The 53,387-nt window shown below is 63.0% G+C and carries 37 protein-coding genes and 1 pseudogene; 32 read left to right on the top strand and 6 right to left on the bottom strand.

Annotated elements, in window-relative coordinates; all coding sequences use genetic code 11:
• The 7 genes from alaS to FWD29_03285 all read left to right on the top strand — a co-directional run.
• The coding region (gene alaS / locus FWD29_03315) for an alanine--tRNA ligase (protein ID MCL2802976.1) at positions 1-1,974 on the top strand (1,974 nt) is incomplete at its 5' end.
• Positions 1,975-2,466, top strand: a complete 492-nt coding sequence (gene ruvX, locus FWD29_03310; GenBank protein ID MCL2802975.1) for a Holliday junction resolvase RuvX — start codon at positions 1,975-1,977, stop codon at positions 2,464-2,466.
• On the top strand, positions 2,441-3,646 hold the full coding sequence (gene mltG / locus FWD29_03305; protein MCL2802974.1) for an endolytic transglycosylase MltG: 1,206 nt from the start codon (positions 2,441-2,443) through the stop codon (positions 3,644-3,646). The genes ruvX and mltG overlap by 26 nt, the downstream gene beginning before the upstream one ends.
• Positions 3,646-4,494, top strand: coding sequence for a shikimate dehydrogenase (locus FWD29_03300; GenBank protein ID MCL2802973.1), 849 nt, complete (start codon positions 3,646-3,648; stop codon positions 4,492-4,494). The genes mltG and FWD29_03300 overlap by 1 nt, the downstream gene beginning before the upstream one ends.
• Before the next feature lie 12 nt (positions 4,495-4,506).
• Complete coding sequence (aroC, locus tag FWD29_03295; GenBank protein MCL2802972.1) at positions 4,507-5,682, top strand: chorismate synthase; 1,176 nt, start codon at positions 4,507-4,509, stop codon at positions 5,680-5,682.
• A gap of 153 nt (positions 5,683-5,835) precedes the next feature.
• A complete protein-coding gene (aroB, locus tag FWD29_03290; GenBank protein ID MCL2802971.1) occupies positions 5,836-7,032 on the top strand; it encodes a 3-dehydroquinate synthase in 1,197 nt (398 codons plus the stop codon).
• Entirely contained in the window at positions 7,029-7,445 is a 417-nt protein-coding gene (locus tag FWD29_03285) for a 3-dehydroquinate dehydratase (protein ID MCL2802970.1), read from the top strand. The genes aroB and FWD29_03285 overlap by 4 nt, the downstream gene beginning before the upstream one ends.
• Before the next feature lie 14 nt (positions 7,446-7,459).
• Here FWD29_03285 and FWD29_03280 read toward each other — a convergent pair whose 3' ends face one another.
• Entirely contained in the window at positions 7,460-9,304 is a 1,845-nt protein-coding gene (locus FWD29_03280; GenBank protein MCL2802969.1) for an AMP-dependent synthetase/ligase, read from the bottom strand.
• 462 nt (positions 9,305-9,766) lie between these two features.
• Here FWD29_03280 and efp point away from each other — a divergent pair, with 462 nt between their 5' ends.
• The 6 genes and pseudogenes from efp (at position 9,767) to FWD29_03250 (ending at position 14,152) form a co-directional block, all read left to right on the top strand.
• Positions 9,767-10,327 (top strand): elongation factor P, encoded by a 561-nt coding sequence (gene efp, locus FWD29_03275; protein ID MCL2802968.1) that lies wholly within the window; start codon positions 9,767-9,769, stop codon positions 10,325-10,327.
• Positions 10,327-10,716 (top strand): transcription antitermination protein NusB, encoded by a 390-nt coding sequence (locus FWD29_03270; GenBank protein ID MCL2802967.1) that lies wholly within the window; start codon positions 10,327-10,329, stop codon positions 10,714-10,716. Before efp ends, FWD29_03270 begins: the two co-directional genes overlap by 1 nt.
• A 166-nt stretch (positions 10,717-10,882) precedes the next feature.
• Positions 10,883-11,431, top strand: coding sequence for a bifunctional pyr operon transcriptional regulator/uracil phosphoribosyltransferase PyrR (gene pyrR, locus FWD29_03265; GenBank protein MCL2802966.1), 549 nt, complete (start codon positions 10,883-10,885; stop codon positions 11,429-11,431).
• Positions 11,428-12,390, top strand: coding sequence for an aspartate carbamoyltransferase catalytic subunit (locus FWD29_03260; GenBank protein ID MCL2802965.1), 963 nt, complete (start codon positions 11,428-11,430; stop codon positions 12,388-12,390). The genes pyrR and FWD29_03260 overlap by 4 nt, the downstream gene beginning before the upstream one ends.
• Positions 12,387-13,679, top strand: a complete 1,293-nt coding sequence (locus FWD29_03255) for a dihydroorotase (GenBank protein ID MCL2802964.1) — start codon at positions 12,387-12,389, stop codon at positions 13,677-13,679. The genes FWD29_03260 and FWD29_03255 overlap by 4 nt, the downstream gene beginning before the upstream one ends.
• Positions 13,676-14,152: pseudogene (locus FWD29_03250) on the top strand (carbamoyl phosphate synthase small subunit). Before FWD29_03255 ends, FWD29_03250 begins: the two are co-directional and overlap by 4 nt.
• Before the next feature lie 54 nt (positions 14,153-14,206).
• On the opposite strand, the gene FWD29_03245 reads toward FWD29_03250, so the two are convergent.
• The 3 genes from FWD29_03245 to FWD29_03235 all read right to left on the bottom strand — a co-directional run bounded on the left by FWD29_03245 (position 14,207) and on the right by FWD29_03235 (position 33,040).
• Positions 14,207-19,360, bottom strand: a complete 5,154-nt coding sequence (locus FWD29_03245; protein ID MCL2802963.1) for a hypothetical protein — start codon at positions 19,358-19,360, stop codon at positions 14,207-14,209.
• A gap of 252 nt (positions 19,361-19,612) precedes the next feature.
• A complete protein-coding gene (locus tag FWD29_03240; GenBank protein MCL2802962.1) occupies positions 19,613-25,564 on the bottom strand; it encodes a hypothetical protein in 5,952 nt (1,983 codons plus the stop codon).
• Between the two features lie 303 nt (positions 25,565-25,867).
• A complete protein-coding gene (locus FWD29_03235; protein MCL2802961.1) occupies positions 25,868-33,040 on the bottom strand; it encodes a DUF5979 domain-containing protein in 7,173 nt (2,390 codons plus the stop codon).
• Positions 33,041-33,368: 328 nt separating this feature from the next.
• Here FWD29_03235 and carB point away from each other — a divergent pair, with 328 nt between their 5' ends.
• The 9 genes from carB to FWD29_03190 all read left to right on the top strand — a co-directional run bounded on the left by carB (position 33,369) and on the right by FWD29_03190 (position 42,437).
• Positions 33,369-36,650, top strand: coding sequence for a carbamoyl-phosphate synthase large subunit (gene carB / locus FWD29_03230; protein MCL2802960.1), 3,282 nt, complete (start codon positions 33,369-33,371; stop codon positions 36,648-36,650).
• Positions 36,620-37,513 carry an orotidine-5'-phosphate decarboxylase gene (gene pyrF / locus FWD29_03225; protein ID MCL2802959.1) on the top strand — a complete coding sequence of 298 codons (894 nt, stop codon included), beginning with the start codon at positions 36,620-36,622 and terminating at the stop codon, positions 37,511-37,513. The genes carB and pyrF overlap by 31 nt, the downstream gene beginning before the upstream one ends.
• Before the next feature lie 153 nt (positions 37,514-37,666).
• Entirely contained in the window at positions 37,667-37,978 is a 312-nt protein-coding gene (locus tag FWD29_03220) for a helix-hairpin-helix domain-containing protein (GenBank protein ID MCL2802958.1), read from the top strand.
• 1 nt (position 37,979) lies between these two features.
• Positions 37,980-38,570, top strand: coding sequence for a guanylate kinase (gene gmk, locus FWD29_03215; GenBank protein MCL2802957.1), 591 nt, complete (start codon positions 37,980-37,982; stop codon positions 38,568-38,570).
• Positions 38,571-38,579: 9 nt separating this feature from the next.
• Positions 38,580-38,843, top strand: a complete 264-nt coding sequence (gene rpoZ / locus FWD29_03210) for a DNA-directed RNA polymerase subunit omega (GenBank protein ID MCL2802956.1) — start codon at positions 38,580-38,582, stop codon at positions 38,841-38,843.
• Between the two features lie 7 nt (positions 38,844-38,850).
• The gene (gene coaBC / locus FWD29_03205; GenBank protein ID MCL2802955.1) at positions 38,851-40,056 is read left to right on the top strand and encodes a bifunctional phosphopantothenoylcysteine decarboxylase/phosphopantothenate--cysteine ligase CoaBC; all 1,206 of its coding nucleotides are present in this window, start codon (positions 38,851-38,853) and stop codon (positions 40,054-40,056) included.
• A 75-nt stretch (positions 40,057-40,131) separates the two neighbouring features.
• A complete protein-coding gene (metK, locus tag FWD29_03200; GenBank protein ID MCL2802954.1) occupies positions 40,132-41,313 on the top strand; it encodes a methionine adenosyltransferase in 1,182 nt (393 codons plus the stop codon).
• A gap of 492 nt (positions 41,314-41,805) precedes the next feature.
• Entirely contained in the window at positions 41,806-42,051 is a 246-nt protein-coding gene (locus tag FWD29_03195; protein MCL2802953.1) for a ribbon-helix-helix domain-containing protein, read from the top strand.
• Complete coding sequence (locus FWD29_03190; GenBank protein MCL2802952.1) at positions 42,048-42,437, top strand: type II toxin-antitoxin system PemK/MazF family toxin; 390 nt, start codon at positions 42,048-42,050, stop codon at positions 42,435-42,437. The genes FWD29_03195 and FWD29_03190 overlap by 4 nt, the downstream gene beginning before the upstream one ends.
• 480 nt (positions 42,438-42,917) lie before the next feature.
• Here FWD29_03190 and FWD29_03185 read toward each other — a convergent pair whose 3' ends face one another.
• Both FWD29_03185 and FWD29_03180 read right to left on the bottom strand, forming a co-directional pair.
• On the bottom strand, positions 42,918-43,292 hold the full coding sequence (locus tag FWD29_03185; GenBank protein MCL2802951.1) for a DUF4190 domain-containing protein: 375 nt from the start codon (positions 43,290-43,292) through the stop codon (positions 42,918-42,920).
• Between the two features lie 292 nt (positions 43,293-43,584).
• Complete coding sequence (locus tag FWD29_03180; protein MCL2802950.1) at positions 43,585-44,526, bottom strand: lipase family protein; 942 nt, start codon at positions 44,524-44,526, stop codon at positions 43,585-43,587.
• Between the two features lie 117 nt (positions 44,527-44,643).
• On the opposite strand from FWD29_03180, the gene FWD29_03175 reads away from it, so the two are divergent.
• From FWD29_03175 to FWD29_03130, 10 genes are all read left to right on the top strand, one after another.
• The gene (locus FWD29_03175; GenBank protein MCL2802949.1) at positions 44,644-44,892 is read left to right on the top strand and encodes a type II toxin-antitoxin system Phd/YefM family antitoxin; all 249 of its coding nucleotides are present in this window, start codon (positions 44,644-44,646) and stop codon (positions 44,890-44,892) included.
• A gap of 2 nt (positions 44,893-44,894) precedes the next feature.
• Positions 44,895-45,149, top strand: coding sequence for a Txe/YoeB family addiction module toxin (locus FWD29_03170; protein ID MCL2802948.1), 255 nt, complete (start codon positions 44,895-44,897; stop codon positions 45,147-45,149).
• A 172-nt stretch (positions 45,150-45,321) separates the two neighbouring features.
• Entirely contained in the window at positions 45,322-46,500 is a 1,179-nt protein-coding gene (locus tag FWD29_03165; GenBank protein MCL2802947.1) for an N-acetyl-gamma-glutamyl-phosphate reductase, read from the top strand.
• 58 nt (positions 46,501-46,558) lie between these two features.
• The gene (locus tag FWD29_03160) at positions 46,559-46,738 is read left to right on the top strand and encodes a hypothetical protein (protein MCL2802946.1); all 180 of its coding nucleotides are present in this window, start codon (positions 46,559-46,561) and stop codon (positions 46,736-46,738) included.
• A complete protein-coding gene (gene argJ / locus FWD29_03155) occupies positions 46,735-47,922 on the top strand; it encodes a bifunctional glutamate N-acetyltransferase/amino-acid acetyltransferase ArgJ (protein ID MCL2802945.1) in 1,188 nt (395 codons plus the stop codon). Before FWD29_03160 ends, argJ begins: the two co-directional genes overlap by 4 nt.
• Positions 47,919-48,944, top strand: coding sequence for an acetylglutamate kinase (argB, locus tag FWD29_03150; protein MCL2802944.1), 1,026 nt, complete (start codon positions 47,919-47,921; stop codon positions 48,942-48,944). The genes argJ and argB overlap by 4 nt, the downstream gene beginning before the upstream one ends.
• Positions 48,941-50,149, top strand: a complete 1,209-nt coding sequence (locus tag FWD29_03145; protein MCL2802943.1) for an acetylornithine transaminase — start codon at positions 48,941-48,943, stop codon at positions 50,147-50,149. The genes argB and FWD29_03145 overlap by 4 nt, the downstream gene beginning before the upstream one ends.
• Entirely contained in the window at positions 50,139-51,080 is a 942-nt protein-coding gene (gene argF / locus FWD29_03140) for an ornithine carbamoyltransferase (protein ID MCL2802942.1), read from the top strand. Before FWD29_03145 ends, argF begins: the two co-directional genes overlap by 11 nt.
• Positions 51,077-51,592 (top strand): arginine repressor, encoded by a 516-nt coding sequence (locus FWD29_03135; protein ID MCL2802941.1) that lies wholly within the window; start codon positions 51,077-51,079, stop codon positions 51,590-51,592. The genes argF and FWD29_03135 overlap by 4 nt, the downstream gene beginning before the upstream one ends.
• Positions 51,586-52,803, top strand: a complete 1,218-nt coding sequence (locus tag FWD29_03130; GenBank protein MCL2802940.1) for an argininosuccinate synthase — start codon at positions 51,586-51,588, stop codon at positions 52,801-52,803. Before FWD29_03135 ends, FWD29_03130 begins: the two co-directional genes overlap by 7 nt.
• Positions 52,804-53,387: the final 584 nt, after the last annotated feature.

The following is a 53,387-nucleotide window of genomic DNA, read 5'->3' as shown; positions in this document are numbered from 1 at the left end:
GAACGTGTGGCGATGTTGCTGCAAGGCAAAGACAACATCTACGAGATCGACGAAATCTACCCGGTGATCGAATGCGCCGAAGGCCTGACCGGTTTGCGCTATGGGGCCAACCCAGAGGCCGATGTGCGCCTGCGAGTGGTGGCGGATCACGTCAGGGCTGGGCTGATGCTGATTGGCGATGGCGTGGCGCCGTCCAATGAGTCGCGTGGTTATGTGCTGCGCCGTCTGCTGCGACGAGCTTTGTTCTCGATGCGGTTACTGGGCCTGCGCCGGCCGGTCTTCGAGGAACTATTCACCACTTCGCGTGACGCCATGAAAGCCTCCTACCCGGAACTGGAGCGGGACTGGGGCAGGATAAGGGCAGCCGTCCTGGGTGAAGAAGAAGCCTTTTTGAACACCTTGGCCGGCGGCGCCGCTGTCCTAGACTTGGCCATCGCGCAGGCCAAGGCCGGCGGCTCGGCCAAACTGGCCGGCTCGGAAGCCTTTACCTTGCATGACACCCACGGGTTTCCGATCGAACTAACCTTGGAAATTGCGGCTGACCAGGGCCTATCAGTCGACCACGAAAAGTTCACTTCGCTCATGGCGGAGCAAAAGGAACGGGCCAGGGCCGATGCCGCGGCCAAAAAAGCTGGCCACACTGGCACGGCCGTTTACCAAGAAGTGGCCGGCCAGCACGGCTTGACCACGTTCACCGGCTATGACCAGGTCGAATCGACTGTTCGAGTGCTGGCCCTGCTCGAAGACGGCCAACCGGTACCGGCGGCCAGCGCCCCGGCCCAAGTTGAGGTCATTTTGGACCTGACTCCGTTCTACGGCGAAGCCGGTGGTCAGCTGGCCGACAAAGGCACAATCAAACTGGACTCAGGCGCTGTTTTCGAAGTTGACGATGTCCAAAAACCTGTGACTGATCTGTTCGTTCACCGCGGCCGCCTGACCCAAGGCACGGCCGCGATCGGTGATACCGGCCTGGCCAGCATCGACCCCAAGCGGCGGCAGGCCATTGCCCGCGCCCACACCGCCACCCACATGGTCCACCAGTCGCTGCTAGAACACCTTGGATCGACCGCCACTCAGGCTGGCTCGGAAAACTCACCCGGCCGGCTGCGTTTCGACTTCCGCTCGGCCGGCGGTGTTCCGCCTAGCGTCATGGCGCAAATCGAAGAGCAGGTCAACCAGGTGTTGACCGAAGATCTTGAAGTTGGCCACCAGATCATGTCGCTGGACAAAGCCCGGCAAATCGGAGCCCAAGCCCTATTTGGCGAAAAGTACGGCGATCAAGTCCGAGTCGTCACTATTGGCCAGGACTGGTCAGTCGAACTATGCGGTGGTACCCACGTTGAGCGGATCGGCCAGATTGGCCGGGTGACGCTACTGGGCGAGGCGTCAATTGGTGCGGGTATCAGACGCCTAGAAGGCCTAGTGGCAGATTCCGCCTACAGCTACCAAGCCAAGGAACACGCCCTGGTCTCCCAGCTGACCGACCTGCTCAAAGTCAACCCAGATGAGCTAACGGACAGGGTCAGCCAGCTGGTCAGCCGCCTCAAACAAGCCGACAAGGAACTAGCCGCCATCCGTGGCCAACAGGTTCTGGCCCAGGCTTCGATGCTGGCCAAGACAGCAGTCCAGGTTGGTGACATCCGGTTGCTGGCGGCCAGAGTTGATGACGGCACCTCAGGCGATGATCTGAGGTCATTGGCCACTGATGTGCGTCAACGCCTCGGTGAAGCCGATCCGGTAGTGGTGGCGGTAGGCGCCACTGACCCTGAAACCGGCCGGGCCATCGTGGTTGTGGCCCTAAACGATTCCGCTCGCCAGCGCGGCCTAAAGGCCGGCAACTTGGTCAAGCAAATCTCGCAGCAACTCGGCGGCGGGGGCGGCGGCAAGGACGACCTGGCCCAAGGCGGCGGCAGCCAAGGTGAGGGACTCGAGCAGGTCTGGGCCGGCATCGGGCAAATCATTGAGGCCGGCTAAGTGGCCCGCTGGATCGGTCTTGACCTGGGTGCTGCCCGCGTTGGCTTGGCCCTGTCAGATCCAGACAAGCGGCTGGCCATGCCTCTGCAAACCCTCGACCGCCGCCAGCTTGACGACCAACAGTTGGCGGCCCGGCTGGCCGAAGTGGCCAGCCAACACCAGGCCGAACGGTTGGTGCTGGGGCTACCGGTTGGCCTCAGCGGCCGTGAAGGTCCGGCGGCGGCGGGCGTCAGGCAGATCGGTCAGCTAATTGGTGGGCTGTTGGAGCCGGGCTGCCACCTGAGCTATTTCGACGAGCGGGGCAGCACAATCCAGGCCCATCAGCAGCTTCATCAGGCCGGGCGCCGGGGCAGGCGCCAGCGCGAAGTTGTCGACCAAGTGGCGGCCGTAGTGATCTTGCAGGCCGCACTTGATCACGAATTGGTAAAGTTGTCGCCCAGCGATGCGGGAGCGGAGGACCAGATCGATGGACCAGTGGGATCTGTTCGGTGATGAGGAGCCGGCTGAGCCGGCCGCACCACCGGCCCCGGCGGTGCCGTCGCGCCGTGCCCTGCGAGAAGCGGCTGAAGCCAAGAAGCAGGTCAAGCGCACCAAGCGAAACAAGGGGCTAACCGCGGCCATCAGCGTGTTGATCTTGGCGCTGCTGGGCGGCATCATCTACGCCGTTGGCATGCCAATCGCACGGTCGTGGCGGGGCGAGGACAAACCGGTCGAAATCACGGACTATCCTGGCCCACCTTCCTCCGAAACGGTGATGGTCACTATTGGCCGGGGTTTTGCCGGATCCGATATGGCCGCTGAGCTCAAAGCCAAGGGCGTAGTCGCCACCGAGCAGGCTTTTATTACGGCTTTTAGCGCCAACCCGCGGTCCAACGAAATCCAACCCGGCACCTACCAGTTGAATCTGCAAATGCCCGCGGCCGATGCCGTGGCGGCGCTACTTGACCCTGCCAACCGGGAGAGTTCCCGCCTGACCGTGACCGAAGGGATGAGGGCAGAACAGGTTTACCAGGTTATTGCTGACGCGCTGGAAGTGCCCTTAGAGGAGGTCGAAGCGGCCGCCGACCCAGCCGCGATTGGCCTGCCGGCCGAGGCCGGCGGGCTGGTAGAGGGCTGGCTGTTCCCTGCCACCTACAACATTTCCGAGGCCTCGACACCTCAATCGCTACTCCAAGAAATGGTCTCCAAAACCAAAACCACCCTGACGGACCTGAAAGTGCCACAGGAAGACTGGCAGAACACCATCATTCTGGCTTCGATCGTGGAGAAGGAAGTCCGCTTGGATCAAGACCGGCCCAAGGCGGCCCGGGTCTTCCTGAACCGACTTGATGCCAAAACGCCGCTTGGTTCGGACGCCACGGTGCACTACGCCGTTGGAGAATTTGGCTCAGTTTGGACCACCGACTCCCAGCGGGCCTCCGACAGCCCCTACAACACCTACAAGGTTGTTGGCCTGCCCAAGGGCCCCATATCCAACCCTGGTAAGAAGGCGATCGAAGCGGTATTGAAGCCGGATGAAGGCAAGTGGATGTTTTTCGTCACCGTTGACCTGTGCTCCGGCGCCACCGAATTCAACGTTGACAAGGCCTCTCACGACAAATCGGTGGCCAAGCTGCAGGCTTGGATCAAAGCCAACCCGAATTGGGACAAACCGGACGGCTGCAAGGGCTGATGCGGGCGGCCGTGCTGGGCCACCCGATCGCCCACAGCCTCAGCCCGGCCCTACACCAGGCCGCCTATAGGGAATTGGGTCTGGCTAACTGGCGTTACGACGCCTTTGATGTTGACCAGGCCGGCTTGGCGGGCTTCCTGGCGGGCCTAGATGGGGCCGAATGGGCCGGGCTTTCCTTGACCCGGCCGCTCAAACAGGTCGTCTTGGGCCTGCTCGATCACATTGAACCGTTGGCTCAGGCCGTTGGCGCAGTCAACACCGTGCTGTTGACGCCGGCTGGCTGGGTCGGTGCCAACACTGACGTCTATGGCATGGTTCAGGCTTTGACCGACGCCGGCCCTTTAGGTCAGGCAGATAGCGCCGCCTTACTGGGGGGTGGGGCGACGGCCGCCTCGGCCCTGGCCGCCGTGGCAGAACTGGGTTTGACCACGGTTGAGGTCTTTGTCCGCTCGACGGCGCGTTGCCAGGCTCTGATGAGCGCGGCCGGGCGCATGGGCTTGTCGCCGCGCTTTCGAGCCTGGCCCAGCCCGGCGGCGGCTGCCGGTTCGACCGCCCGGCATGACTGGGCCGCCTCAGTGGTGATTTCGACGCTGCCGACTGGCGCCGCCGCGCCGCTGGCCGGCCAGCTTGCGGGGGCCGACCTGACTGGGCGGGTTCTGCTCGACGTGGCCTACGACCCTTGGCCATCAGCCCTGGCCCAGGCCTGGCAGGACGGTGGCGGTCGCCTCGCCACGGGCCTGGACATGCTGCTGCATCAGGCGGCCGAACAGTTCAGGCTGATGACCGGCCGGCTGGCGCCGCTGGCGGCCATGCGCGCGGCCCTACCCACGACCAGCGCAGCGCAGTGAGACAATGGGCTAATGCTGCGATGGCTAACCGCGGGGGAGTCCCACGGCCCGGTTTTGCTGGCCGTACTTGACGGACTGCCGGCCGGGGTTGAACTCACCACCGACGATCTAAGCCGAGCCCTGGCCCGGCGGCGCCTGGGTTATGGCCGGGGACAGCGCATGAGCTTTGAACAAGACCAGATCCGGGTCGTTGGTGGGCTCTGGCGCGGGGTGACCACCGGGGCGCCACTGGCTGTTGAGATCGAAAACTCTGAGTGGCCCAAATGGGAAGAGGTTATGAGCGCCGATCCGGCGCCGGTGCCGACCTCGGCCCGGGCGGCCGCGCTGACCCGGCCCAGGCCGGGCCACGCCGACCTGCCAGGAATGGTCAAATACCAGCAAAGTGATGCCAGAGCCATTTTGGAGCGGTCCTCGGCCCGGGAAACCGCCGCCCGGGTGGCGCTGGGCGCTGCCGCCCAGGCCTTCCTGGCTCAGGGCCTCGGGGTTGACCTAACAGCTCACGTAGTTAGCCTCGGTGGCGTCATGGCAGCCGCCGAACACCGGCCCGGGCCAGCCGATTTGGCAGCGCTGGACGCCAGTCCGGTCCGCAGCCTTGACGCCGCTGCCGCCAGCGCCATGAAAAGCCGGATCGACCAAGCCAAACAAGCCGGTGAAACCCTGGGCGGCACAGTTGAGGTGATTGCCTGGAACGTGCCGGTGGGCCTGGGCTCACACGTCCAAGCTGACCGGAGGCTCGACGCCCAGTTGGCGGCGGCGTTGATGTCGATTCAAGCGGTCAAAGCGGTCGAGATTGGCCTTGGCTGTGAGGTGGCCAGCCGAGTCGGATCGGCCGTGCACGACCAAATCGAACGTCAAAATGGCCAAACTAGACGCCGGACCAACCACGCCGGTGGGATTGAAGGCGGCATGTCGAACGGCGAGCCGGTCCTGGTCAGGGCGGCTATGAAACCGATTCCGTCTCTGGCCAAGGCCCTGGGCACCATCGACACCCAGACCGGATTGGCAGCCACGGCCCACCACCAGCGTTCCGATGTCACGGCAGTGCCGGCTGCGGCCGTAGTGGCAGCGGCCATGACCGCCCTGGTGCTGGCCCGCGCCGCGCTGGATAAATTTGGTGGCGACCATGTTGACCAGGTCAGGGCCTCGTTGGCGGCTTATCGCGACGGAGTGGCGGACTTCTTGACCTGAATGGGCCCGCTGGCAGCTAAGCCCTTGGCGGATTTGCCGCCCTGGGTGAGCTATTACCGGCGGTTGACACTGGCATTTGACGCCAACTATTCGCCAACCCCCTAGGGTTAGGCTTGGACTTGATCTGAGAAAGGGATGGGCGTGGCGGAAGAGATGGCGCGGATTCCGGTCCAAGTTGGTGCCGGCTACCAGGTTGTGGTTGGACGCGGCCTGATCGGCCGTCTCGAAGCCTATTTGCCGAAAGACGTGGTTCGCGTCATGGTGATGTACGCCCCGGCCTTGAGTGAAGTGACCATGCCGCTAGCAGAGCGTTTGCGCGGAGGTGGCCTGGAAGTCCACGCCCTGTCTGTGCCAGATGGCGAGGCGGCCAAAACCATCGATGTGGCCCAAGCGGCCTGGCAGCGGTTGGGTGAGGCCTCGTTCACCCGGACCGATTTGATTGTCACCATTGGTGGCGGCGCCACCACCGATTTGGGCGGCTTTGTGGCAGCGACCTGGCTGCGCGGCATTCGGGTGGTCCATGTGCCAACGACCTTATTGGGCATGGTTGATGCCGCCATTGGCGGCAAGACGGGTATCGACACAGTTCAGGGCAAAAACCTGGTTGGCGCCTTTCATCAACCAAGCGCGGTGATATGCGATTGCGACCAGCTTGACACCTTGCCGCGTCCAGAATTGGTCAGCGGTATGGCCGAGGTCATCAAAACCGGATTTGTGGCCGACCGCACCATTTTGGATGTGATTTGGTCCGGCCCGCAGGAGGCGCTCAACCCGCGCGGTCCGCTCATGCCGGAGCTGGTTAGCCGTTCGGTCGCAGTCAAAGCTGAGGTTGTCTCGCAAGACCCCCAAGAGGCCGGCTGGCGCGCCATCCTGAATTATGGCCACACCCTTGGACACGCCATTGAACTGGTCGAAGACTACTCTTGGCGCCACGGCGACGCGGTTGCGGTCGGTATGGTTTTCGCAGCTGAAATCGCCGTCCGCTCGGGGCTGTTGGACCCGTCCATTCTGGGTGCCCACCGCGAGGTCCTAGCCTCGGTTGGCCTGCCCACCAGCTACCAGACAGGCAATTGGGTCGACCTGCTAAAAGCCATGGGCCGGGACAAGAAAAACCAAGGCCGCAAGCGGCGTTTGGTTGTGCTTGAAGGTATTGGCCGCCCAGTCATTTTGGAAGGGGTGGCCGATTCGGTTATGCACGAGGCCTACCAAGCCGTCGCTGCGGTGGCTGCGGCCAAGCCATACCCGGCCTCTAGCGGTGAAGGTTTCAACCTGGAGAACCCCTACGGTCAAGCCCTCTATGTGCCACCGGTTGACACCAATGAAGGTGGCGACAAGGTGGTGGCGCCATGAAGCCAGTGATGATAATCAACGGTCCCAACCTGGGTCGCTTGGGTGCGCGTGAACCTGAGGTTTACGGCCTGGTTGACCATGCCGCCCTGGCGGCGGCCTGTTATCAGTGGGGCGAGGAGCTGGGCTGGCAGGTCTCGGTCCACCAGCTGGACGACGAGGCCGCCATAGTGGCCCTATTGCATCAAGCGGCCGACCAAGCCATACCGGTGATCTTGAACCCGGCCGCCTTCACGCACTACTCCTACGCCCTGCGTGACGCAGTCGCTCAGGTGCCTCAGGTGATCGAGGTCCACCTAACCAATCCGGCTGCCCGCGAGACATTTCGCCAAACCTCGGTGATTTCGGCGGTGGTTGAAGGCACCATCGCCGGTTTCGGCATTGACTCTTACCGTTTGGCTCTCGCGGCCTTGTGACGGCTTTGGGCGGCTCAGTCTAGGTTTTCGAGTTCTTCGACTAGATTGCCTTCGCCCCGGCGGGCGGCTGCGGCCAGGTACAACTGATCAATTGCCCCGGCATAGTCGTGCAGAACCAGTGAGCGTTTGACCTTCATTGACGGCGTCAAATAGCCATTGGTCTCGGTGAAATCTTCAGGCAAGATGACGAAGTCGCGAATCGACTCGGCCCGGGAAACCGCCCGGTTGGTTCGCCGCACTGCCCGGTCCAGCGAGGCTCGGATGTCCGGATCGATGATGGCCTGTTCCAGCGTCAGTGGGGACTTGTTATGCGAGGTCAGCCAGCCGGGTAGCATTTCGGCGTCCAGGGTAACCAACGCCGCCACAAACGGCCGGTCATCGCCCACCACCACGACTTGGCTAACCAGTGGGTGGCCACGCAGACGATCCTCGAGCACGGCCGGGGCGACGTTCTTGCCTGAGGCCGTGACAATTAGTTCCTTGCGCCGGCCGGTAATCGACAAATAGCCGTCGGCGTCGAGTGAACCGACATCACCGGTCAAGAACCAGCCGTCACGGAAAGCTTGTTCGGTGGCCTCGGGGTTGTTCCTGTAGCGGAGAAAAACGTGAGGTCCGCGCACCAGGACCTCGCCGTCATCGGCCACGGCCACGCTTTGCCCAGGAAGAGGCAGGCCGACGGTGCCAATCTTGTTGACAAACTCGCGGTTGACGGCCGTGGGCGCGGTCGTTTCGGTCAGGCCGTAGCCTTCAAAGACCTCCAGGCCAATACCGCGGAAAAAGTGGCCCAGGCGCGGGCCCAAAGGGGCGCCACCGGCCACGGCGCAGGTCAGCTGGCCGCCCATTTTTGCGGTCAGTTTGCGGTAGACCAGGGTCTTGAAAACGGCGTGCTGAAGCCGGCGGGCGGGGCTGGGTCCGCCGCGGTCTTGTTCACGGGAGTAGGCCATTGACACTTTGGCGGCCAAACGGAAAAGCTTGCGTTTGAAGCCGCCGCCGGTGGCGGCCTCGGCCGAGTTGTAGACCTTCTCCAGCACCCGCGGCACCACCAACATGGCGGTTGGCCTGAAAGTCTGCATATCCTCAAGCAGGCGCGAGGTGTCAGGGCTGTAACCGGCCACGGCCGGGGAGGCCAGCAGGATGACGTTGATCAGGCGGGCAAAGACGTGCGCTAGCGGCAGGAACATGAGCATGCGCCGGCCCGGCTTGCAGATGAACCAGAGTTCAATGATGGCGTTTCGGGTCAGCGTGACGAAGTTAGAGTGGGTTAGCTCGACGCCTTTGGGCCGGCCGGTGGTGCCGGAAGTGTAAATCACCGTGGCTAGGTCATCACCGGTGACGGACTTGGCCCGGGCGGCCAGCTGGGCGTCAGAAACGCTCTGTCCGGCTTTGACCAGTTGGTCTAGCCCGTCTTGGGCCCAAACCCAGACTTGGCCTGAGAAATGCCCGATGCCGGCAATCACCTCGGCTTGTTCGTCTAGTTCGGCGAAAACGGCCTTGAGCGAGGCGTCTTGGCAAATCCAGCCGGCCTGATCGACCGAGCTGGTCTGGTAGATCGGTACTCCAACGGCGCCAATGGACCACAGTGCCACGTCGATCAAAGTCCACTGGTAGGAGGTCCGGCCCATAATGCCGACTGTCTCGCCTTTGTCGATCCCCGCCGCGATTAGCCCTTTGGCCAGGGCGTTGACTTCTTCAACGAACTGGGCGGCTGAGACCTCGACCCAAACATCGCCCTGGCGGAAGGTGGCCTGGACGGCTTCGGGGTTGGCCAGGCAGCGGTTCTCGATCAGCCGGCCAATCGACAACCCGGGGTCGTGGTCCAGGTAAGCCGGTGTGGTGAACTGACGCACAATTGGGACCATACAAGTCCCAAGGCTGCCTACGCATCCGTAGCGTCCCGGCGCGTTGGCAATGGCTGGCTAAGTGGCGGGGTTGCCGGGCAGCGGTGGCCTAGGTCTGAACAGGCCAAGAGTCAAGAACCCGCTTTCATGCCAAGGCTCGGACTCGCGGGTTGGGGAAATGATGCCAAAGCCCTACCTCGCGGTTGGGGCGGATGATGCGAAGGCCCAACCTCGCGAACTGAGGGGCGGCGCGGTGTTGTGGGCGGGGTTTGGCTCCGGGCATTTGTCTTTGGCAATGCGGCAGCATTGCCCCAAGTCACGGCGCGAGACCACGACAGCGTGTCGCCCCGGCCTTTCATGCCAAGGCTCGGACTCGCGGTAGAGGGGCTGGCCAAGAGGCTGGGTTGGGGGCGCGGGGCGGAGGGGCCGGGACTAGCCACTAGACTATGCGCGGCTAAGGCGAAGGCGAGGAAGGACCAACCCGTGGCGACGACCAACGATTTGAAGAACGGTCTAGTGCTCAACCTAGACGGCCAGTTGTGGACCGTCATCGAGTTCCAGCACGTCAAACCCGGCAAGGGCGGCGCTTTTGTGCGCACCAAGTTGAAGAACGTGCTCAGCGGCAAGGTCTTGGACAAGACCTTCAACGCTGGCGTCAAGGTCGATACAGCCATAGTCGACAAATCCGATATGCAGTACCTGTACCGCGACGGCCAAGACTTCGTCTTTATGGACAAGGACACCTACGACCAGTTGCATGTGGCCGAGGCGACGGTCGGTGACGCCGGGCATTTCCTGCTAGAGGGACAAGACGCCCTGGTGGCCAGGCATGAGGGTGAGCCGCTGTACGTTGAGCTGCCGGCCGCAGTGGTCCTTGAGATCACCTACACCGAACCGGGTTTGCAGGGAGACCGCTCGACCGGCGGCACCAAACCGGCCACTTTGGAGACCGGCTACCAGATCCAGGTGCCGCTGTTTTTAGAGCCGGGCACAAAGGTCAAGGTTGACACCAGGACAGGGGACTACCTGGGCCGGGTCACCTAGTGGGCCAACGCACTTCCGCTCGCAAGCGGGCCTTTGAGGTCATCTTCGAGGCTGACCAGCGCGGCCAAGACCCGGTCGAACTGGCCAGCGACCGGGAGTTGGCGCCATACAGCCTTGAGCTGATCAAGGGAGTAACCGCCAACTTCGCGGCCATTGGCGAATGGTTGGACACCTATTCGGAAGGCTGGCCGCGCCAGTCGATGCCGGCAGTAGACCGGGCTTTGCTCTATCTAGGGGCTTACGAGGTGGTCTATGAAGACGACGTGCCAGATGAAGTCGTCTTCAAAGAGTGCGCCGACTTGGCGGCCGAACTGTCAACCGCCAAGTCGCCGAATTACGTCAGCGGCATGCTGGGCCGGCTCTCGGCGATCAAGGACACACTGAGGTAGGCTCGGGCTCGGCGGCTGGCAGCCGCCAGCAGCCGGGTTCCGCCAAGACCGAAGTCTTGGCGGGCGGCCTTCCCTTTCACCGTCGGTGACCTGGCCCAGGAGAAGTTTCCTTTAAGTCCCGTCCAGCGAGGCGGGAAAGGAGGTGGAAAGACTTGTGAATCAGGTCATGACCGGCGCGGATCTAAGTCGCGCCATCACCCGAATGGCCCATGAGGTGGTTGAAGCCAACCAGGGCACCGGCAATCTGGTGTTACTGGGTATCCCCACCAGAGGTGCTCCCTTGGCCAACCGACTAGCCCTTGCGGTCGCCGCGATCGATCCCAATTGGTCCATCACCGATGGTCTTGGAGCCCTCGACGTCACGATGTACCGCGATGATCTTTACTCTCAACCAACCAGGGGCTTGGGCAAAACAGTGCTGCCCCCGGGCGGCATCGAGGCTAAAACCGTGGTCTTAGTCGACGATGTGCTCTACTCCGGCCGAACCATCCGGGCCGCCCTGGATGCGCTAGCCGATTTTGGCCGCCCCAAAACTGTCAGGTTGGCCGTGTTGGTTGATCGCGGCCACCGCGAACTGCCAATCAGAGCGGACTACGTTGGCAAAAACCTGCCCACCTCCAGTGCCGAACGAGTCAAGGTCTGCCTTGAAGAGGTCGACGGCCATGATGGTGTCACCATCACCGGCGACCCCGACCAAAAGGAGGGTGCCGCGTGAAACACCTCCTGCAAGCCAGCGACCTGAGCCGAGACCAGGCCATCGAAATCCTGGACGTGGCCGACGAAATGGCCGCCACCCAGGCCCGTTCGATCAAGAAACTGCCAACCTTGCGCGGGCGCACTGTGGTCAATCTGTTCTACGAAGACTCCACCAGGACCCGCATCTCGTTCGAGGCCGCCGCCAAACGCCTCAGCGCCGATGTCATCAATTTCAGTCCCAAAGGCTCTTCGGTTTCTAAAGGCGAATCGCTCAAAGACACAGTGCTAACCCTGGGAGCCATGCGGATTGACGGTATTGTGGTGCGCCACCAGGCCAGTGGTGTGGCCTACCGCTTAGCCCACTCCGACTGGACCGACGCGGCCATAATCAACGCCGGCGACGGCACCCACCAACACCCAACCCAAGCTCTGCTGGACGCTATGACCATGCGCCACCACCTGGTGGCCGAACCGACAGGCCAGGGTTTGGACGGTTTGAGCGTGGTGATTGTGGGCGACATCCTCCATTCCAGAGTGGCCCGCTCCAACGTTCAACTACTGGACACCCTAGGTGCCAAAGTGACGCTAGTAGCCCCGGCCACCTTGCTGCCGGTTGGCATCAATCCTTGGCCCTGCCAGGTTTCTCACTCCTTCGACCAGGCCCTTGACCAGGCCCAACCGGATGCGGTGATGATGCTGCGGGTCCAGCGCGAACGGATGAGCGCGGCCGGCGGCGGGTTCTTCCCCAGCCCGGAGGAATACGCCCGCGAATACGGCTTAGACTCCCCGCGCCTAGAGCAGTTGCGCCAACACACCATTGTCTTGCACCCCGGGCCTATGAACCGCGGCCTGGAGATTTCCCAGGAGGCGGCCGATGGCGCCCGTAGCGTCATCGTGGAACAGGTCGCCAACGGCGTGGCGGTGCGCATGGCGGTGCTGTATTTGACCCTAACCGGCGGGCAGGAGGCCTCGGCATGACGAAGTATCTGATTAGGGACGCACGCCTACCGAACGGCCAGACGGACCAGGTTTTGTTGGCCGATGGCGTGATCGCCGCCCTTGGTGAGGATGCCTCACCGGGCAAGGGCATCAAGTCGATAAATGCCGACGGCCTAGTCCTGCTGCCAGGTTTGGTCGACCTGCATACCCACCTGCGACAGCCCGGCGGCGAGGACGCCGAGACGGTTCTGACCGGCACCCAGGCGGCGGCGGCCGGTGGGTTTACAGCTGTTCACGCCATGGCCAACACCCATCCAGTGGCTGATACGGCCGGGGTGGTTGAGCAGGTCAAACGCCTAGGAGAAGAGGCCGGCTACGTTGATGTCCACCCGGTTGGGGCGGTTTCAGTGGGTTTGCAGGGCGAACGTTTGGCCGAGCTGGCCGCCATGGCCCGCAGTGCCGCTAGGGTGCGGGTCTTTTCCGATGACGGCCATTGCGTGGCCGACCCAGTTTTGATGCGCCGAGCCTTGGAGTATGTCAAGGCCATCGACGGGGTTATTGCCCAGCACGCCCAAGAGCCGCGGCTAACTGAGAACTCCCAAATGCATGAGGGCGTGGTCTCGGCCGAACTGGGCCTGGCCGGCTGGCCGGCCGTGGCCGAAGAAGCCATAATTGCCCGCGATGTGCTGCTAGCTGAACACGTCGGCTCAAGGTTGCATATTTGTCATGTCTCGACCGCCGGATCGGTTGAGATCATCCGCTGGGCCAAGGCCCGCGGGGTCAACGTCACGGCCGAGGTCACGCCGCACCACCTGCTGCTCAGCGACGAGGCGGTGCGCGGCTACGACCCGATTTTCAAGGTCAACCCGCCGCTGCGCTCAAGTGATGATGTGGCAGCGGTACGCTCAGCCTTGGCCGACGGCACTATTGACATTGTCGCCACCGACCACGCCCCGCATCCGCTCCAGTCAAAAGACTGCGAATGGGCGGCGGCGGCTTTTGGCATGACCGGGTTGGAGACCGCCTTACCCATTGTCAACCAGCTGATGGTTGAGATGGGCCGGATGGACTGGGCTGGGGTAGCCCAGGTGCTGTCAAGCAAACCGGCCCTAATTGGCCGCCTAAATGACCAAGGCCGCCCTATTGAAGTGGGCGAAGTTGCCAATTTGACCCTCTTTGACCCCAACAAAACCTGGCCGGTCGACGCGGCAAGGCAGGTTTCGGCATCGGGCAACACGCCGGTGGCCGGCCGCGAAATGCACGGGCGGACCGAGGCGACATTCCTGCGCGGCCGTGCCACCGTGCTGGACGGAAAGGTTGTTAGATGAGCGCCCAGGGCCTGCTGGTGTTGGCCGATGGCACCACCTTTTCCGGCCACCCCTACGGTGCCACCGGCCAGTGCCTTGGGCAGGTCGTTTTCAACACCGCTATGACTGGCTACCAGGAGATTCTGACCGATCCGGCCAATCGCGGCCAAATCATGGTGATGACGGCAGTGCATATTGGCGTAGTTGGGCTAAACGATGAGGACGGCCAGTCAGACCGGATCGAAGTGGCCGGCCTGGTGCTGCGCGATCCGGCCCGGCGCTGGTCCAATTGGCGCGGGCAGCGTTCGCTCGAAGGCGATCTGGTGGCCCAAGGTGTGGTTGGCCTGGCCGGGGTTGACACCCGGGCGGTGACGCTGCATTTGCGTGGGCGCGGGGCCACGCGGGCCGGGATTTTCTCCGGATCGGGGTTAGTTGATGCCCAGGGCCGGGCCCGGCCAGTCGAGGAGCTGCTAGCGATCGTTCAAGCCGCGCCGTAGGCGGCGCCAAGTGGCTGAACCAACCGGCCGGGCCACTGCTCGACCACTTGGTCAAGTAGCCAGGTGTTTGGCCAAATAGCGTGGGCTGGCGCTGGCGTGGCGGCGCAGGCGGCGCAGGGCTAGGCCGCCGGTGATCGCCAGCAGGGCCCAGACCAGCAGGTTGAGCGTGTCCGCGCCGGTCCAAGGCAAGCGGCCAGCTGGCCCGGCACCACCAGGGCCGTTGGGCCCCGCCGCCCCTGGGGTGCCGGAGTTGCCTGTGCCTGGACCGGTGATAGGTGGCGGGGTTTGCACCGGGTTGGCTACTGCGGCTTGATTATTGGCCGCAACCGGGTCTTGAGCGGCTGATCCCACCAAGGCGGTGTTGGCCAGGGGGCCGGAAAGGTTCTTCGGGGTGCTGAAGGTCAACAAAACTGTCTCGGTGTCGCCAAGAGCCATGTCACCGAGTTGGCAGGTGATTGAGGGTTGATCCTCGCGGGTGGGGCTGGTGGCACAGGGAACTGCCCCTCCGCCTTGGTACTTGGCGGCAACAAAGGTGGTGCCGGCCGGCACTTGGTCGGTCAGCTGAGCCGCGGTTGTATCAGAAGGCCCAAAGTTAGTCACGGCCAGGCCGTAGGTGACTGGCTGGCCGGCCACTACCGGGTTGGTCACAGTGGTCTTCTGGACCTCTAGATCCGCCACCGGGATGACCAATACCTCGATACTGACAGTGTCGTTATTTGGGTTGGAGTCCACCGGGTTGCCGTCCGCGGTAGAAATGATGTTGTGGGCCACGGTGGTGTACACCCCAGGCGGCGTGTCAGGCGGGATGGTGACTTGGACCACGCCGGTGGCAGTGATCCCGGCTACGGCAATTGGACCGCCAAAACCCGAAGCAATGGTGGAGCAGCCAATCTCAGAGCCGGGGGCACTACTGGGGGCGCATTCGATCAGGTCCGCCGGCACGGCCACCGAGTCAATCACAAACTCCGGTGGGAAGCTGGCGCCGGATAGCGGGTTGCGGGCGGCCGAAGGTCCATTGTTGACCCCGGTAATGGTGTAGGAGATTGCCGAACCGGCTGGGACCACCAGCTGGGAGACTGACCCGGTAATGGCCGTATCAACCTGGGCCGCAATTGGGGTGGTGACCGGTGGGCTGGTGACGGCGGCCGGAAGGCTTGGCGCGCTAACCGTGGCTTGGTTGGTCACCTGGTCCATGATGGGCAGCGGTCCGCCGTGGCCTGAGGGCACCAAATCGCCGGTCAGGGCATCGACCGGAACATAGGCCGCAATCTGCACTGAGACGGCCTGGCCAGCCGGTATGGCTGGCAGAGGTGCGCAGGTGACCACCTGGCCGCCGGCCGCACAAGCCGGGTCCGAGCCAGCCGCGTCGAAGACCAAACCGGACTGCAAAGTGTCTTCGACCGTGGCGCCGGCCGGCAAATCGGAAGGACCGGCGTTGACCACCGTGACGGTCCAGCTGGCCTGACCGCCGGCCAGGAACTCGGTGTCATTGGCCACCTTGGTGATGGACAGATTGGTTTGTCGCACCACGTCCACAGTGGCCCGGGCCGTGGTGCTAAACGCCGCCAATGGATTGGTGCCGATGCCATCGGTCGCAGAGGTCAGCTGGGCGGTGTTGGTGTACTGGACTTCACCGGGCTGGCCGGAAGAGTAATTCGCCGGATCAACCAGTCCACTGACCGTGATTTGGGCCACCGGCGCCTGGTCGGCGCTGGCACCTTCCATGGTGCCCAACTGGCAGCTGAAACCACTACCGTCAGCGGCGATGGCGCAAGTACCAAGGTTGGTCCCCACCGCTGTGACGGTGAAGCCCTTCGGCATAAAGTCGGTCAGTTCGACGTTCTGGGCCTGGGCGGCGCCTGGCAGCACCTGGGCCGTCAATTGGTAGGTGAAGGCCGAACCGGCCACGAAGGCCGGGTCTGCGTCGGAGTTGGTGGTGGTCGTTAGGGCCGTCTTGGTCAGCAGTAGGTCGGTCTGGGCCCGGTCAATGACCAGGTCAACCGCCTGGTAGTTGTTGGACAAGTCGGTCTCGGTCGTGGTGGTGGCCACTGTCACATTGGCCCCGTAGCCGGAGCCCACCGGGCCGTTGGCCAAATAGTCGCCTGGCGTGGCAGTTGAAGCCAAGGTCCACCGAATCGTGACGGTAACTGATTGCCCCACTTGCAGGTCAGAGGTGTCATCTAGGCCGTTGTCCACCAGGCAGGTGATTTGCGTGTCTCGTAGGTTGCAGGTAGGCATGGTGCCAACAAGCTGGGCCAATTCGACCGAGGAACGGACGGCGATTTGAGCGGTGAATTGGACTGCCTTGGCCACAGACGGGCCATTATTTGTCACGATGAAGGTCTGGATCCGCTGGGAACCCGGGCCGCCGTAGGCGTCGGCGCCGCCGGGGTTATCAAGCGTTAGAGCGCTGACCTCGACATCGGCCTGGCTGGCAACCGGATCTGCTTCGGGGTCAAGCGGGGTGTCGATCGACCAGGTGTTATTGGAGTCATCTGGATCCTCGGGCCCCTCTACCTGGGCGGTGTTGGCCAGCGAGCCGGTCAGGGCCGGATCAATCTGCGCCTCAATGGTGATGGTGGCCGTGGCCAAGCTGCTCGGGTCAGGGGCCTGGCCCGGCAGGTTTGGGGCGGCCGGCCCGGCCATGGCACCAAGATCACAGCTGACAGTGGCTCCAGCAATTGAACAGCTACCCAGGGTCGAGCTGGCTGAAATGGCCGTCAGACCGGCTGGCAAAGTGTCGCGAACCCTGGCGCCGGTTGAGTCAGCCGGCCCATGGTTGGTTACGGACAGGGTGTAGCTGATGGTGCCACCAGGTAGCGCACTGGCCGGGCCGGTTTTGGTGATGGACAAATCCGCCTCGGGCGGGGCCACGGTCAGGCCAATTGAGGTCAGGTTGTTTTGGGTCGCCGGATCAGGTGTGGTGGCGATGACGGAAGCGGCGTTGGAAAGTGAGGTACCGGCCGGCGCGCTGGGCGAGACCCATCCGGTGACCTCAAGGCTGACCGTCAGCCCCACCGGCAAAGCTGCCAAGGCGCACTGGGACAAAATTGGGCCCGGGTTACAAGTGGCCCCGGACGTGCCAGGCTCGACTGCCACCAACCTAAGGTAGGCACTAGAGGTCACTAGATCGGAGATGATCAGACCAGCGGCATCTGAGGGGCCGTGGTTGGTGGCAGTAATGGTGAAGCTGACTATCTCCCCAGGCCTTGGAGTCGGATTCGAAGTGGATTTCGTGATGGCTAAATCGGCGCTAGTGCCGGTAGTAGTGGTGGCGGCGGCGGTGTTGTTTGACAGGTCTGGATCTGGCGTAGAGGCAGCGGCACTGGCCACATTGACTAACTGTCCGGGCGCTAGGTTGGCCGCCGCCGTGCCGGTCACGGTGATGGTGACCTTTTCGGCATCGGCCAAATCGCCCACCTGGCAGGTGAAGGGCTGACCGGGGGCGGGCGGCAAGGCGCAGCTGGAGGAATTGGACACCGCAATCCCGGCTACGGTGACAGACGCAGGCATGGCGTCGGTAACCGCCACCCCCAAGGCGGTGGCCGGCCCGGCGTTGAAGACGGTCAAGGTGGTCAAGACTGGCTGACCGGCGCTGACCGGGTTGGGCGACATGGTCTTGGTCAGTTGTACATCGGCCTCGGCGGCCAGTGTGACTGAAACCGGCGGGGTCGAATAGTTAGAACTGACCTGGGCGACCTTAGCGGTGTAAGCCAGGTCAGCCTGGTTGGTCACGGTGGTGGCCACCGCCCTGGGGCCGTCCAGCGTGACCCGGAATCTGAAGGAGGCCTGCTGACCAATTGGAATCTCGCCACCCTTAGCGCTGGTGGCCCCTTCGCCCAGGTTGATCACCACCCGGTTGGCGCCGGCGTCGAAATGGCCTTCGTCGGCATCGACCCCGTCCGTCAGCAACTTTGGCGCGACAACCGAGGTGCCGCCAACCACTTGTGTGATCAACTCCATTGAGTCGTTAACGTAGGTGACGCCGGCCGGCAGGGCGTCGCTGATGACGGCGTTAACAGCGTTGTCCTGGCCGGAGTTGACCACGGAGACGTGGTATTCGAGGGTGTCGCCGGACCTGGCTGGGTCGTTGCCATTGAGGTTGACCACGGTCTTGGCCGAGGCACTGAAATCTGGCGCGTAAAGGTCGACCGCCAGGGCGACCATGCCGGGCAGGTAGACATCGGATGAAGTGTTGAAGGAGAACGTGGCCCGGCCTGGAGAAACGCCGTCACCAGGTGTCAAGATGTTGGATGTGGCCAGGGTTTTGATGTCGAAACCCAACATATTGCGGTGGGCCGGGGTTCGGCTGGTCACTGCTTTGCCATTGTCGTCAGCGGTCGAGTTGAAGAAGTTGGAGCCCGGCGAGACGGCGGTGGCCAACTGGGCGCCATTGAGCGTGACATTGTCCCCGGTAATGCCGGCATCACCCTCGTAGACCATCATCGTTAGACCGGCCGTGACCGGCGGGGAGGTCGGTGCCAGGAAGCCGGCTACGGTCACCGAAACCGATTTGTTGTTTTGCACCACCTGGAAGCCATCGAAGACGGTCAAATTGCGCAGCGGCATACCCGGGGCGGAATAAGCCACGGTGATGGTCCAACCGGCGTATCGATCTTTGCCTGTTCCGGTCACGACATTGGCACCCCAATAGTTGCCGCCGCCGGCGCCTTGGACCAGCGTGGTGACATCGGCGAACTGCTGGTAGGCGCCTGATTGGGTGGTGTCAGGGCCAAATTCTTGGATGGAGGCAATGGCCTGGTAGCTGTTGGCGCCGGGTACTTTGAGCAGCATTTGGGTGCGGTCGCCCGCGCCGGCCGAACCGCTGGTGCCAGCCGTCAAGCGAGCCCCCCAATACAACCCGGCCCACAGCACGCTCGAGCCCGCCGGCAGCTCCAAGTGAGAGGCGGAGGAGTTGAAGGTGGTTGGGTCTGAGTCGGCATCAAGGTTGACCATGACCAGGTCGTTGTTATTGGCCGTGGTGGAGTTTTGGGCGGTGGTGCAAGCCGTTGAGGCTTGGCAGGTCATTAAGGCGTTGCCAAAGGTGGCGATGGCTCCATTGGCGTTGACCTGGAACCGCTGGGCGAAGGGCACCGGCATGGCGGCCTGAGCCGGGGGGAGCGCCGCCAACCCGGTTAGGATGAGCCCGGCGACCACCGCCGCGCCTAGTACGCGGGCGCCTCGTTGCCAGTTTGGGTTGGTCATTGTGTCCTCCTCGCCTCGCGGCCAGGCAGTCAATTGCCGACCGTTGCGGGGATTGTCACATGGCCCAGGCTCGGCCTCAGGCGGCCGGGCCAAAACGTCCAAATAGTGGTGCCAACGGCGCTAGTGTCAGGGCTCTGGGTGAGGCGGTCAGGCCGCGGGCCGTTGCCCAAGCCGGCTGGTCTGCCCGGCTCAAGTCCAGCGCCTCACGGCCGGCGAGCCGTATTGGGCCGGCTAGATGGATTGACTGCCTTGTCAGGTGGCGAGGTGTTTGGCCAAATAGCGTGGGCTGACGCTGGCGTGGTGGCGCAGGCGGCGCAAGGCCAGGCCACCGGCAATCGCGAGTAGAGCCCAAACCAGCAGGTTGAGCGTGTCCGTGCCGGTCCACGGCAACCGGCCGCCGGCTCCGCTGCCACCAGGACCAGGACCGGGGCCGGGGCCTGGACCAGGGCCGGGGCCGGGACCCGGGCTTACCACCACCGGGTTAGCCACACTGGCCTGGTTATTGGCTGCCACCGGGTCTTGGGCGACTGAACCGACTACCGCAGCGTTGGTCAGGTTGCCGCTCAGCGTCGCGGGTGTGTTGAAGGTGACCAGCACCGTCTTGGTTTGGCCCACCGCCAGGTCGCCTAGCTCGCAGGTGATGGACGGCTGGTCCTCGCTGGCCGGGCCAGGCGTGCAGGCCACCGCCCCGCCACCGGAATACTGGGCCGAGGCGAAGGTGGCCTTGCCCGGTACCTGGTCGACTAACTGGACTTCGGTGGTATCAGAGGGCCCAAAATTTGTCACGTCAAGCGCATAGGTCACTGGCTGGCCGGCCTTTACCGGATTGGTCACAGTGGTTTTTTGGACGGCAACGTCGGCTACCGGGATGACCAGGACGTTGATGCGGGCGATGTTGTTGCTGGGGTTGAAGTCCGGCGGGTTGCCGTCAACGTCGAAGATCATATTGTGGGCAAGGACCTGGTAGACCCCAGGTGCGGTGTTGGCTGGCACGGTCACCTGGACCACGCCTGTGGCAGAGATGCCGGGCAAGGCGATGGGGCCGCCTGGACCAGATGGAATGGTGGTGCAGTCGATTTCGAAAGGAATGGTCGGATTGGTGGCGCATTGGATCAGATCTGCCGGGACAGCCACCGAATCGATCTGGAACTCCGGCGGGAAGTTGACACCGGACTGCGGATCGCGGGCGGCAGAGGGGCCGTTATTGACCCCGGTGATGGTGTAGACCAAGGTCGAGCCAGCTGGCACCACCTGTTGGGTGACGGTGCCGGCAATGGCCACATCAACTTGGGCCACGATTGGGGTTACGACCGGCGGGCTGGTCACCGGGCCTGGCAGGCTTGGTGCGTCTATGGTGGCTTGGTTGGTCACCTCGTCAACAACAGGTAAGACCGGTGGGTTGGCCAAATCAGTCGTTAGGATGTCGGCCGGAATCTGGGCGGCCAGCTGCAAACTGACGGCTTCACCAACCGCGATGGCAGGCAGAGGCGTGCAGGTGACGTCCTGACCTGCGGCTGAACACGATGGATCGGAGCCGGCCGAGCTGAAGGTCAAACCGGCTTGCAGGGTGTCAGTAATGGTGGCGCCGGCCGGCAAATCAGACGGGCCGGAGTTGACCACGGTAATGGTCCAACGGGCTATGCCACCGGCGGTGAAAGTGGGCGAACTAGCCGCCTTGGTGATGGACAAATTGGTTTGCCGCACCACGTCCACCGTGGTTTGGGCCGTTGTGCTAAAGGGCGCCAGGGGATTGGTGCCTAGGCCGTCGGTGCTGGAGGTTAGCTGAGCGGTGTTGGTGTACTGGACCTCGCTGCCGCTGCCATCGGAGAAGGCGGCCGGGTCAATGGTGCCGCTAACGGTAATCAGCACCACCGGCGGGCCCACCAGATCGAAGCCCTCTATGGTGCCCAGGTCACAACTGATCGAGCCACCACCAGGATCAACCTGGCAGGTACCAACAGTGGTTCCAACGGCCGTGGCCTCAAAGCCGGCAGGCATGGTGTCGGTCAGCTGGACGTTCTCCGCCCGGGCGGCGCCCGGCAGGACCTGGGCGGTCAGTTGGTAGGTGAAGGTCGAACCAGCCACGAAGGCGGGGTCACCGTCTACCGGGTTAGTGGTGGTGGTCAGGGCGGTTTTGGTCAGCTCTATATCGGTCTGGGCCGGGTCAACGATCAGGTCAACCTCTTGGTAGTTGTTGGTCAGGTCGGTTTCGGTGGTGCTGGTTGAAACCGTCACATTGGCGCCGTAGGGCCAGCCGACCAGGCCATCGGCCAAGTAGCTGCCAGGGGTGACATTGGAGGCCAAGGTCCACGGGATGGTGACGGCGACGGATTGGTTGAGTTGCAGGTCTGAGCTGCCATCGGTGCCGTTATCAACCAAGCAGGTAATCGACCGGGCCCTGATGGTGCAACCGGGCATAGTGCCAACCAGCCCGGCCACATCAACCGTGGCATCAACCGCCAGGCGGGCGGTGAACTGGACAGCCCGGGCCACCGATGGGCCGTCGTTGGTCACGGTGAAGGTCTGAGTCCGGATCGAACCCGGGCCGTTGTAGGCCCCGGCGCCGGCATCGGCCAGGTTCAGGGCGTCGACCAGGATGTCGACCTGGGCGGCGACCGGGTCCGTCACCGAAGCGGTGTTATTGTCCAAGATCGGATCCGGTGTACTGCTGGTCACTGTGACTGTGTTGGTAAGCATGGTGCCGTCAGCCAGGCTGGGGTCGATGTCTACCAGGATCTGGAAGCTAGCGATGCCCCCGGCGGCGAGGCTGCCGCCTGCCGGAGTGCAGGTCACTAGCTGACCGGTGGCGCTGCACTGGCCGGCCGGGGTAGCCGAGTCGAAGGTGACTCCAGCTGGCAAGGTGTCGGACAGCTCGACATCGGCGGCACTATCGAGCGCCGAGAGGTTGTTGGCGGTGATGGTGTAGGTGACCTGCCCACCGGCCACCGGGTTGCCACTGGAGGACTTGACGACCTCTAAGTCAACCTGGGCGGTGTCTTGCAGGGTCCAAGTGGCTTCATTGTTGACCATGATCGGATCTGGCGTGATGGCGAGCACCGAGGCGATTTCGGTTTCGGTGGTGCCGGCCGGCGGGCTGTAACCCGCTGGCGCCGTCATCGCCACCACCAGAGTCAAAACGTTGTCACCTGGCGCGGACGGGTTCCAAATGGGCATATCCGGCACTTCGCAGGTAAGTGGTTGGTGGCTACCTACAACCGGGCCGAGGGGCAAACAGCCGCCAGCGTCGGCCGAAGGGCCGGTCAGTGTCCAGGCGGCGCTGTCAAAGTCGAAGGCGGCCGGCAGCTGGTCGGTGATAACAACTTCGTGGCTGACCGAGGGACCGCGGTTGCGCAGTGTCACGGTGTAAGTGACGCCGTCACCAGCGCCGGGAAGAGTGGTGCGGTTGGCAGTCTTGGTGATGGCCAGATTGGCTTGTGGGGCCAGCGGAGTCACAACCGGCGGAGTGGTGTTGTTGCCACCATCCGGGTCCTCGGGTCCGTCGACGCTGGCGGTGTTGCTGAGCGAGCCGGTCAGCGCCGGATCGATCCGGGCCACGATGGTGATAGTGGCCGTGGCCAAGGTACTTGGGTCAGTCACCTGACCGGGCAGGGTTGGGGCGGAGGGTCCGGCCATGGGGCCGATGTCGCAGGTGACGGTGTCGATGCCCGCAGCACTTGAGATGGTGCAACTGCCCTGGGTTGACGTGGCGGAGATGGCCGTCAGGCCCGCCGGCAGGATGTCTTCGACAGTGGCATCAGTGGAAGCCGAGGGACCTTGGTTGGTTACGGTCAAGGTGTAGGTGATGGTGCCGCCGGGCATAGCGCTGGCCGGCCCGGTCTTGGCAATCGACAAATCAGCTTCCGGTGAGCCCACAGTCATGTCAATTGTTGACAGGTTGTTCGAAATCACCGGATCGGGTGTGGCGGCGGTGACAGTGCCGACGTTTCTCAGCGGGCTGCCGGCCGGCGCACTGGGCGAGACCCAACCGGTCACCTCAACGGCGACCGTCTCACCAGCTGGCAGGGTGGCCAAAGTGCATTGGGTCACAACCGGGCCCAGGGTACACACCGCCCCAGAGGCCAGTGGATCAACCGCCACCAGGGAGAGGTAACTCGACGTGATGACGGCGTCAGAAATGACGACATTGGTGGCATCAGACGGCCCGTGATTGGTGGCAGTCAAAGTGAAAGTGACCAGCTCGCCCGGCTTGGGATCGAAATTCGATGTGGTTTTGGCGATGGCGACATCGGCGCTGACCCTAGAGACAATGGTGGCGGCGGCGGTGTTATTGGACAAGTCCGGGTCCGCCGTCGTGGCGGTGGCAGTGGCCACGTTGACCAGCTGGCCAGGAGCCAAATTGGCTGCCGCCGTACCGGTGACTGTGATAGTGACGGTATCGCCCACGGCCATATCCCCAACCAGGCAGGTGAAGGGCTGGCCAGGGCCGGTGGGCAAAGGGCAGTTACCGGGAGGAATGGACATATCAACGGCCGTGACCGTGACACCGGCCGGCATCGAGTCCGTCACCGAAACACCGGTGGCCGGCGAAGGCCCAGCATTGAACACATGCAGGGTGGCGGTGACGGTGCCACCGGCGTTGACCGGGTTGGGTGACATGGACTTGGTCAGCTGAACATCGGCTTCCTCGGCTACCACCACTGAGACCGGCGGGGTGGTGTAGTTCGAAGAAACCTGCGAAACCTTGGCGGTGTAGGCCAAATCAGCCTGGTTGGTCACAGTTGTGCCAGCCGAATCGGGACTATCCAAGGTCACCCGGAACTTGAAAGAGACCTGCTGGCCAATCGGAATCTCGCCCCCAGCCGCGTTAGTAGCGCCTTGGCCAACGTTGATAACCACCCGACGGGCCGCGGCATCGTAACGCCCCACATCGGCATCGGCCGCGTCTGTCAGCGCCTGGGGCAGAATGACTGAAGTCCCCCCAACGATCTGGGTAACTAACTCCATTGACCCAGGCACATAGGTGACGTTTGGCGGCAAGGAATCAGTCACAACCGAGTTGACGGCGTTGTCCTGGCCGGAGTTGACAATGGTGACGTTGTATTCGAGCGTGTCACCCGGTTTGGCCGGGTCGTGGCCGCCCAAGTTGACCACCGACTTGGTCGAGGCGCTGAAATCCGGGGCGTAAAGGTCAACTGCCAAGGCCACCATGCCGGGGAAGTAAGTGTCAGAAGAAGTGTTGAAAGCGAAGGTGGCCGAGCCTGGCGTCACGCCGTTACCCGGCGGCAAGACGTTAGTGGTGGTCAGGGCTTTGATGTCGAAGCCCAGCATATTGCGGTAGGCCGGTGTGCGGCTGGTCACAAGGCTGCCGTTGTCATCAGCACTGGAGTTGAAGAAGTTGGTGCCTTGGGAGACGGCCGTGGCCAGCTGGGCGCCGTTGAGCGTGACGTTATCCCCGGTCAGGCCAGCATCGCCCTCGTAGACCATCATGTTCAACCCGGCCGTAACTGGGGGAGACGTTGGTGCCAAGAAGCCCGAGACGGTGACGCTAACCGACTTGCCGCTTTGGACCAGTTGGAAACCGTCAAAAACCGTCAAGTTGCGCAGCGGCATACCCGGCGCGGAGTAAACCACCGTGATGGACCAACCGGCGTAGCGGTCTTTGCCGGTGCCTGCCACCACATTGGCGCCCCAATAAGTGCCGGAGCCGGCGTTTTGGACCAGGGTGGTGATGTCGGCAAACTCTTGATAGGCGTTGGACTGGGTCGAGTCGGGGCCAAACTCCTGGGCTGATGTGATGGTCTGGTAACTACCGCCTGGCACTTGCAACCTCATCTGGGTACGGGTACCGGTGCCGGCGGCACCACTGGTACCGGCTGTCAGCCGGGCCCCCCAATACAGCCCGGCCCAAAGCACGGTTGATCCGGCCGGCAGCGACAGATTGGAGGCAGAGGAGTTGAAGGTACTCGGGTCCGTATCGGCATCGATGTTGACCATGGTGTAGTCGTTGTTGTTGGCCGTGGTCCCGTTTTGGGCTGTGGTGCAGGCCGTAGCCGCCTGGCAGGTCAACAAGGCATTACCAAAGGTGGTGATGGCGCCGTTGGCGTTGACCTGGAAGCGTTGGGCAAAAGGCACCGGCATGGCGGCTTGGGCTGGGGGTAAGGCGGTCAACCCGGTCAGAATCAGTGCTGCTACGGCCGCTGCGCCCAGCGTCCTTGAGCCCTTACGCCACGTTGGGGTCGTCATGGTGTCCTCCTGGCGGTGCCGGTGGTGACTAGGTCCACCCAACCGAAGGGGAAGCGTCGTGTCACGGCAGGGCCCAGCTTGGCTACCGCATTTCCAAGCCTATGCGCCCTAACCTACCGCCATTGCAGGCTGGCGCGGCGCAGGCGCCCTGAGGGCGTGGCCATCAGCCAGGCTGGCACCGGCGTTGGCGCGGCGTGGGCGTGGTTCAAACCGCGCCTGGCTTTTGACCAAACGGACAGTCCGGTCTAGGGCGCCGGGCGGAGCTGGTTGAATCTGGGCTCTACCCGTTGGGGGCAGGTGGCGCTAGGCCCGGTGTTTGGCCAGGCGGCGCCCGGGGCGTTGACCAGTGGGCTGGCGCCTGTGTCGTATGGCCAGGCCTCCGCCGATGCCGGCAAAAGCCCAGATCAGTAGGTTGAGCCAATCTGAGCCGGTAAAGGCCAGGTTGGCAAAGTCATTGTTGACTGTGACGAGGGCGGTGCTGTTGGCTGCAACGGTAGCGAAGGGCTGGTTCGTTCCGACGTAGGTGACAGTTGACGTCCTGGCTCCGCCCCTGTCTGTTTCGGTCACAGTGCACTGGGCCCCAACCGGCAAATCCTGGTAAACCACCTGCGCGCCGGCTTTGAGCTGGCGGGCGGCACCGCCGGGGATGGCAATGGCCCGTCCCTGCAGCTGGCAGTCAAGCCAGACCATGAAGCTGGCGTTGGTTAGTGAGGCTGCCCGGGTGCCGCTGACGGTCTTTTGCACGGTGATGGTGCCCAGGTCGAAGGTGTTGGTGACCCACAGTTCGACGTCTTGGTTTTGCACAATTGTGAAATCGGTCACCACTTGGCCAGTCGAATCGGTCACGGTGTAACTGGTGGCGCCGCCTGTGCCTGTTTCGGTCAGCGTACAAACCAGGCCGTGAAGTAGAGGCGAATAAGCGGCCGTGAAGCTGTTTTGGTTCGACAGGATACGTGTGGCACCACCAGGCAAGGCAACGGAATTGCCGTTGGCGTCTAGGCAGTCGAGCGTGACCTCAAACGGGCCGGCGCCCCACAGACTGGCGCCGGCACCGGTGACGGCCTTATGCACGGTCAAATCGGCGGCGTTGAAGGTGTTGGTGATGTCGACCGTGACCGTGGTCGTGTTTCCGATCGTCACAGTGGTCGGAGTGATCACGGTGCTGGTGGCTCCACCAGTGTTGACCTCGGTAATGTCGCAGTCGGCGCCATCGGCAATGAAATCAATGGTGGCTGAGAGATTGTTGGGGCCGGTCAGGGTGACGTCGCCGTCAAAAACCGTCGCCGGTCCTGAACCAGTGTCAAGCGTGCAAAGCACATTGAAAACAAATGGCCCATTACCAAATTGCCCGGCGGCCGGGCCGGTGACGGTCTTGAGTAGCTCAAGTGAGCCGGCGCCAAAGGTGTTAATGCCCAACACCTCGACTGTGAATAGGTCATCGATGGTGACGGTGGCCTGGTTGCCGGGCACCGTGGTCTGGTTGCCTTGGGCGTCGGTCACAACCATTTCGGTGTCGAGGGCACCGGCGCTGTTCGTCTCGGTAACGGTGCACTCGGTGCCGGTGGGCATCAGCGGGGTGCCCGTGGGCGTTTCGCCTGCCAGCGACCAGGTGTTGCCGTCCCAGAGATCTTCTTCCATCGGATGGGTTAAGTCGTAGCCGTCAGCGTAAACCGGGCTGCCCAAGTAGGTGCAGGAGACAGCAAAGCTGAATGGACCGTAGACAACCGGGTCGCCGTTGGCGTCCAGGGCCGGGGTGTCAACCTGTTTGCGAATCTGCAGGCTGGCCGTTTGGAAATCGTTTGTGACGGTGATCAGGCCAATTGGGTCAAGCGGACCGCCCACGGTGGCGGTACCAATTTGGTGACTGGTTTGTCCCCACCATTGCTCGGTGGCGGTGCATTCGGCGCCAACTGGCAGCCCATCTAACCTGACCTCTGGCCCGTTGGCCACCAGAGTGATGATGGGCAGGCCGCTCATTGGTACGCCAGCGACGGTGCAGACTAGTTGGACCGGGAAATTGAGTGGGGCTAGTGAGGCGGCCGGACCGGTGACGATTTTCTTTAGCAAGATGGGCCCGGTGGCGTAGGTCACGCCAACCCGCCGGCCTTCGGTGGCCGGCACTGTGAGTTTGGTGCCGGCATCGTCGGCCAGGCCGCCGGTGGCGACGGTATTCCAGGCGACGGGGTAGTTGGCGGCGTTGAGTCGGTTCGGTGTGGTGGCGGTTTTGAATTCGATCGACAGTGTGTCACCCGGTTTGAACTCCTCACCAGGGGGAAACTTGATCACGAATTTCAAACTGCGCACGGCGGTTGGGTCTGGAGTCAGGTCCCATTCGGTCCAATCCGCCAACGCGCAAGGGACACCTTGTGGGTCTAGATCGGCCGTGCAGGGCAAAGACAACGGTGAGGTGTAGACATCGAAAGTGGCCCCAGCTGGCAGTCCGGTTTTGTCGAACCAGTCGGCATAGGTCGGCTGCCAGGCGCTTTGCCGCGGCAGAATGACAATTAGACCTTGGTCGCCCGGCGTGGGCAGGTTGTCGATGGACACCAGCTCTGTCAGCGGGATAGTACCGGCGTTGGTAATACTAAAGCGCCAAGTCTCGGTGTCACCTGGCAGTGTCACCGGGATACACGGGGCGCGGTAGAAGCCGTCCGGTGTGGCCTGGCCGGTGCAGTCGTAGTTGTTGATCGAACTGACAACGTCCGGCACGCCGGAAAGGGGCGCGGCCAGGCTGGGCAGGACATCTCCCTTGACGTATTTGATAGTGCTGAGCGCCGGGGCGGCCATTGGCCAGACGGTCGAATCATCCATGCATTCATGGGTGATGGGGTCTTCGGTTGAAACACAGGAGTCAAGCGGCAGCCCGCCAATGTCGATGGCGGCCCAGTTTTGCGCCTGATCGGTTGTTTCCAGCCCGGGGCGTAGCATCAAGTTGATGGTGATGGTGTAAGTCTGACCGGGTTCCAGCACCGATCCCGGCGGCATGTGGAAGTAGATCACGTTGGGGACTGAGGTTTGGTCGACCGTCACGTCATTCGGACTGGTTGGTAGCGGCAGGCCATTGGGCGGCGAGGGGGCCGCACCGGCCAAAGCAAAGGACCAGGGCGGCACAGTCGGGTCGGCATCTGGGTCAAAGATCAGCTGCGGCCCTGTGCCGTCAGTGGGCAAGCGGTCAGAAAAGATTGGATCCACTAGCGGCAGCATGCCGGTGTTGGTGAAAGTCAGCGTAAATGGAATGACCTTGCCTGGCGGCACGGCGCCTTGGGGTTGTTTGACCACCGAAAGGGCCACGGTGTCGTGCAGGTGGCGGTACTGGGCGTTGGCGGCATCGTCCGCCAGCAATCTCTGGCCACCGGAAACGATCACTGACTCGGCATCAACAGTCATATCGTCAACGAAGATGCCGGCCTGGTCTTGACCGGGGGCGGCCGTTTGGTCAGATCGAGTGGTTGGCGTGGGGTCGCCGGTGCGCATTGTGACGCGGCGTTCAACTACAAAAGGCACCGTCACTACCGGGTTGGATGGGTTGGCCCAGCCGGAGCCATCGGCCGTCCAGAACTCAAACTGGAGGCCGTGGATGGCATCGGCCGGTAGGGTGGCCATCTGAGCAGTCAGCCAGGACACAGCCATGGCGATGTCGCCAATTTGGGCTAATTGTTGGCAGACCTCGGTGCCGCCGACGGCGCTGGCACCGGCGGCGACGTTGGCTGGGCTGAAGTCTCCGTCCCAGTAGTAACAAACCTGCACCCGGCCGGTGGGTGGGGCAAAGGCCCAAGAAGGGTCCATACCAACAAAGTCAAAGGCGTTCCAAAAGGCCGGGTCGTCATCGGCCAGCACCATGGTCCAGGCCCGGGCTGAGCCGGTCGGTTGGCCGCCCAGGGTGACGGTGACCGGCGCGTAGTCACCTTCATACTGCTGGGAGGGGCTGATTGTCTTTGATGCCACCACGCCAAAGCTTGGGTTGGCCAGTGGAATATTGGTCGAAGCCTGGTCGCATTCGTAGCGGGCGCCAGGCGGCGGCGGGCACGGTCCTGGCGAATCGACATCGGCAATGACACCTTCGGCTCGGTTGAACAGCGGCCCGTCTGCGGCCGAGACCTGGCCGCCGGTGTCACGGTAGATCGCGCGCAGCCGCATATCGAAGACGATTTCGCCAATCCCGCCCGAGGCAATCCGTCCGTCAAAGCTGACCTGGATGCCAATCACATCAGCACAGGGCATAGTGGTAAAGGTCAGGGCCAGAGCCGTAGTTGTGTCGAAGTCATATTCAGCTCCACCGGTGCAGTACAGCGTCACCACGGTATTGGCCGGGTCGGCTCCGGCTGGCGGCGTAATGGAGACAATACTGATCAGGTCAAAGGCGTTAAAAGCATCGGTATCCGGTGCCACTGCCCCAGGTGCCGGGTCAGTGATTACCAACTGGTCAACCCGGGCCGGAGTGGTGTTACGGGTGGTCACGGTGATACGGGAAACCGGGAATTGATCTGGCGTCAGTCCAGATGGGCTATCTGGGACCGCTATCGGTCCGCCGGACCAGGTCTTGTTGGTGATAGTGGTCAGTGGCACATCGATAATCAGCACATCATCTGAAGCCGTGTCTTCCTGGGTAGAACCATCTGGGAGGTAGCCGGTAATGCCCACAGTGTTGAGTACATCGCCCTCATCTGGCAGGTTGTACCACTCGTCACCCAAAACCGGTGAGAAGTCTGACCGCCTGTTATCACGCACCTGCCACACCAGTGTGATGGGACGGGAGTAGCCAAAGGAACTGGCCACGCCGGAACCAACCGGTGGGCCGGCCGGGTTGGCCTGCAAGGCGGTATCCCGGTTTGGGCTTTCGATGATCACCAACTGGACGCCAATGGTTGTCTCCATCTCGGCGGCGGTGAGAGTAATGGCTGGCATTTGGCCATCACAACCGGCCGGGCAGGGGCTGTTAGCAGCGGGCTCCCAGGTCGAGGTGGTGCGGTTGTAAAGGTAGACCGCTTGGACTTGGTCGTAGGCGATTAGCGGGTCAGTGGCCGGGGTAATGGCCTGGATGGTGTGCAGGTCGAAGGCGTCAAAAATCGAATCGGCCAAGGCGGTGCCGGCCGGGTCAATGATGTCGGTGATCTCAACGCTGTCCAGGTTGGAATAGCCGCCAGTGGACCAGGACAGCACCGAAGGAATGGTGTCACCCGAGCGGGCAATGACGCTTTTGATGCCACCGGAACTGGACTGGCCAAAGCTCTTGTCGATCATGTCCTGGCCCTGGCCGGGCTGGACTGGCAGGATCTCAATTTCTGGGCAGGTGCCCGGGGGCATGGTGGCTTGGCCAGGGCTGACGATGGGGTCGTTGGGGCTGGTCGCGTCGGTTTGGGCGCAGTTCGGCACAAAAGTCGAGCTGGTGTCGCTGAAAGGTGGGCCGGGGTTGTAGCGGCCATCATCGCGCAGCTGGCTGACGAAGTTCGGCGCCAAGTCGGTACCGGGTGGGAAACCTCCAGCCGGGCAAGGCGGTGTGTCGACGTAGTCATAAATGAACCGGATGCCACCGGTCGTGGCTTGCGGCCCGGGGAAGACCTCAGAATAGATCGTTCCGCCCAGGATTGGGCCAAACCACCAAACCCAAGCGCTGGTGGTGGTGTCGTAGACCTCAACGGTCAGCTCGGCGCAGGCCGGGATGGGTGTCTGGCTGACGGCGTAGAGGTCAAAGGCGTTCCACCAGTCGTTTGGCTCAACCGGATCTTGGGGATCTTGGATCACAATCTGGTTGGCGCTGCCGGTAGAGCCGGTCATAGTGGTGGGCGGGTCGGGCCAATCGGTTAGGCCGCCCTCAAGCGAAACGGTGACGTACTGGCCGGGCACACCCAGAATCGGCGTGGGACGAACTGACTTGTTGACGTAGGGCTCAATCACCTCGTCGTAGATGTAGAGGTCATCTTGGGCCGTGGCATCATCGCTGGCGCTGCCGTTGTCGCCGTGAACTCCAACTTCGTTGGTCAGCGGGGTCACGCCCGGTGTGGTCGGATCAGTAATCACGTCAAAGACAATCTCGGTGTCACCGCCCGCCAAGATGTCCCCGGTGAAAGTAACCTCAAACCACTCGACCTCTGAGAGCAGGGCCGGAGCAATCTCAGTGGCGATGTCCGGAGTGTCACCGTCACCAAACGGCACTGGATATGGAGTGGTGCCAATCCACACCGTCACAACCCCCGAAAGTGCGCCAGCCGGGTATCTAATACCGGCGGTGAAGCCGCCAAAGGTGTACTCAGTTGGGAAGGTGCCACTTGACGGTTCAGTGATGGTCAACGTGGTGATCTGAATACTTGACTGGTTCGAGGCGCCCAGGGTGACTGTGCTCGAATCGCCTGCCAGGACCCAATAGGGGTTGAACTCTTTGGTGGCGCCGACCCAAACTTGGTTGTCGCGCAGCACCAGCGAGTCGTTGGCCGTGCCGGTGGCGCTGTCGCCACCGAGCGTTACCTCTGACAACACCGAATTGTCGATCAACGCGCCATCGCCCAGAGCCACGCCATCGGCCGTCAAAGCCAAGTTCAACTCGACCGTGCCGGTCTCTCCTGGCGGGATAAGGCCGTAGAAGGTGACGCGGGTGCCACGCACCATATCGCCGGTGACCCCAGCTGGTAACACGCCGCCGGGGGCGTCGACCCAGTCGTAAACCCCACCGCCGGTGTCGACGTAGACCTCGTAGGTGGTTTGGCCTGGATCAGCCCCGGCTGGTGGAACAACCGAGCCAAAACTCTGGAACTCCAAGTATTCGAAGGGATTGGGCGTAGCCGTCGGGTCGACCGGGTCTTGGATAGCCAAAGATTCAACTGAACCATTGGAGTTGTTGGTGCCTGCTAGCACGGCCGTAACCGCTTCATCAAGGAGCGCTACCAGGGTTGGCGGGTCGAGAGTCTTGGTTGGTGTGGTCTCCAGCACCTTTGGAATCAAGGGGGTAACTGCCACCTGGTCGTGGACATCGTCGAAGTTGGAGCCAGTCATAACAGCATCGTTTAGGACAGGCCTGCCATTGAAGTCGTAGGAGGCGTCGAGTGGCAGCTCGGCCGTGATCTGCACTGTCGAGGTGGTGTTATCAAGCATGCCAATGGTGCCATCGCCCAGGGGGGTGGTCCACACCACTGTCACAATGTTGCCGGCGTAAGTGGCATCGCCCGAGTTGGTTCCACCCAACGCCACCGCGCCAGTTACCACAAATGGCGCCGGCACTACGTCAGTCAAAACCGCGTCGCGGCAACCCCGGTCGGTAATAGATGAACAACCAATGGTGATGGTGTAGGTGAACGACTGGCCGGGTACGACCTGGCTATCTGAGGTGTTCTTATGCAACACCGGCGTAGCGGTGACATCCTCAGGCGGCGGGTTGGCTTGCGCCGCGCTCGTGGCCAACCCTGCGAAGACCAGGCCGGCCAAGGCCGTGGCCGCGATCCATCGCTTTGGATTGTTGACGGATCCAAATCGAGTTGTAGCCATTTCGAGGGTTCACCTTCCTACCGCGGTTCGGGGCCGCTCACCTAGGGCGACCTCGAACCGACTCACCATGAGGGCTTCACGTGTCATGGCGTATGGGCTGGATATGTATGTTGGCGGGGTTGAGCGGCAGAACTCTGGGGCGTTTAGTTGTGGACTGGTTCCATTATGCCGTATCTAGACAGGCGGGCTGACCAAGGACGGGCCGGTCCCGGGCTGATGAGCAACCGGCCGCGACCGCAACGCCAGGCCGTTGCTCGGTGCCGGTAGGCTAGCCGGGCGAAGCGTCCAGCCTTTAATCCCGTCCTGTGAGGCGGGGAAGGAGAAGCCCATGCCCAAACGTGCCGACATCACCTCTGTCTTGGTGATTGGTTCTGGCCCCATTGTGATTGGCCAGGCCTGCGAATTCGACTACTCCGGCACCCAAGCTTGCCGTGTGCTGCAAGACGAGGGCATCCGGGTGATCTTGGTCAACTCCAACCCGGCCACCATCATGACCGATCCGGAGTTTGCCGACGCCACCTACGTTGAGCCAATCACCCTTGAGGCCCTGACCACGATCATCGCCAAAGAACGCCCGGACGCCATCCTGCCCACACTAGGTGGCCAAACCGGTCTCAACGCCGCGGTCGCCTTGGCCAAAGCCGGCGTCCTGGAGAAGTACAACGTTGAACTGATTGGCGCCCGAGTCGAGGCCATTACCTCCGGAGAGGACCGCCAACAGTTCAAACAGGTGGTCGAACAGGTTGGCGCCCAGGTGCCAAAGTCGCATATGGCCTACTCAATGGAGGACTGCCAAAGGGCAGTTGAGGACTTGGGTTATCCGGTTGTCATCCGCCCGTCTTTCACCATGGGCGGCCTGGGCAGCGGTATCGCCTACAACCGCGAAGACCTAGAACGGATTGCCGGGGCCGGGCTGCACTATTCGCCCACCAGTGAAGTGTTGCTCGAAGAATCCATCATTGGCTGGAAAGAGATCGAGCTGGAAATTGTGCGCGACTGCCAGGACAACGTGGTGGTGGTCTGCTCAATCGAGAACGTCGACCCGATGGGGGTTCACACCGGGGATTCAATCGCCATTGCGCCAGCCTTGACCCTGACGGACAAGGAGCTGCAAAAGCTTCGTCAAATCGGCGTCGGTGTGCTGCGCCAGGTTGGCGTCGACACCGGTGGCTGCAACATTCAGTTCGCCATTCACCCTCATAACGGCCGCATTGTCGTTATTGAAATGAACCCAAGAGTGTCGCGATCGTCCGCCTTGGCCTCGAAGGCGACCGGCTTCCCCATTGCTAAAATCGCCGCCCGCCTGGCCCTTGGTTACTGCCTCGATGAGATCCCAAATGACATCACCGAGACCACCCCGTCCAGCCTCGACCCGTCAGTCGACTACATCGTGGTCAAAGTGCCCCGCTTCGCTTTTGAGAAGTTCCCCATGGCCGACCCAACCTTGACCACCACCATGAAATCGGTTGGCGAAGCGATGTCGCTGGGCCGGTCCTTCACCGAGGCCCTGGGCAAGGCCATGCGCTCGATTGACAAAACCGGCACCCAATTCCACTGGGACGGCCAACCCCCAAGCGGCCAGGAGCTTGATGACCTGATCGAGTCAACCGCCACCCCCACCGACCATCGCCTTATCGACGTTCAGCAAGCCTTGAGGGCCCTGGGCACCGACGGCATAAACCGGCTGTTCCAGGCCAGCTACATCGACCCGTGGTTCTTAGACCAGATCTGTCTAATCAATGAAACCGCTGCCCAAGTGGCCCAAGGCCCGGCCCTCGACCCTGAGACTCTAAGGCAGGCCAAACGCCACGGGCTCTCAGACGCCCAAATAGCCTCCCTTCGCCGGATTGGCGAGGCGACCGTGCGCGAGATCCGTCACGCCTTCAACCTGCGCCCGGCCTACAAAACGGTTGACACCTGCTCTGGTCAGTTCCAAGCCCACACCCGCTACCTCTATTCGTCTTACGAGGAGCAAACCGAGGTCGAAACCCGCACCAAACCGGCCGTGCTGATCCTGGGCTCCGGGCCCAACCGGATTGGCCAGGGCATCGAATTCGACTACTCCTGTGTCCATGCCGCCTTGGCCCTGCGTCCGCAGTACGAGACGGTCATGATCAACTGCAACCCGGAAACCGTATCAACCGACTACGACATCTCAGACAGGCTCTACTTCGAGCCGCTGACCTTCGAAGATGTCATGGAGGTCTACGAATCTGAATGCCGAGCAGGACCCGTGGCCGGTGTCATTGTGCAACTGGGTGGCCAAACGCCGCTGTCGCTGGCCAATCGCTTAGCTGAAGCTGGTCTGCCCATTTGGGGAACCTCACCCAAGGCCATCGACGCGGCCGAAAACCGCGGCGCGTTTGGGCAGGTCTTGGCCCGTGCCGGGCTGCCGGCTCCGCCCTATGGCACCGCCTTCACCGTGGGTCAAGCCCAAGAGGTGGCCCAACGCATCGGCTTCCCAGTGTTGGTTCGCCCCAGCTATGTCTTAGGCGGTAGGGGCATGGAGATCGTCTACGACGAAACCCAGCTCGATGACTACATGGCCAAAGCCCTGCCGGTGGGTGGACACGCCGACGCGCCGGTGCTAATCGACCGGTTCTTAGATGACGCCATCGAAATTGACGTCGACGCGCTTTACGACGGCCAGGAACTGTTCCTGGGCGGCGTCATGGAACACATCGAAGAAGCCGGCATCCACTCTGGCGATTCGGCCTGCGTCCTGCCGCCGGTGACCCTGTCCAAACGCGATATCGAGACCATTCGCAGCTCAACCGAGGCCATTGCCAAGGGAGTGGGCGTCCAGGGCTTGATCAATATCCAATACGCCCTAATGGGTGATGTCCTTTACGTCTTGGAAGCCAACCCGCGGGCCAGCCGGACGGTGCCATTTGTGGCCAAAGCCACCGGCGTGCCCCTGGCCAAAGCGGCCTGTCTCATCATGGCCGGCAGCCCAATTGGTGAGCTGAAGGCCCAAGGCGTCTTGCCGGCATCGGACATGGCGGAACTCGAAGGCCAGGGCTTCGCCGTCAAAGAAGCGGTCCTGCCCTTCTCGCGCTTCCGCACCGAACAAGGCCAATCGGTCGACACGGTTCTGGGCCCAGAGATGCGTTCAACCGGCGAGGTTATGGGCCGGGCCGGCGACTTCCCCAGGGCCTTCGCCAAGAGCCAGAAAGCGGCCTTTGGTGGATTGCCGGACAGCGGCGTAGTTTTCGTCTCGGTCGCAGACCGCGACAAGCGGTCGCTTATCTTCCCGGTCAAACGCCTGGTCGAAATGGGTTTCGAGGTGCTGGCGACCGAAGGCACGGCCTCGGTGCTGCGACGCAACTCGATCCCCTGCCGCCCGGTGCGCAAAGCCAGCGAAGGCCCAGGGCCAAACGGCGAGCCCACTGTGGTTGATCTGATCCTGAAAGGCGCCATAGACATGGTGGTCAACACTCCCTCCGGCGCCGGGGCCAGGGCGGATGGTTACGAAATCAGGGCCGCCATCACCTCGATGGACCGGCCAATCGTCACCACCACCCAACAGTTGGCTGCGGCCGTCCAGGCGATTGAGGCCCAGCGCCAAGGCGCCTTCGAATGCAGCCCTCTACAGCAGGTCGGGGCGTGAACGAGGGGTTCGGGGCACGCCTGGCCGGCGTGCTCGATGGCTTTGGCCACCTGTGTGTCGGGATTGACCCTTCGGCGGCGGCTTTGGCGGCCTGGGGCCTCGAAGACACACCGGCCAGCCTGGAAACCTACTCCGGGCGCTTGATTGAGGCCGCGGCTGGGCCGGCGCCGCTGGTCAAAGTGCAGGCCGCTTTCTTTGAACGGCATGGCGCGGCCGGTGTGGCTGTGCTCGAACGGGTCTTGGCTGCCTGCCGCCAAGCCGGGGTGATCTCGATTCTGGACGTCAAACGGGGCGATATTGGCTCGACCATGGACGGTTACGCCGCGACCTATTTTGGACCGGCCGCGCCGATGCCGGCCGACGCCGTGACGTTGTCGCCTTACCTGGGTTTTGGCTCGCTTGAGCGGGCCATCGCGTTGGCCCAGGGGGCCGGGCAAGGCGTATTTGTACTAGCCCTAACCTCTAACCCGGATGGTGCGGCGGTCCAGCAGGCCCGGCGGGCCGACGGGCTGACTGTGGCCCAGGCGGTGCTAACAGCGGCCGGCCGGGCCAATCGCGGCCAAAACGGCCCCGGTTCGGTCGGTGTTGTCATCGGGGCGACTCTTGGAGCACTCGATGAAGCCACAGCCAAACTGGTGCGGGAACTCGGTGGGCCCATCCTGGCGCCGGGTCTAGGCGCTCAAGGAGCCAGCCCCGATGACCTGGCAGGAGTCTTTGGTGAGGCGTATGCCCAGGTGGTGGCGCCGGCATCGCGCGCTATCGCCTCAGCCGGGCCCTCACTAGCCGCCCTGTTAGGGCGTATCGAAAACCTGCAAGCCGAGCTGGGCGGAGCCGGCGCCAAGTGGCCCGAAAGGCCGGTCTAATTGGTCCAAATTGGGGTCAAATTGGGGGAAATGACGAATCGTGCCCCATTTGTGATTGCGTCCATGCAGGTCAGTCGCTATGTTGTAGACCGTGCTCAAGCTGGCCTTGGGCATAGGGACATATTTGACTAGAAGTATCTGAGGTGAAACAACGTGGCCCTTCCTCCTTTGACTCCAGAACAGCGCGCTGCTGCGCTTAAGAAAGCAGCCGCTGCCCGCCAAGCCAGGGCCGAGGTCAAGAACCGGTTGAAGAACTCGACCGGCACCTTGTCTGAGGTCATTGCTTTGGGACAAAAGGACGACGTCATTGGCAAAATCAAGGTCTCGGCACTACTTGAAGCTCTGCCCGGTGTGGGCAAGGTCAAGGCCAAGGCCATCATGGAAGAAATCGGCATCTCCGAGTCGCGCCGCATTCGCGGCCTTGGGCCGCATCAGCGGGCCCAGTTGATCGAGCGTTTCGGCTGATATGCCGCCTTGGGCGCCGGCCAGGCTGACCGTCCTGGCCGGACCGTCCGGGGTTGGCAAAGGCACCGTCGCCTCCCTGATCGCCAAGCGTTTCGAGCGCGTCTTCCTTTCGATCAGCGCCACTACCAGGCCGCCGCGTAGCGGGGAGGCGGACGGTGTCAACTACCACTTTGTCAACCCAAAGCGGTTCGAAGAGATGGTCAGTTCCGGGCAGATGCTGGAATGGGCCAAGTATTCGGGCCACCTCTATGGCACACCCCGCAACGGCGTGGAGCAGGCGCTCAGCCAAAACCGGCCAGCTCTGTTGGAGATTGATCTGGCTGGCGCCCGCCAAGTTAGGGCCTCAATGCCAGATGCGGTCCAAATCTTCTTAGCCCCTCCGACTTTTGCCGAACTAGCCCGGCGCTTGCAGGGGCGGGGCACGGAAAACCAAGCTCAGCGCGCTGCCCGTCTTGAGGTGGCCCGGGCGGAGCTGGCAGCAAGTAACGAGTTCGACGTGGTTGTGATCAACGACCGGGTTGAACAGGCAGCATCAGAAGTTGCGCGAGTCATGGGGCTAGACTGGGACGCGCATCCAACAACCAATCACTAGGGACAATTCGTGTCAGGAACCAAGGCAACGCCGGAAGGCATTACCGATCCTCCAATCGATGACCTGCTAGAGGTCTGCGATTCGAAGTACGCACTGGTCATTTACGCGGCCAAGCGGGCCAGGCAAATCAACGGCTACTACGCCCAACTGAACGAGGGTCTGCTTGAGTACGTTGGCCCGTTGGTCGATTCGGCGCCTCAGGAAAAGCCATTGTCAATTGCCATGACAGAGATCAATCAGGGGCTGTTGACGATGCAAGGAACAGAAAGCTAGGACCACCATGGCGCGCATCGTACTGGGAGTAACAGGCGCAATTGCGGCCTACAAGGCTGTGCATCTGGCCCGTCTGCTGGTCGAGGCGGGCCACGCCGTCAGGGTGGTGCCAACCCGGGCCTCGTTCGAGTTCATTGGGGCGGCCACCTGGCAGGCCCTGACCACAGCTCCGGCCGTGTCGGATGTTTTCAACGATTCGGCCCGGGTTGACCATGTCGCCCTGGGTCAAGAAGCCGACATCATCATCGTGGCGCCGGCCACGGCGGACATCATGGCCCGGGCGGCGGCCGGTTTGGGCAACGACCTGCTTTCAGCGGTGTTGCTGGCCTCGAAGTCTCCCCTCATTTTGGCGCCGTCGATGCACTCTGAGATGTTGTCGCATCCTTCCACCCAAGCCAATATCGCCACCCTGGAAGCCCGTGGCGCCACCGTGCTGGACGCTCCCGCTGGCCGTTTGACCGGCCTTGACACCGGTCCCGGCCGGATGATGGAGCCGGAAGAGATCTTCGAGTACGTCCAGCACCTGCTCAACCCACCGCCTCAAGATTTGGCTGGACGCCGGGTCGTGGTGACGGCCGGTGGCACCCGCGAGGCGCTCGATCCGGTGCGCTTCTTGGGTAACCATTCCTCCGGTAAGCAGGGCTTCGCTGTGGCGCGGGCCGCAGCCGAGCGCGGCGCCGAGGTTGCCCTAGTGGCCTGTAATTGCGAGCAGCGCACGCCAGCCGGGGTGCGCCGGGCCGATGTCGCCACGGCGCTGGAGTTGCGCGAGGCCGTCGAAGGCCTGGCAGCCACGGCCGATGTGTTGATTCAGGCTGCCGCCGTGGCTGATTTCCGCCCAGCCAGCTACGTCCCGACCAAGGTCAAACGGGCCGATTCGCCAGACCGGGTGTCGCTGGAACTGGTGGCTAACCCCGACATCCTGGCTGAGCTGGTGTCGACGCGGCGGCCGGGCCAGGTGCTGGTCGGTTTCGCGGCCGAGACTGGTGACGCTCAGGCTTCAGCCTTCGAACACGCCCGGGCCAAAGCTATGCGCAAGGGCACCGATCTGACGGTGGCCAATGTGGTTGGCGAGGGTCAGGTCTTTGGGTTGGACCACAACGATGTCATCATCTTTGACGCCCAAGGGGCTGAGGTTCGCCGCGCCCTTGGCACCAAAGCCGAAGTCGCCACGGCCATCTTGGACGAGGTGGGCCAAGTCCTGCAGCGGGCCTAACGGCCTACTAACCCTCCTAGCGGCGAGTGTGCCTATTGAGTAGTTGGCTCGCCGCCAGCGACTAAAGTGAAGCCCGTGGCCCAAGAACACCTCTTTACCTCTGAATCCGTCACCGGGGGGCACCCGGACAAGCTCTGTGATCAGATTTCCGATGGCGTTCTCGACGCCCTTTTGGCTCACGACCCCGAGGCCCGCGTGGCGGCCGAATGCCTGATTGGACATGGCCAAATCGTGGTTGCCGGCGAGGTCACTACCTCCACCTACGTGCCAATCGCGGAAATCGCCCGCCAGGTGTTGCTGGACCAGGGCTACAACTCAGCCGAAATGGGGATAGACGGGTCGGTTTGCGGTGTGACCGTCCAGATCGAAGCCCAAAGCCCGGAAATCGCCGCCGGAGTTGATGTGGCGCTTGAAGCCCGCGGCCTGAGTAGCCAGGATCCCTTTGAAATCCAAGGCGCCGGCGATCAGGGCCTGGTCTTTGGATTTGCCTGCGATGAGACGCCCGAGTTGATGCCGCTGCCTATCACCGCCGCGCACCGCTTGGCCAGGAGGATGCAGCGCCTCCGGCTGGAAGGCGTGTTGCCAATGCTGCGCCCCGATGGCAAGACCCAGGCCACTATCCGCTACGCCGGTCAGCGTCCGGTGGGGGTCGACACGATCCTGATCTCGGCCCAGCATCGACCGGAGGTCAGCCAGGCCGAGCTGGCCGAGGTACTCGGCCGGCACGTCATTGATCCGGTGCTGGGGGAGCTGGATCTACCAGGTCCCAGCCGGGTGCTGATCAACCCGTCTGGTTCCTTTGTTCACGGCGGGCCCAGAGCCGATACTGGGCTGACCGGCCGCAAAATCATTGTCGACACCTACGGCGGCATGGCCCGCCACGGCGGTGGTGCTTTCAGTGGCAAGGATCCTTCGAAAGTTGACCGGACCGGCTGTTACGGTGCGCGTTGGGTAGCCAAGAACGTCGTTGCGGCCGGGTTGGCTTCGCGTTTCGAGGTTCAGATCGCCTACGCCATCGGTTCGGCTCAGCCGGTTAGCGTGGCGGTGGAGACGTTTGGTACCGGTCTTGTGCCCGATGCCGCGCTGGTCCAGGCGATTAGGCGCACCTTCGACCTGCGTCCAGCGGCTTTGGTCGACGCCCTCGATCTGAAGCGACCGATCTACCAGCCCTTGGCCACTTTTGGCCACTTTGGCCGTTCGGGTTTCAGCTGGGAAGACACCAGCCAAGCCGATGCCCTCCTCGCCGCCCTGCCGTAGGCGCCGCCCTGCCCTAGCCCCTTCCGCCGCGAGACCGAGCTTTCACACACTCTCTGCCTGACCAGCCCATTTACCGCGAGGTCGAGCCTTGACATAATCGCCACCTGACCAGCCCATTTACCGCGAGGTCGAGCCTTGACATAATCGCCACCTGACCAGCCTAAACACCGCGAGTCCGAGCTTTCGCATGACTGGCCCGGGCGGCGCGGCTGACGCGTTGTCGTCTCGCGCCGTGACTTGGGGCGATGCGCCGCATCTCCAAAGTCACATGCCCGCAGCCAAACCCCGACTACAACCCGCCAGCCGCGCCTTCGCTTCAGCCCTCGCTCGCCCGGCAGCCGCCTCGTGACAAGCTCTTTTGCCGCGAGGTTGAGCTTTGACATCATCGCTGCGTGACCTGCACTAACGCAGCGAGTCCGAGCTTTCGCATGATGCCGTCGGGGAGGGCGCGGTTGGTAGCACAATCGTTGCTACTCGGGTAGCATTGGGGGTATGAAGGTGAGTGTCAGTTTGACGGCTGAGGATCTGGAGTTTCTCGATGCGCATGCCAACGGCGGGCGGTTTTCGAGTCGGTCTGCGGTGGTGGCTTGGGCCATCCAGTCCCTGCGGCAGGGTGACCTGGCCGCGTCCTATGTCCAGGCCTTTGACGAATGGGCTGCCTGCGGTGATGCAGAGCTCTGGGAGGGCGCCTTGACCGACGGCATTGGCGGGGACGATGAGGCTGGTGACAAGGCATGACAAGAGCTCCCAGTGGGGCGGGACCACGTCGGGGCGACATCGTCTTGGTGGAGCTGGACCCAGCGGTTGCTCCTGAGCAAAACAAGACCCGTCCTTGTGTTGTGGTCAGCAACGACGGCGCCAACACCGCCGCGACCCGGACCGGCAACGGTGTTTTGACCGTTGTGCCTTTGACCCGCACGCGATCCTCAGTTGGCGCCAATCGGCCCTATCAAACGGTTGTCGATGCCGACGAATCGGGCCTGCCAGTGGCATCGGTGGCTCAGGCCGAGCAGGTACGTTCGGTGTCGATTCGAAGGTTCGTTCGCGTCATTGGCAGCCTCAACTATCAGGCACAGGCCCGCCTGGATGATGCCCTTCGCGTGCACCTGTCTCTCAACACTTAGCCAAGACGGTGGCGGCGAGAGCCCGGGCAGCTTGGTTGGGTCTGTCAAGCCAGCGTTGCATCTGCTGTCCTCCAAGACGGCGATCGACTTGAACGGTTCGATGACACGAGCCAATTGACTTGAACGGTTCGATGACACCAGCCAATTGACTTGAACGGTTCGATGACACCAGCCAATTGACTTGAACGGTTCGATGACCCGCTCGAATCGACTTGAACGGCTCGATGACACGAACAGTTCGACTCGAACGGCTCGATTACTGCTGATAGTGCCCACCAGGACAAACGCCTGGGACAGATCATCGAGTCGTTCAACTCATTTTGGGGGCGTCACACCAGCGTTCAACTCGATCTGGGCATTCACGGCAGCGTTCAACTCGATCCGGCCGGGCGGCCGGCCAGCTGTGTTCCGGGGGCGAAGAAGCAGAGCTGTGTTGGCGGCGCGTTGGGAACGATCAACACGGCCCGTGGGCCGAAATGATCAGAAGCTTGAGGCCGAGTTGGCCAGCACCAGGAAGACGATCAGGAGGCCGATGCCGATGACGGTGGTGGCGTAGCCCAAGATCAGTCCGGCCAGGGCCATGCCGGCGCCACTCTCTCCGGTTCTACGGATTTGGGCCCGGGCGATGTGTCCAAAGATGATTGGCAGGATCGATCCGCCAAGGACACCGAGCACTAGCGCGACTACGGCCATCGGGTTGGTTCGAGCCACTGGCACGACCGGGGCGGTGAACAAAGGCCGGCCTTCGGCATCAACGGCCTGTGCACCATCGGCCGTGAGAACTGGCTGGGCCACCACCGCGGGGTCGGTGGCGGCCTGAGAAGTCGCCGTCTCTGTCTTGTCTTGCTTACGCAAGTGACGGCGCCAGAGGAATAAGGCCAGCCAACCCGCGACCAGGGCAAGGAAAAGGAGAACTAGAGGAGAGCCGGATCCACCCGAGCCGCTGGCCGGGTTGTCGTCCTCGGCGAGAAGACCAATTGAAGGGTCAACTAGTGCAAATAGGCCTGATCCGATGGGGGGGGGCGATCATTGTCCCTCCTGGGGTAGTAGTGCCTGGTGGCGGGCGCAATCAGCCAGATGCCACCATGCCAGTGGATTGATCACTGCGCAAGCAGTATATCTGCGGCTAGATCACGGCATTGGGAGGCTAGGCCTTGGCGAAGTCGTCGCGGTTGAAGGGAACTGACTCCTTGGCATCTGCCGCCGTTGCGGCTGCCACATCCTCGAGCTCTTCGAGAAGCTTGCCAGAGGCGTCGGCCTGGCCGGGCGGCTGGGCGGCGGAGGTCATGACGTTGGCGACCAGTTCGGGGCGGGACAGGGTCAGCAGGTGGCTGGCTCCCCAGGCCGGAATCAGGTGGGCGCCAAGGGAGATGCCAAATTCGCGCTGGGCCTGTCGTTTCGCCCTGGGGCCACGCATGCCGACAACTGAATACGGTTTGAATCCCAAGGTGGCCGCCAGTGGCTGGTCTAAGTCCTCAAGTCGTTGGGCCAGGGCCTGGTCGTAGACCCAAGCTGTGCGCAGATTGTCCCAAAGCCGGTGCAAGCCTTCCGGTGTGCCGAGGAACCCGTCAGCAAAGGCGCGGTGATTGGCGATGGCGGTCTTGTCGGCCTCGCGCCTGCGCTCGGCCAGATCGATGCGCATGAAGGTGCGGCCGACGGTCTTGGCCAGGCGGGTCTGAAGCGGCCACAGGCTTGGCGTCGTGACCAGCCGTGCGGCCAGCACATCCAGGCGGTCGTTGGCCAAGAACTGCGGCAGAGGGCCTTTCGCGGGCACGTCTGGATCCAGCAGAACCAAGGCCGCGACCCGGCCTGGCTGACGTATTTGCAGATCCAGTGCCAGATTGATGGCCGTCGAGGCCCCCAGGCTGTGACCCACAAGTCCCAGCTGACCTTCGCCAGACGAAAGGCCCAAGGCCTCGTCTAGTTGCTCAAACGGCGCCGCCAGCGGTGTTTCTCTCTGATCCAGGCGGCGGACCTCGATATCGAGCTGCCCGGCGACCTGGTCAAAGTCGCTTGGAGCGGACAGCAGGCCCGGCAGGGCCACCCAGGCCAAAGTTTGGTTCGCATCGGGTTGGGCATCAAGATCCACGCCGTCAAGGCTAGCCGCCGGGACCGCGCCTGAATAATGGCGAGGGCAGATTGGCGGGGCAGCGTTGGTGGTTTACACTAGTGGTACAACAATCAGGTACGTCAGCGGAGGTGAACGATGTCGGTCACGGCCAGTGAGGCGCGCAGGACGCTGTTTCCACTGCTGAAACAAGTCAACGACGACCAGGTTGCCATCAGGATTGTCTCGCGCCATGGGGCGGCTGTGCTGATGCCGGCCGAGGAATACGACGCCTGGCAGGAGACCGCCCACTTGTTTGCCTCGGCGGCCAACGCCAAGCGCCTGCGGGGCGCGCTTGAGCGCTCAGAACGAGGCGAGTACCAGGCGCATGACCTAATAGAGCCCTAAGCATGAGGCTGGCATGGGATGAGGCGGCTTGGCAGGACTACCTGTACTGGCAAGCAGAAGACCGCGCGATGCTCAAGCGCATCAACAAGCTGGTGGAGGCTTGCTTGAGGGATCCAGCCGCCGGGATTGGCAAACCCGAGGCCCTCAAGCATGAGGCCGAAGGCGCCTGGTCGCGGCGCATTTCGAGAGAACACCGGTTGGTCTACCGGGTGGTGGGCGGGGACCTGGTGATCCTGCAGGCTCGATATCACTACTGACTGAGGCGGGCCAGTCGCCGGCCTGCGCGAATGGTCCCACGGGGTCTAAGCATGCCGCTGGTTTGCGCGCATGGTCCCATAGCCTCTGCGCCAGCCGGCGGCGGTCGCCGCGAGGCATTGGGCGCGGCGCGCTGGAGTGCATGACAATGAGGGACCGTGTATAGTCATGCAGATGGTCTTCTCAGTAGCGGTTGCCGGTGCCAGCGGATACGCCGGCGGGGAAGTGCTGCGCCTTTTGGTCGATCATCCCCAGGTGCAGGTCAAGACGGTCACCGCAAATGCCAGTGCCGGGGATGCGCTCGTAACCCACCACCCGCACCTAGCTGGTTCCAAGCTGGCCGGGCTGACGCTTCAGGCCTCCACTCCGGAGCTACTGGCCGGTCACGATGTGGTCGTAGTTGGCCTGCCCCACGGGGCCTCAGGCGAACTAACCGACGCGCTGGTCAAGGCGGACCCGGACCTTCTGGTGCTTGATCTAGGCGCTGACCACCGGCTGGTTGACCCAGAGGATTGGCGTGAGTACTACGGCGGTGAGGCAGCCGCGCCGTGGACCTACGGGCTTCCGGAACTGCTAACGGGGTGGGGACAGGGGACAAGCCAGGCCCTGCCCAAGCGGCGCGCGGCGCTCAAGGCGACGAAGACAATCGCCGTGCCCGGCTGCAACGCCACGGCGGTGACGCTGGCTCTGGCGCCTGGCCTGGCGGCGGGCACGCTGGCAGCTGATGATCTGGTGGCCGTGTTGGCTTGTGGCCCTTCGGGCGCTGGCAAGGCCCATAAGCCACACCTGATGGCGTCGGAGATCATGGGTTCGGCCAGCCCCTATGCCGTGGGCGGGACTCATCGTCACATTCCGGAAATTGTGCAGAACCTCAGTTTCGCGGCCGATGGCGTTGTGGCAGGCAGTGTGCAAAAGCTCAACCTCGCGGGACAAGGGGAGCAGACGGGGAGTGTGCCAAAGCTCAACCTCGCGGCAAAAGGGGCGGTCAGGCCAACTCTCAGCTTCACACCCACGCTGGTGCCCATGAGCCGCGGCATCTTGGCCACTGTCACGGCCAAGCCCGGGCCAAACTTCGACCCGGAGAAACTACGCGAACCCTGGCAACGGGCCTATGGCGACGAACCCTTCATCCAGCTGCTGCCGATAGGTACCTGGCCCACCACCGCCCAAACCTTGGGCGCCAACACCGCTGCCATCCAACTGGCCTTCGACCAGAAAGCCGACCGGATTGTGCTGGTTTGCGCTTTGGACAACCTGGTCAAGGGCACGGCCGGGGCGGCCATCCAGTCGATGAACCTGGCCCTGGGCCTACCTGAGACCACTGGCTTGCCCACCTGCGGGGTGGCGCCGTGACCGCGAACAGGGCTTTCATGGGTCCGCTACTGGTCGCCCCAGACCTAGGAGTTGGCCCATGAGCGTGACATTTGCCAAGGGCTTCAAGGCCACGGGCCTGGCCGCCGGCAGGAAACCGTCCGGTTCGAAGGATCTGGCCTTGGTGGTGGCTGACCCAGTGCCAGGCCAGGCCCGGGCAGCGTCAAGAAGGCTCGCCCAACACCCTCCAACCGCCTCAGACCTAGGAGTTGGCCCATGAGCGTGACATTTGCCAAGGGCTTCAAGGCCACGGGCCTGGCCGCCGGCCTGAAACCGTCCGGTTCGAAGGATCTGGCCTTGGTGGTGGCTGACCCAGTGCCAGGCCAGGCCCGGGCCGCCGCCGTTTTCACGACCAACCGTTTCGCCGCCGCACCGGTCGAGCTGTGCCGCCGCCACCTGGCCCAGGCCGCCAAGGGCGGGCCGACCCCAGTGGCAGTGGTGTTGAACTCGGGTGGGGCCAACGCCTGCACCGGACAGCCAGGTTTGGCCGATGCCGAGACCACAGCCAGCCAAGCCGCCGCCGCTTTGGGTTTGTCCCCGGCTAAGGTGTTGGTGGCATCGACCGGGCTAATAGGCCAGCGGCTCGATATGGCGAGCTTGCTGCGCGGCCTAAGCGCCGGCATCGGACAACTGGATGATTCCGCCGAAGCTGGCTTGGCCGCGGCTGAGGCCATTATGACCACTGACACAGTGCCGAAACAGGCCCAATGCGAACACGACGGCTGGCGCATTGGCGGCATGGCCAAAGGCGCCGGCATGTTGGCACCGGAACTGGCCACCATGCTGGTAGTCATAACCACCGATGCGGTAATCGACCAGGCCACAGCCAAACAAGCTCTGAAACAGGCTTGCCGTTACTCGTTCGACCGGACTGATTCCGATGGCTGCATGTCAACCAACGACGTGGTTTTCCTGCTTTCTTCCGGTCGGTCAGGCCTGGCGGCCAACACCGAGAAGTTCACCGCCGGCCTGACTAAGGTTTGCCAAGATCTGGCCCTCCAACTGGTTGACGATGCTGAAGGCGCTGACCATGTCATCGAGATCGTGGTCGAGCAGGCCACCAGCGAGACCGGGGCTCTGGCGGTGGCCAGGGCCGTGGCCCGCTCCAACCTATTCAAAACGGCCATTGCCGGTCGTGACCCTAATTGGGGCCGGATCCTTTCCGCCGCCGGCACGGTATCGCCTGAGGTGGCGCCGTTCGACCCGGCTCAAGTCGATGTGGCCGTCAACGGCATTTGGGTTTGTCGTGGCGGCGGCGTTGGAGACAGCCGCGAGCTAGTTGACCTAAGCGGCAGGCAGGTCAAAGTGGAAATTGACCTCAAGGCCGGCCAAGAGGCGGCCACCGTCCTGACCAACGACTTGACCCATGAGTACATTCACATCAACGCGGACTATTCGACATGACACTTGAACCAACGCCCTGGCTAGGGGCCAGCGACGAAACCACCGACCACAATTCAGCCAGCGCGCCGCCACTAGATCCGGCCGGCAAAGCCGAGGTCCTAATCGAAGCTCTGGACTGGCTCGAAGAATTCGCCGACGCCCTAGTGGTGATCAAATACGGCGGCAACGCCATGGTCGATCAGGACCTCAAGCGGGCCTTCGCCCAGGACATGGTCTTTTTGCGCCGGGTTGGCCTGCGACCGGTAGTGGTCCACGGTGGCGGTCCCCAGATCAGCCAAATGCTGGCCCGGCTGGGCATTGAATCAGAGTTCAAAGGCGGGCTGCGCGTGACTACGCCCGAGACCATGGATGTGGTCCGGATGGTCCTGACCGGGCAGGTGTCCCGGGAACTAGTTGGGCTGATCAACGCCCATGGCCCCTTGGCGGTCGGCATGTCTGGCGAGGACGCGGGGCTATTCCAGGCCCGCTGCCGCAGCGCCACAGTCGACGGCCAGGCTGTTGACGTTGGGCTGGTGGGGGATGTGATCGAGGTTGACCCGACGGCCGTGATGGATTTGCTTCAGGCCGGCCGCATCCCGGTGATTTCGACCGTGGCGCCCAATATCGACCGCCCCACCGAGGTGCTAAACGTTAATGCCGATAGCGCCGCCGCCGCTTTGGCCGTGGCCTTAGGCGCGCGCAAACTAGTGATTTTGACCGATGTCGAAGGTCTCTACCGGGACTGGTCGAATGCCGACTCGCTTATCACCCAGCTGAGCCAAGAGGAATTGGAGGCCCTGATGCCAGGGCTCGAAGGCGGTATGCGGCCCAAGATGGAGGCCTGCCTCAGGGCGATCAGAGCCGGCTTGCCGCAGGCCCATATCGTTGACGGCCGGCGGGCGCATGCCTTGTTGAATGAGATTTTTACCACTGAAGGCATGGGCACTATGGTCTCGGCCTCGCCGCCAACAGACGGGGCCGGGCTATTTGACGGGCCGGGGCAGTTGGGCGCGGCCGATGACGAAACTGGGGTTGGGCAATGAGCCTGTCGGCGCAGCAACTTGAGACCTACGGCCAGGTCATGCTGCCGATCTTCGCCCCGCCAGCAGTGTTGGAGCGGGGCCAAGGCGCCTTGGTGTGGGATGTCGACTCAAAGCCCTACCTCGACCTGTTGGCCGGGGTTTCGACCAACGCCCTGGGCCACGCTGATCCGCGCTGGGTGGCGGCGGTCAGCCAGCAGGCGGCAAAGCTGGCGCATATCTCAAACCTTTTCGCCTCGCCTGGCCAAATGGAACTGGCCACGACGCTACTGAAAGCCTTCAATGCGCCCAGCTGTGCCCGGGTCTTTTTTGCCTCGACCGGCACCGAGGCCAATGAGGCGGCCTTGAAAATGGCTCTGAAAGGCGGCCGGTCCAAAGTGCTGGCCCTGGAAGGTTCGTTCCACGGGCGGACCATGGGCGCGCTTTCGCTGACCGCCAATCCGGCCTATAGGCGCGGGTACGAGGCGTTCAACGGGCCGGTTGAGTTCCTGCCCTTTGGCGATGTCGAGGCCCTGAAGGGAGCCCTGGCCGGCGATGATGTGGCGGCCCTATTTGTCGAGATAATCCAAGGCGAGGCCGGTGTCATTCCGCTGCCGGCCGGCTATTTGCAGCAGGCCAGGGCACTGACCCGGGCTCACGGGGCCTTCTTGGTTATCGACGAGGTCCAAACCGGTGTGGGCCGGACCGGCACTTGGTTGGCCCATCAAAACCCGGCCCTGGTTGGGGCCGAGCCGGTGGAACCGGACGTGGTCACGCTGGGCAAAGGCCTGGGTGGCGGCTTCCCCATTAGCGCCTGCCTGGCCTGGAGCGCCGAAGCGGCCAGCCGGCTGAGCCCGGGCGACCACGGCACCACCTTGGGCGGCAACCCGCTGGCCTGCGCCGCCGCCCTGGCCACAATCGGCATCATTGAGCAGGACGGCTTGCTGGACCATGTCAATGACATCAGCCAGGCCTGGCGGGACGAACTGGCGGTCGTTCCTGGAGTGGCCCAGGTCCGCGGCCAGGGCCTGTTGCTGGGGTTGGTGCTGGATCAGCCGATGGCGCCGCGGGTGGTGGCGGCCGCCCTCAAGGCGGGCTATCTGGTCAACGCCCCGGCCACCAATGTGGTTCGCCTGGCCCCGCCGCTGGTTATCACGCGGGCCCAAACGGCCCAATTCACCCAGGCCCTACAGGGTCTCTTGAACGAAGCGAGCCAAAATGACGCTTAGACATTTCCTGAAGGATTCCGACCTGTCCCAGGCCGAACAAGCCGAGGTTTTGAACCTGGCCCTGAAGGTGAAAGCCAATCGCCTGGGTCACCAGGTGTTGGCCGGACCCAAATCGGTGGCTGTGTTGTTTGACAAGCATTCGACCAGGACCAGGGTCTCCTTCGCCGTTGGCATTGCCGAACTAGGTGGCTATCCGCTGGTGCTAGACGCCGCCGGTTCACAGTCATCTCGCGGCGAATCGGTCGAGGACACCACAATGGTGCTGGACCGCCAGGTCGAGGCGATTGTCTGGCGGACCTTTGGTCAAGACCGGGTTGAAGCCATGGCCAAGGTCAGCCAGGTGCCGGTGGTCAACGCCCTGACGGACGAATTCCACCCCTGCCAGGTGCTGGCCGACCTAATGACCACAGCTGAGGTCCTAGGCGGGGTCGAGCACCTGCCTGGCACCAAACTGGCCTACCTGGGGGATGGTGGCAACAATATGGCCCACTCCTACCTGCTGGGCGGGGCTGTGGCCGGTATGGAAATCGCCATCGGCTGCCCGCCAGGCCGCCTGCCCAACGGCGACATTTTGGCCCAAGCTCAGGCCGTGGCGGCCAGTACCGGCGCCAGTTTGGTGGTGACGAACTCACCCGATGAGGCCCTGGCTGGGGCCAAAGTGGTGGCCACCGATACCTGGCAGTCAATGGGTATGGCCGATGACGCCGCGCGCCTGGCCGCCTACGAGCCCTACCGTGTTGATCAAGCGGCTATGGACAAAGCTGCCTCAGGGGCGGTTTTCTTGCATTGCTTGCCGGCCTACCGCGGCCAAGAGGTGACGGGCGAGGTTATCGACGGGCCGGCATCGTACGTTTGGCAAGAGGCCGAGAACCGGCTGCACGCCCAAAAGGCCCTGTTGATCTGGCTGCTGGCCGGCGGGGCGAGCCAGTGACGGTTCCACACACCAAAGTGGCGCGTCACGCCCTGATACGCCGCATTATTACCTCCGGTGCGGTCAAGTCGCAAAGCGAGCTGGCCAAGGCGCTGGCCGGCGTGGGACTGGAAGTGACCCAGGCGACTTTATCGCGCGATCTGGTCGAACTGAGAGCGGACAAGGTGCGCTTGCCCGATGGCTCGCGGGTTTATGCTCTGCCGGGGGAGGGGGCCGGTGACCTGAGCGCCCACCCCAATGCCGATTCGGAGATGCTGGCTGCGCGACTGGCCCGCCTGGCTGGCGAACTGCTGGTCAGCGCGGAAGGCAGCTCGAATATCGTCATACTGCGGACGCCGCCGGGGGCGGCTCACTTCCTGGCCAGCGCGATCGATCATTCGGTTTTGCCGGCCGTGATGGGCACCATAGCGGGAGATGACACCATCATGGTGGTCACCCGCGGCCCTCACGATGCCGCGGCCACGGCCAGGCGTTTTGTTGAACTAGCGAACCAAGGAGAGACATCATCATGACCGAGCGGGTGGTATTGGCCTATTCCGGTGGCCTGGACACATCGGTGGCAATCGGTTGGATTGGCGAGGCCACGGGCTGCGAAGTCGTGGCCGTGGCGGTCGACGTGGGCCAAGGCGGTGAAGACCTTGAGACGATTCGCCAGCGGGCGTTGTCTTGTGGCGCGGTCGAAGCCTACGTGGCTGATGCGCGTGAGGAATTCGCTAATGAATACTGCATGCCAGCATTGGCGGCTAATGCCATGTACATGGATCGCTATCCGGTGGTTTCGGCCATATCTAGGCCGCTTATTGTCAAGCATCTGGTCAAGGCGGCCCGGCAGTTTGGGGCCCAGACTGTGGCCCATGGCTGCACCGGCAAGGGCAATGACCAGGTCCGCTTTGAAGTCTCAATCACCTCCTTGGCGCCGGATCTGACCTGCCTGGCACCGGTGCGTGACCTGGCCTTGACCCGGGCGGCCGCTATTGACTATGCCGACCGCCACTCGTTGCCGATCGAAACGACCAAGTCTTCGCCGTTTTCAATTGATCAAAACGTTTGGGGCCGGGCCATCGAAACGGGCTATCTGGAGGACATTTGGAACGGACCGACCAAGGACGTTTACACCTACACCGATGACCCGTCATTCCCGCCCATCGAAGACGAAGTCGTGATCGGATTCGAGGCTGGCGTGCCGGTGGCGCTGGACGGGCAAGCGGTAACCCCGCTTCAGGCCATCGTCGAGTTGAACCGGCGGGCTGGGGCCCAAGGCATTGGCCGGATCGACATGGTCGAGGACCGGCTAGTTGGCATCAAATCGCGGGAAATCTATGAGGCGCCAGGGGCTGTCACGCTGATCGCCGGTCATATGGAGTTGGAGAACGCTACGGTTGAACGCGATCTGGCGCGGTTCAAGCGGACGGTGGGCCAACGCTGGACCGAGCTGGTCTACGACGGCCTATGGTTCTCGCCGCTGAAACGGGCCCTAGATCGTTTCATCGCCGAAACCCAGCAGTATGTCAGCGGTGAGGTTCGGATGACCTTGCACGGCGGCCGGGCCGTGGTGACTGGGCGGCGCTCCGAAGTCTCGCTTTACGACTTCAACCTGGCAACCTATGACGAAGGCGATTCGTTCGACCAGTCCCAGGCCAAGGGCTTCATTGAGCTCTTCGGCTTGCAGTCGAAACTGGCCGCCGCGCGCGACGCGCGCTTTGGCCGGGGCGTGGTGCTCTAGGCAGGATTTGTCCGGGTTTCTGGTCAAGGCGGCGACTGGCTGGCAGCCCATTTGGGTAGTTGCACCCACGGTGTCAGGGCGAATTGCCAAATGGGACTAGCTTTGAGCGAACGTCGATGCCTCAACGACGCGGAAGTAGGGACCTATGGGACACAATGTTGACCAAGGCTTTCAGCCGGCCCGAACAACGATTCGTGCACCCGGCTGACTAAGTGGCCCCCGGCAACTTGATGTAGCTCTGACGGCTCCAGGGGTAAGAAGTCGTCAGGAGGCGAGCGAGTTGTTGAGCGAGCTGGTTGAAGTCGCCCCGGTGCTTTGACGCCGTTGGCGCGACGTGGAGCGAGCCAGCTAGCAGTTGCGCCTGATGGCCCGTGCTGGAGCCTCACTGGCGCACAGGGGACCAAATAGTGTGGGGCGCCGCGCTTTGCGCGGCGCCCCACACGGCTTTCTTCGGTCTGCCACGCGGCTGAGGTTACGTTTGGTTGAGTGTGGTCGGGTGGCGGGTTTTCGGGGCCTGGCCTGTGGGTTTACTTCGAGTGGCGGCTACCGGGCTGGGTGGATGCCTGGCAACATCAGCTGCTAGT

The organism is Micrococcales bacterium (genome assembly GCA_009784895.1).
Taxonomy (GTDB): Bacteria; Actinomycetota; Actinomycetes; order Actinomycetales; family WQXJ01; genus WQXJ01.
This window is presented reverse-complemented; position numbering and strand designations above follow the sequence as displayed.

Bases quoted from the DNA above. Each gene is read 5' to 3' on its own strand.
- FWD29_03175 (MCL2802949.1), top strand. From the start codon at position 44,644: ATGTCGGTCACGGCCAGTGAGGCGCGCAGGACGCTGTTTCCACTGCTG.
- FWD29_03285 (MCL2802970.1), top strand. From the start codon at position 7,029: ATGAAGCCAGTGATGATAATCAACGGTCCCAACCTGGGTCGCTTGGGT.
- aroB (MCL2802971.1), top strand. From the start codon at position 5,836: ATGGCGCGGATTCCGGTCCAAGTTGGTGCCGGCTACCAGGTTGTGGTT.
- FWD29_03280 (MCL2802969.1), bottom strand. From the start codon at position 9,304: ATGGTCCCAATTGTGCGTCAGTTCACCACACCGGCTTACCTGGACCAC.
- FWD29_03195 (MCL2802953.1), top strand. From the start codon at position 41,806: ATGAAGGTGAGTGTCAGTTTGACGGCTGAGGATCTGGAGTTTCTCGAT.
- gmk (MCL2802957.1), top strand. From the start codon at position 37,980: ATGCCGCCTTGGGCGCCGGCCAGGCTGACCGTCCTGGCCGGACCGTCC.
- coaBC (MCL2802955.1), top strand. From the start codon at position 38,851: ATGGCGCGCATCGTACTGGGAGTAACAGGCGCAATTGCGGCCTACAAG.
- FWD29_03160 (MCL2802946.1), top strand. From the start codon at position 46,559: ATGAGCGTGACATTTGCCAAGGGCTTCAAGGCCACGGGCCTGGCCGCC.
- pyrR (MCL2802966.1), top strand. From the start codon at position 10,883: ATGACCGGCGCGGATCTAAGTCGCGCCATCACCCGAATGGCCCATGAG.
- aroC (MCL2802972.1), top strand. From the start codon at position 4,507: ATGCTGCGATGGCTAACCGCGGGGGAGTCCCACGGCCCGGTTTTGCTG.
- mltG (MCL2802974.1), top strand. From the start codon at position 2,441: ATGGACCAGTGGGATCTGTTCGGTGATGAGGAGCCGGCTGAGCCGGCC.
- FWD29_03255 (MCL2802964.1), top strand. From the start codon at position 12,387: ATGACGAAGTATCTGATTAGGGACGCACGCCTACCGAACGGCCAGACG.
- FWD29_03240 (MCL2802962.1), bottom strand. From the start codon at position 25,564: ATGACGACCCCAACGTGGCGTAAGGGCTCAAGGACGCTGGGCGCAGCG.
- FWD29_03245 (MCL2802963.1), bottom strand. From the start codon at position 19,360: ATGACCAACCCAAACTGGCAACGAGGCGCCCGCGTACTAGGCGCGGCG.
- FWD29_03165 (MCL2802947.1), top strand. From the start codon at position 45,322: ATGGTCTTCTCAGTAGCGGTTGCCGGTGCCAGCGGATACGCCGGCGGG.
- FWD29_03190 (MCL2802952.1), top strand. From the start codon at position 42,048: ATGACAAGAGCTCCCAGTGGGGCGGGACCACGTCGGGGCGACATCGTC.
- argJ (MCL2802945.1), top strand. From the start codon at position 46,735: ATGAGCGTGACATTTGCCAAGGGCTTCAAGGCCACGGGCCTGGCCGCC.
- carB (MCL2802960.1), top strand. From the start codon at position 33,369: ATGCCCAAACGTGCCGACATCACCTCTGTCTTGGTGATTGGTTCTGGC.
- FWD29_03145 (MCL2802943.1), top strand. From the start codon at position 48,941: ATGAGCCTGTCGGCGCAGCAACTTGAGACCTACGGCCAGGTCATGCTG.
- argF (MCL2802942.1), top strand. From the start codon at position 50,139: ATGACGCTTAGACATTTCCTGAAGGATTCCGACCTGTCCCAGGCCGAA.
- FWD29_03300 (MCL2802973.1), top strand. From the start codon at position 3,646: ATGCGGGCGGCCGTGCTGGGCCACCCGATCGCCCACAGCCTCAGCCCG.
- FWD29_03235 (MCL2802961.1), bottom strand. From the start codon at position 33,040: ATGGCTACAACTCGATTTGGATCCGTCAACAATCCAAAGCGATGGATC.
- argB (MCL2802944.1), top strand. From the start codon at position 47,919: ATGACACTTGAACCAACGCCCTGGCTAGGGGCCAGCGACGAAACCACC.
- pyrF (MCL2802959.1), top strand. From the start codon at position 36,620: ATGCAGCCCTCTACAGCAGGTCGGGGCGTGAACGAGGGGTTCGGGGCA.
- FWD29_03170 (MCL2802948.1), top strand. From the start codon at position 44,895: ATGAGGCTGGCATGGGATGAGGCGGCTTGGCAGGACTACCTGTACTGG.